This window comes from Streptomyces sp. NPDC017202, assembly GCF_044331705.1.
Taxonomy (GTDB): Bacteria; Actinomycetota; Actinomycetes; order Streptomycetales; family Streptomycetaceae; genus Streptomyces.
On the sequence record NZ_JBIRNP010000031.1, the window covers coordinates 1 to 51,591 of the forward strand.

At 74.2% G+C, this 51,591-nt stretch carries 48 protein-coding genes and 1 pseudogene; 27 read left to right on the plus strand and 22 right to left on the minus strand.

All coding sequences use genetic code 11. From position 1 onward, the window contains the following. Window positions 1–134: 134 nt before the first annotated feature. On the minus strand, window positions 135–509 hold the full coding sequence (locus tag ACH4N1_RS33025; protein WP_398103780.1) for a fic family toxin-antitoxin system, toxin component: 375 nt from the start codon (window positions 507–509) through the stop codon (window positions 135–137). Window positions 510–513: 4 nt separating this feature from the next. Next, a complete protein-coding gene (locus tag ACH4N1_RS33030; protein WP_398103783.1) occupies window positions 514–756 on the minus strand; it encodes a toxin-antitoxin system HicB family antitoxin in 243 nt (80 codons plus the stop codon). A gap of 137 nt (window positions 757–893) precedes the next feature. On the opposite strand from ACH4N1_RS33030, the gene ACH4N1_RS33035 reads away from it, so the two are divergent. The 8 genes from ACH4N1_RS33035 to mug all read left to right on the plus strand — a co-directional run bounded on the left by ACH4N1_RS33035 (window position 894) and on the right by mug (window position 10,658). Continuing rightward, window positions 894–1,739, plus strand: coding sequence for an ABC transporter ATP-binding protein (locus tag ACH4N1_RS33035; protein ID WP_398103786.1), 846 nt, complete (start codon window positions 894–896; stop codon window positions 1,737–1,739). A 4-nt stretch (window positions 1,740–1,743) separates the two neighbouring features. After that, window positions 1,744–4,311, plus strand: a complete 2,568-nt coding sequence (locus ACH4N1_RS33040; protein WP_398103789.1) for an ABC transporter permease — start codon at window positions 1,744–1,746, stop codon at window positions 4,309–4,311. A gap of 428 nt (window positions 4,312–4,739) precedes the next feature. Then, window positions 4,740–5,165, plus strand: a complete 426-nt coding sequence (locus ACH4N1_RS33045; protein WP_398103792.1) for a GNAT family N-acetyltransferase — start codon at window positions 4,740–4,742, stop codon at window positions 5,163–5,165. Window positions 5,166–5,372: 207 nt separating this feature from the next. Further along, window positions 5,373–6,707, plus strand: coding sequence for a hemolysin family protein (locus tag ACH4N1_RS33050; RefSeq protein ID WP_398103795.1), 1,335 nt, complete (start codon window positions 5,373–5,375; stop codon window positions 6,705–6,707). Next, a complete protein-coding gene (locus tag ACH4N1_RS33055; RefSeq protein WP_398103798.1) occupies window positions 6,704–7,717 on the plus strand; it encodes a hemolysin family protein in 1,014 nt (337 codons plus the stop codon). The genes ACH4N1_RS33050 and ACH4N1_RS33055 overlap by 4 nt, the downstream gene beginning before the upstream one ends. A gap of 84 nt (window positions 7,718–7,801) precedes the next feature. Next, the gene (locus ACH4N1_RS33060; RefSeq protein ID WP_398103799.1) at window positions 7,802–8,590 is read left to right on the plus strand and encodes an SGNH/GDSL hydrolase family protein; all 789 of its coding nucleotides are present in this window, start codon (window positions 7,802–7,804) and stop codon (window positions 8,588–8,590) included. An 83-nt stretch (window positions 8,591–8,673) separates the two neighbouring features. Then, complete coding sequence (purB, locus tag ACH4N1_RS33065; RefSeq protein WP_398103801.1) at window positions 8,674–10,116, plus strand: adenylosuccinate lyase; 1,443 nt, start codon at window positions 8,674–8,676, stop codon at window positions 10,114–10,116. Next, window positions 10,113–10,658 carry a G/U mismatch-specific DNA glycosylase gene (gene mug / locus ACH4N1_RS33070; RefSeq protein ID WP_398103897.1) on the plus strand — a complete coding sequence of 182 codons (546 nt, stop codon included), beginning with the start codon at window positions 10,113–10,115 and terminating at the stop codon, window positions 10,656–10,658. Before purB ends, mug begins: the two co-directional genes overlap by 4 nt. Before the next feature lie 196 nt (window positions 10,659–10,854). Here mug and ACH4N1_RS33075 read toward each other — a convergent pair whose 3' ends face one another. Next, window positions 10,855–11,577 carry an ABC transporter permease gene (locus tag ACH4N1_RS33075; protein ID WP_398103804.1) on the minus strand — a complete coding sequence of 241 codons (723 nt, stop codon included), beginning with the start codon at window positions 11,575–11,577 and terminating at the stop codon, window positions 10,855–10,857. A 2-nt stretch (window positions 11,578–11,579) separates the two neighbouring features. Continuing rightward, window positions 11,580–12,500 carry an ATP-binding cassette domain-containing protein gene (locus tag ACH4N1_RS33080; protein ID WP_398103807.1) on the minus strand — a complete coding sequence of 307 codons (921 nt, stop codon included), beginning with the start codon at window positions 12,498–12,500 and terminating at the stop codon, window positions 11,580–11,582. Between the two features lie 108 nt (window positions 12,501–12,608). On the opposite strand from ACH4N1_RS33080, the gene ACH4N1_RS33085 reads away from it, so the two are divergent. The 3 genes from ACH4N1_RS33085 to ACH4N1_RS33095 all read left to right on the plus strand — a co-directional run bounded on the left by ACH4N1_RS33085 (window position 12,609) and on the right by ACH4N1_RS33095 (window position 15,701). Continuing rightward, window positions 12,609–13,766, plus strand: a complete 1,158-nt coding sequence (locus ACH4N1_RS33085) for a sensor histidine kinase (protein ID WP_398103810.1) — start codon at window positions 12,609–12,611, stop codon at window positions 13,764–13,766. Between the two features lie 14 nt (window positions 13,767–13,780). Beyond that, window positions 13,781–14,455: a response regulator gene (locus ACH4N1_RS33090; RefSeq protein WP_398103813.1), complete on the plus strand. Its 675-nt coding sequence runs from the start codon at window positions 13,781–13,783 to the stop codon at window positions 14,453–14,455. Between the two features lie 88 nt (window positions 14,456–14,543). Next, a complete protein-coding gene (locus ACH4N1_RS33095; RefSeq protein ID WP_398103815.1) occupies window positions 14,544–15,701 on the plus strand; it encodes an ROK family transcriptional regulator in 1,158 nt (385 codons plus the stop codon). Between the two features lie 118 nt (window positions 15,702–15,819). Here ACH4N1_RS33095 and ACH4N1_RS33100 read toward each other — a convergent pair whose 3' ends face one another. Next, window positions 15,820–16,581: a GntR family transcriptional regulator gene (locus tag ACH4N1_RS33100; protein ID WP_398103818.1), complete on the minus strand. Its 762-nt coding sequence runs from the start codon at window positions 16,579–16,581 to the stop codon at window positions 15,820–15,822. 446 nt (window positions 16,582–17,027) lie between these two features. Between ACH4N1_RS33100 and ACH4N1_RS33105 the strand changes: the two genes are divergently transcribed. From ACH4N1_RS33105 to ACH4N1_RS33115, 3 genes are all read left to right on the plus strand, one after another. Beyond that, window positions 17,028–17,858 carry an alpha/beta fold hydrolase gene (locus ACH4N1_RS33105; RefSeq protein ID WP_398103820.1) on the plus strand — a complete coding sequence of 277 codons (831 nt, stop codon included), beginning with the start codon at window positions 17,028–17,030 and terminating at the stop codon, window positions 17,856–17,858. Window positions 17,859–18,032: 174 nt separating this feature from the next. Further along, complete coding sequence (locus tag ACH4N1_RS33110) at window positions 18,033–19,607, plus strand: alkaline phosphatase D family protein (RefSeq protein WP_398103823.1); 1,575 nt, start codon at window positions 18,033–18,035, stop codon at window positions 19,605–19,607. 225 nt (window positions 19,608–19,832) lie between these two features. After that, a complete protein-coding gene (locus ACH4N1_RS33115; protein WP_398103900.1) occupies window positions 19,833–21,209 on the plus strand; it encodes a GNAT family N-acetyltransferase in 1,377 nt (458 codons plus the stop codon). 225 nt (window positions 21,210–21,434) lie between these two features. On the opposite strand, the gene ACH4N1_RS33120 is transcribed toward ACH4N1_RS33115, so the two are convergent. Continuing rightward, window positions 21,435–22,652 (minus strand): trans-sulfuration enzyme family protein, encoded by a 1,218-nt coding sequence (locus ACH4N1_RS33120; RefSeq protein ID WP_398103826.1) that lies wholly within the window; start codon window positions 22,650–22,652, stop codon window positions 21,435–21,437. Between the two features lie 60 nt (window positions 22,653–22,712). Here ACH4N1_RS33120 and ACH4N1_RS33125 point away from each other — a divergent pair, with 60 nt between their 5' ends. Together ACH4N1_RS33125 and ACH4N1_RS33130 are read left to right on the plus strand one after the other, a co-directional pair. After that, complete coding sequence (locus tag ACH4N1_RS33125; RefSeq protein WP_363089845.1) at window positions 22,713–23,204, plus strand: Lrp/AsnC family transcriptional regulator; 492 nt, start codon at window positions 22,713–22,715, stop codon at window positions 23,202–23,204. Window positions 23,205–23,237: 33 nt separating this feature from the next. Then, window positions 23,238–24,929, plus strand: coding sequence for a DUF885 domain-containing protein (locus tag ACH4N1_RS33130; protein ID WP_398103829.1), 1,692 nt, complete (start codon window positions 23,238–23,240; stop codon window positions 24,927–24,929). Window positions 24,930–24,977: 48 nt separating this feature from the next. Here the strand turns inward: ACH4N1_RS33130 and ACH4N1_RS33135 are convergent, their stop codons facing one another. Then, complete coding sequence (locus ACH4N1_RS33135; RefSeq protein ID WP_398103832.1) at window positions 24,978–25,490, minus strand: rhodanese-like domain-containing protein; 513 nt, start codon at window positions 25,488–25,490, stop codon at window positions 24,978–24,980. 121 nt (window positions 25,491–25,611) lie between these two features. Between ACH4N1_RS33135 and ACH4N1_RS33140 the strand changes: the two genes are divergently transcribed. Further along, window positions 25,612–26,058 carry an Lrp/AsnC family transcriptional regulator gene (locus tag ACH4N1_RS33140; protein ID WP_366059887.1) on the plus strand — a complete coding sequence of 149 codons (447 nt, stop codon included), beginning with the start codon at window positions 25,612–25,614 and terminating at the stop codon, window positions 26,056–26,058. On the opposite strand, the gene ACH4N1_RS33145 is transcribed toward ACH4N1_RS33140, so the two are convergent. The 5 genes from ACH4N1_RS33145 to ACH4N1_RS33165 all read right to left on the minus strand — a co-directional run bounded on the left by ACH4N1_RS33145 (window position 26,052) and on the right by ACH4N1_RS33165 (window position 32,274). Then, window positions 26,052–29,042 carry an AAA family ATPase gene (locus ACH4N1_RS33145; RefSeq protein ID WP_398103835.1) on the minus strand — a complete coding sequence of 997 codons (2,991 nt, stop codon included), beginning with the start codon at window positions 29,040–29,042 and terminating at the stop codon, window positions 26,052–26,054. The two genes, ACH4N1_RS33140 and ACH4N1_RS33145, sit on opposite strands and share 7 nt — an antisense overlap. After that, window positions 29,039–30,202, minus strand: coding sequence for an exonuclease SbcCD subunit D (locus ACH4N1_RS33150; RefSeq protein WP_398103838.1), 1,164 nt, complete (start codon window positions 30,200–30,202; stop codon window positions 29,039–29,041). The genes ACH4N1_RS33145 and ACH4N1_RS33150 overlap by 4 nt, the downstream gene beginning before the upstream one ends. Window positions 30,203–30,346: 144 nt before the next feature. After that, window positions 30,347–30,973: a YigZ family protein gene (locus ACH4N1_RS33155; RefSeq protein WP_398103840.1), complete on the minus strand. Its 627-nt coding sequence runs from the start codon at window positions 30,971–30,973 to the stop codon at window positions 30,347–30,349. 9 nt (window positions 30,974–30,982) lie between these two features. Beyond that, a complete protein-coding gene (locus ACH4N1_RS33160) occupies window positions 30,983–31,549 on the minus strand; it encodes a SixA phosphatase family protein (protein ID WP_398103843.1) in 567 nt (188 codons plus the stop codon). Beyond that, window positions 31,546–32,274, minus strand: a complete 729-nt coding sequence (locus tag ACH4N1_RS33165; protein WP_398103903.1) for a hypothetical protein — start codon at window positions 32,272–32,274, stop codon at window positions 31,546–31,548. Before ACH4N1_RS33165 ends, ACH4N1_RS33160 begins: the two co-directional genes overlap by 4 nt. A 128-nt stretch (window positions 32,275–32,402) precedes the next feature. Here ACH4N1_RS33165 and ACH4N1_RS33170 point away from each other — a divergent pair, with 128 nt between their 5' ends. Continuing rightward, the gene (locus ACH4N1_RS33170; protein ID WP_398103846.1) at window positions 32,403–32,810 is read left to right on the plus strand and encodes a CoA-binding protein; all 408 of its coding nucleotides are present in this window, start codon (window positions 32,403–32,405) and stop codon (window positions 32,808–32,810) included. Between the two features lie 61 nt (window positions 32,811–32,871). On the opposite strand, the pseudogene ACH4N1_RS33175 reads toward ACH4N1_RS33170, so the two are convergent. From ACH4N1_RS33175 to ACH4N1_RS33185, 3 genes and pseudogenes are all read right to left on the minus strand, one after another. Continuing rightward, window positions 32,872–33,447 (minus strand): annotated as a pseudogene (locus tag ACH4N1_RS33175) (YbaK/EbsC family protein); the annotation flags it as partial. Window positions 33,448–33,482: 35 nt separating this feature from the next. Continuing rightward, window positions 33,483–34,055: a helix-turn-helix domain-containing protein gene (locus tag ACH4N1_RS33180; RefSeq protein WP_398103848.1), complete on the minus strand. Its 573-nt coding sequence runs from the start codon at window positions 34,053–34,055 to the stop codon at window positions 33,483–33,485. 110 nt (window positions 34,056–34,165) lie between these two features. Beyond that, window positions 34,166–34,930: an acyltransferase gene (locus tag ACH4N1_RS33185; RefSeq protein ID WP_398103851.1), complete on the minus strand. Its 765-nt coding sequence runs from the start codon at window positions 34,928–34,930 to the stop codon at window positions 34,166–34,168. A gap of 109 nt (window positions 34,931–35,039) precedes the next feature. On the opposite strand from ACH4N1_RS33185, the gene ACH4N1_RS33190 reads away from it, so the two are divergent. After that, window positions 35,040–35,567: a gamma carbonic anhydrase family protein gene (locus tag ACH4N1_RS33190; RefSeq protein ID WP_382784547.1), complete on the plus strand. Its 528-nt coding sequence runs from the start codon at window positions 35,040–35,042 to the stop codon at window positions 35,565–35,567. 30 nt (window positions 35,568–35,597) lie between these two features. Here ACH4N1_RS33190 and ACH4N1_RS33195 read toward each other — a convergent pair whose 3' ends face one another. Next, window positions 35,598–36,281, minus strand: coding sequence for a DedA family protein (locus tag ACH4N1_RS33195; protein WP_398103855.1), 684 nt, complete (start codon window positions 36,279–36,281; stop codon window positions 35,598–35,600). 174 nt (window positions 36,282–36,455) lie between these two features. Between ACH4N1_RS33195 and galU the strand changes: the two genes are divergently transcribed. Then, window positions 36,456–37,499 carry a UTP--glucose-1-phosphate uridylyltransferase GalU gene (galU, locus tag ACH4N1_RS33200; RefSeq protein ID WP_398103858.1) on the plus strand — a complete coding sequence of 348 codons (1,044 nt, stop codon included), beginning with the start codon at window positions 36,456–36,458 and terminating at the stop codon, window positions 37,497–37,499. Window positions 37,500–37,636: 137 nt separating this feature from the next. On the opposite strand, the gene ACH4N1_RS33205 is transcribed toward galU, so the two are convergent. After that, window positions 37,637–38,074, minus strand: coding sequence for a DUF4442 domain-containing protein (locus tag ACH4N1_RS33205; protein WP_398103905.1), 438 nt, complete (start codon window positions 38,072–38,074; stop codon window positions 37,637–37,639). Window positions 38,075–38,239: 165 nt separating this feature from the next. Between ACH4N1_RS33205 and ACH4N1_RS33210 the strand changes: the two genes are divergently transcribed. Beyond that, window positions 38,240–39,277, plus strand: a complete 1,038-nt coding sequence (locus tag ACH4N1_RS33210) for a hypothetical protein (protein ID WP_398103861.1) — start codon at window positions 38,240–38,242, stop codon at window positions 39,275–39,277. 116 nt (window positions 39,278–39,393) lie between these two features. Further along, a complete protein-coding gene (locus tag ACH4N1_RS33215) occupies window positions 39,394–40,758 on the plus strand; it encodes an MFS transporter (protein WP_398103864.1) in 1,365 nt (454 codons plus the stop codon). 184 nt (window positions 40,759–40,942) lie between these two features. Here ACH4N1_RS33215 and ACH4N1_RS33220 read toward each other — a convergent pair whose 3' ends face one another. Together ACH4N1_RS33220 and tuf are read right to left on the minus strand one after the other, a co-directional pair. Next, the gene (locus tag ACH4N1_RS33220) at window positions 40,943–41,788 is read right to left on the minus strand and encodes a spermidine synthase (RefSeq protein ID WP_398103867.1); all 846 of its coding nucleotides are present in this window, start codon (window positions 41,786–41,788) and stop codon (window positions 40,943–40,945) included. Between the two features lie 182 nt (window positions 41,789–41,970). After that, a complete protein-coding gene (gene tuf / locus ACH4N1_RS33225) occupies window positions 41,971–43,152 on the minus strand; it encodes an elongation factor Tu (protein ID WP_398103870.1) in 1,182 nt (393 codons plus the stop codon). A gap of 515 nt (window positions 43,153–43,667) precedes the next feature. On the opposite strand from tuf, the gene ACH4N1_RS33230 reads away from it, so the two are divergent. Continuing rightward, window positions 43,668–44,462 (plus strand): TVP38/TMEM64 family protein, encoded by a 795-nt coding sequence (locus tag ACH4N1_RS33230; RefSeq protein WP_398103873.1) that lies wholly within the window; start codon window positions 43,668–43,670, stop codon window positions 44,460–44,462. A gap of 336 nt (window positions 44,463–44,798) precedes the next feature. After that, entirely contained in the window at window positions 44,799–45,512 is a 714-nt protein-coding gene (locus ACH4N1_RS33235) for a S1 family peptidase (RefSeq protein WP_398103876.1), read from the plus strand. An 81-nt stretch (window positions 45,513–45,593) separates the two neighbouring features. Here the strand turns inward: ACH4N1_RS33235 and ACH4N1_RS33240 are convergent, their stop codons facing one another. The 3 genes from ACH4N1_RS33240 to ACH4N1_RS33250 all read right to left on the minus strand — a co-directional run bounded on the left by ACH4N1_RS33240 (window position 45,594) and on the right by ACH4N1_RS33250 (window position 48,508). Beyond that, window positions 45,594–46,073 (minus strand): hypothetical protein, encoded by a 480-nt coding sequence (locus tag ACH4N1_RS33240; protein WP_398103879.1) that lies wholly within the window; start codon window positions 46,071–46,073, stop codon window positions 45,594–45,596. Window positions 46,074–46,364: 291 nt separating this feature from the next. Then, entirely contained in the window at window positions 46,365–47,291 is a 927-nt protein-coding gene (locus ACH4N1_RS33245) for a PmoA family protein (protein ID WP_398103882.1), read from the minus strand. Beyond that, complete coding sequence (locus tag ACH4N1_RS33250) at window positions 47,288–48,508, minus strand: Gfo/Idh/MocA family protein (protein WP_398103885.1); 1,221 nt, start codon at window positions 48,506–48,508, stop codon at window positions 47,288–47,290. Before ACH4N1_RS33250 ends, ACH4N1_RS33245 begins: the two co-directional genes overlap by 4 nt. Window positions 48,509–48,820: 312 nt before the next feature. On the opposite strand from ACH4N1_RS33250, the gene ACH4N1_RS33255 reads away from it, so the two are divergent. From ACH4N1_RS33255 to ACH4N1_RS33265, 3 genes are all read left to right on the plus strand, one after another. Next, a complete protein-coding gene (locus ACH4N1_RS33255; protein WP_398103888.1) occupies window positions 48,821–49,696 on the plus strand; it encodes an undecaprenyl-diphosphate phosphatase in 876 nt (291 codons plus the stop codon). A gap of 604 nt (window positions 49,697–50,300) precedes the next feature. Then, window positions 50,301–50,669: a hypothetical protein gene (locus tag ACH4N1_RS33260; RefSeq protein WP_398103891.1), complete on the plus strand. Its 369-nt coding sequence runs from the start codon at window positions 50,301–50,303 to the stop codon at window positions 50,667–50,669. An 11-nt stretch (window positions 50,670–50,680) separates the two neighbouring features. Further along, window positions 50,681–51,418 (plus strand): nucleotidyl transferase AbiEii/AbiGii toxin family protein, encoded by a 738-nt coding sequence (locus ACH4N1_RS33265; RefSeq protein WP_398103894.1) that lies wholly within the window; start codon window positions 50,681–50,683, stop codon window positions 51,416–51,418. Window positions 51,419–51,591: the final 173 nt, after the last annotated feature.

A 51,591-nucleotide genomic window follows, 5' to 3' on the forward strand; every position in this document is an offset into this window, starting at 1 on the left:
CCCGTGTACTGGATGTACTCGGGTGATCCGACAACGCGGCGAGGTGCCGTGCCAGGCGTCGCGCGCCCGACGGGAATTGTCAGACACGCCCTAGGTGTGCTGTCCGGGCAGCGCGTCCGAGGAGGCGCGGCCTCTCACAGGCTCCAGCGGCGCAGTTCCCGTGCGATGTCGTGGACCGAGGCATCACCGGTCTTGGCCAGTCGGGCCAGGTCGCGGACCTGCTCGGGCGTGGTCACGACCTTCGCTCCGCTCGCCACCAGATAGGCGTAAGCGACGGCGCACGCGAAGAGGGCGTTCGAGCGCTCCAGTGCCGGGACGTGCAGCAGGAGTTGCAGGAGCGCCGCCGCGCGGGCGTGCGGCGAGTCGTAGACGGGGACGTCGAAGATCCGGGCGTCGTGGCGTGCCACCGCCGCCACCAGGGCACCCCAGTCGGTGACCTGGGGGTCTCCGGGGGTCTTCTGCTCGGCGATCATCAGGAGCCAGGCGAGGTCGATCGTGAGGTCGCTCAAGGGGTCAGCGGCGGCCTTCACGGGTGCCGCCCTCGCGGAGCGTGCCGAACTCCTCCGCGAAGACGTTCTCGTACTGCTTCATGAAGTCGGCGGCGGCCTCGACGAACGTGTGGCCCACCTCGCCGGTGTCCTGCCTGACCAGTTCCTCGATGTAGCGGTTGACGCTCATGCCGCGCGCGGTGGCGCGTTCGCGGGCGGCCTTGGCCGTGCCCTCGTCGACGCGCACGTTCAGCTGGGTCTTCGCCATACCTCGAAGCTAGCGCCGATCCGCTAGCACCGGCAAGGGCGGACGGGAACCGAAAAGTCGTACCGGGTGTGCGCCCGGTCACACTACGCTCGGTCGGGACGTCGGCACGGCATGTCCACGCGAGCGAGGAGGCAGTCTTGTCCACACCTGCTGCGCAGCACGCCCCCGGTCTGTCCTCGGCCGAGGACCTCGCGGCCCGCGCCCGGGGGCTGACCAAGGCGTACGGCTCGGGCGATACGGCCGTGCTCGCCCTGGACGCGGTGGACGTGGACGTCGTCCGCGGGCGGTTCACCGCGGTCATGGGTCCGTCGGGCTCCGGGAAGTCCACGCTGATGCACTGCCTGGCCGGACTCGACACCGTGTCCGCCGGTCAGGTGTGGCTGGGCGGCACCGAGATCACGGGGCTGAGGGAACGGGAGCTGACCCGGCTCCGGCGGGACCGCGTCGGGTTCATGTTCCAGTCGTTCAACCTGATCCCGACCCTGAACGCCGTCGAGAACATCACCCTGCCGATGGACATCGCCGGCCGGAAGCCGGACCGGAAGTGGCTGGACCAGGTCGTCGACGCGCTCGGTCTGCGCGACCGCCTCGGGCACCGGCCGTCCCAGCTCTCCGGCGGCCAGCAGCAGCGCGTGGCCTGTGCCCGTGCCCTCGTCTCCCGGCCCGAGCTGATCTTCGCGGACGAGCCGACCGGCAACCTGGACTCGCGCGCCGGTCTGGAGGTCCTCGCGTTCCTGCGCCGGGCGGTGGACGACCTGGGTCAGACCGTCGTCATGGTCACCCACGACCCGGGCGCCGCCGCCCACTCCGACCTCGTGCTCTTCCTCGCCGACGGGCGGATCGTGGACGAGATCGAGCGGCCCACGGCGGAGGCGGTGCTGGAACGCATGAAACGGTTCGACCTGATCCGCTCCCGGTCCGGCACCGGCACCGCCACCGGCACCAGTGGCACCGCCACCGCCACCGCCACCGAGAAGGACTGAGCGGGTGCTGAAGGCGACGCTGCGGAGCTTCCTCGCGCACAAGGGACGGCTGCTGCTGTCCGCCCTCGCCGTGATGCTGTCCGTGGCCTTCGTCGCGGGCAGCCTGATCTTCTCCGACACGGTGACACGGACCTTCGACCGCCTCTTCGCGTCCACGTCGGCCGACCTGACGGTGGAGCCGAGGGACGACCTGAACGCCTCCGTGCCGACCGGCGCGGCGCAGACCCTGCCCGCCGCCCTCGCCGGCCGGGTGGCCGCCGTCGACGGGGTCGCCTCGGCGCACGCCGACGTCAGCGTGGAGAACATCACCGTCGTCGACGGCGAGAACGAGTCCGTCGGACCGACCACCGGCGCGCCCACCGTCGCGACCGACTGGTACCTCACCGACCGCAGCCCGGTGGAGCTGACCGCGGGGCGCGCCCCGCGGGGCGACGGCGAGGCCGTGCTCGACGCCGACACCGCCGGCAGGAAGGGCGTGCGGACCGGCGACACGCTGACCGTGATGGCCCAGCCGGGCTCGTTCCGGGTCGAGGTCGTCGGCATCGCCACCTTCAAGACCACCAACCCCGGTGCCGCCCTGGTCTTCCTCGACCCGGAGATCGCCGCGGCCCGGCTGCTGGGCTCGGCGGACCTGGCCACGGGCATCTCCGTCCGGGCGGCGGCGGGGGTGGCCGACGCGGAGCTGAAACCCGCGGTCGCCGCCGCGCTCGGCGCCGGGCCCTACGACGTGCGGACGGCCGATGAGCAGGCGAAGTCGGCGGCGGCGGAGCTGGGCGGGTTCCTCGACGTCATCAAGTACGTGATGCTCGGGTTCGCCGGGGTCGCCGTGCTGGTGGGCGTGTTCCTGATCGTGAACACGTTCTCGATGCTGATCGCCCAGCGCACCCGGGAACTGGGCCTGCTGCGCGCCCTGGGCGCCGACCGCCGCCAGGTACGGCGCTCCGTCCTCACCGAGGCCGTGCTGCTCGGCCTGGTCGGCTCGACGCTGGGCCTCGCGGCCGGCATCGGACTGGCGGCGGGGCTGATCCGGCTCATGGACGCCTTCGGCATGAACCTCAGCACCGCCGAGATGGTCGTCGGCCGGGCCACCCCCGTCTCGGCGTACGCCGTGGGCGTCGGCGTCACCTTCGTGGCCGCCTGCCTCCCGGCCCGCCGCGCGGCCACGGTGTCGCCGATGGCGGCCCTGGCGGACGGGGACGTGACCGGCGTGGACCGGCCGCTGAGGGCGCGCGCGGTGGCCGGGGCCGTCGTCGGCGTCCTGGGCGCGGCCGCCCTGGCGGGCTGCGCGACCGCGTCACGGACGGCGGCCGCGGCCGCCCTGCTGGGTCTCGGCGTCGTCCTCACCCTGATCGCCACGGTCGTCGCGGGCCCGCTGCTCGTGCGCCCGGTGATCCGGGTGCTCGGCGGGGCCTTCCCGGCCCTGTTCGGTCCGATCGGCCGGATGAGCCGGCGCAACGCCCTGCGCGATCCGCGCCGCACCGGCGCCACCGCGGCCGCGCTGATGGTGGGCCTCGCCCTGGTGGGCGGCATGTCGGTGGCGAGCGCCTCGATGTCGAAGTCCTTCGACCGGCAGATCGACGAGACGCTGGGCGCCGACTTCGTGATCCAGAACACCAACCTCACCCCGTTCTCCCGGGAGGTCACCGACCGGGTCCGCGACACCGAGGGGGTGGGTGTCGTCGTACGGCAGCGGTTCGCGCCGGTCGCCGTACGGCTGCCGGACGGCGAGCGGGTGAGGACGACGGCCGCCGGGTACGACCGCCGGGCCGACGAGGTCGCCCGGGTGACGTACGCGCGCGGGAACACCGCCGCCGCGCTGGCCGACGGGGCGGTCGGCATGGACGTCGACTTCGCCGAGGAGCACGGCGTGCAGGTCGGCAGCGTGGTCCCCGTCGAGTTCCCCGGCGAGCGGACCGCTTCCTTCCGGGTGGGCGCGCTCACCGACCAGGACACCGCCGAGGGCTTCGGGATGGAGGGCGGCCTGGTCTTCGGCATCGGGACGGTCGAGACGTACGTGCCGGGCGGGCAGGACTCCGTGCTGTACGTCAACGCGGCCGCCGGCACGGACGCGGACGAGCTGCGTTCCCGGCTGGAGCGGACGCTCGACCCGTATCCGCAGGTGCAGGCACGTGACCAGGCCGACTACAAGGAGCTGGTGCACGATCAGATCGCCGTGCTGCTCTACCTGGTGTACGCGCTGCTCGGCCTCGCGATCGTCATCGCGGTCCTCGGCGTGGTCAACACCCTCGCGCTGTCGGTGGTGGAGCGGACCCGGGAGATCGGACTGCTCCGGGCGATCGGGCTGTCCCGGCGGCAGCTGCGCCGGATGATCCGGCTGGAGTCGGTGGTGATCGCGGTGTTCGGCGCGGTCCTGGGGCTGGTACTGGGGCTGGTGTGGGGCGTGTGCACCCAGCGGTTGCTGGCCCTGCAGGGCATGAAGGCGCTGGCGATCCCGTGGGGCACGATCGTCGCGGTCGTCGTCGGCTCGGCGGTGGTGGGCGTGGTGGCGGCCCTGCTGCCGGCGCTGCGGGCCTCGCGGATGAACGTGCTGTCGGCCATCGCGCACGACTGAGGACGCCGGCCGGCCGGCGCCGATGCCGCGCCGGCCGGGGAGGGCGGCACGGTCTGGAGCAGCCGTGGGTCGGCGTACGGCGGGCCCTGCCGTGCTCGGCGCGCCGGCAGGGCCGGGCGGTCGGCGCCACCGGACGGCCCGTACGCGGCCGGCACCGCCGGGAACCCGGGACCGTTCTGCACACCCTGCGGCCGGGACCGGTCGGCGCCGCCGGGAAGTCCGGGGCCGGTCGGCACACCCTGCGGCCGGGACCGGTCGGCGCCGCCGGGAAGTCCGGGGCCGGTCGGCGCGGCCGGGGGCAGCCGGTGCCTCCGGGAAGCCGGCGCCCGGCGCGGAACGGGCGGCGGGCGTCCGGCGGGGAACGGGCCGCGGGCGTCCGGATGCTGGAATCCGGCGCCCGGGTGTTCCCCGCGTGATGGGATCGCCCCATGTCTGATCTGCGGATACGGGCCGCAACGCCCGACGACCTCGACACCGTGCTGGCCTTCTGGAAGACCGCCGCCGAGGGCACGAGCATCAGCGACGACCGCGAGGGCGTGGAGCGGCTCGTCGCCCGCGACCCCGGGGCGCTGATCCTGGCGGAGCGCGGCGGTGAGCTGGTGGGCACGGTGATCGCCGGTTTCGACGGCTGGCGCTGTCACCTCTACCGGCTGGCGGCGCATCCGGCGTACCGCCGTCAGGGCATCGGTGCGGCGCTGCTCGCCGCCGCGGAGGAGCGGTTCGTCCGGCTCGGGGGGCGGCGCGCCGACGCGATGGTGCTGACGCGCAACGAGACGGCCCATCATGCGTGGCGTGCGGCGGGGTACACGCCCGAGGAGAAGTGGCGGCGCTGGGTGAAGCCGCTGACCGGCTGAGCCGACGGCGCTCCGGTCGGGCGGCCGGGCCGGGGCGGCCGACACCGCTCTTTGCCGACCCTTTACCCTTGGGGGACCGTGCACACCGTGCGGTCCCCTTCAACGAGTTCTCGAAAGGTGTGAGCCTCCGCCCATGGGCGAGCCTCCTGGTCCCCGACGTCGCGCGATCCTCCCCCTCCTGCCCGATCATGGGACGGAGGTGAACCGGTGATGGAACTGCTGTTGCTGTTGGTGGCGATCCTGCTGTCGCTCGCGTGCGGTGCCTTCGTCGCAGCCGAGTTCTCGTTGACCACGGTCGAACGCGGCGAGCTGGAGCGGGCCGTCGAGCGCGGCGAACGCGGCGCGGCCGGTGCTCTCAAGGCCGTCCGCAACCTGACCTTCCAGCTCTCCGGCGCCCAGCTCGGCATCACCGTCACCAACCTGGTCGTCGGCATGCTCGCCGAACCCTCGATCGCCAAATTGATCTCCGGGCCGCTGGAGTCGGCCGGCCTGCCGAGCACGACCGCGAGTTCCGTCGCCCTGGTGCTGGGCACGGCGCTGTCGACGGTGTTCCTGATGGTCGTCGGCGAACTGGTGCCGAAGAACTGGGCGATCTCCACCCCGCTGGCCATGGCCAAGCGGGTGGGCAACGCGCAACGCTTCTTCAGCGCCGCCTTCCGGCCGTTCATCAGCCACCTGAACAACACGGCCAACCGGGTCGTCCGCCGCTTCGGCCTGGAGCCCGCCGAGGAGCTGGCCTCCGCCCGCGGCCCGCAGGAACTGGCGGCGCTGGCCCGGCACTCGGCCCGGCAGGGTGCCCTGGAGGCGGACACCGCCGAGCTGTTCGTGCGCACCCTGAACCTGGCCGACCTGACCGCGGAGAACGTGATGACCCCGCGCGTGCAGGTCATCGCCCTCGACGCCCAGGCGACCTGCGAGGACGTCGCGAACGCGACCCGGGCGACGGGCCTGTCCCGGTTCCCCGTGTTCCGCGGTGGCCTGGACACCGTCGTCGGCACCGCGCACATCAAGGACGTCCTGGCCGTCCCGGCGGAGCAGCGGGCGCGCGTGCCCGTCGCCGAGCTGATGCGCGAACCCCTGCTGGTCCCCGAGTCCCTGACCGTGGACCGGCTCCTGGACCGGCTCTCCGGCAAGCGGACGATGGCCGTGGTCATCGACGAGTACGGCGGTACGGCGGGCGTGGCGACCCTGGAGGACATCGTCGAGGAGGTCGTCGGCGAGGTCCGTGACGAGCACGACCCGCACGAGACGCCCGACCTGGCCCACGCGGGCACCGACGACGAGGGCCGCCGGATCTACTCCGCCGACGGCGCCGCGCGCACCGACCAGCTCGCGCGGGTCGGCCTGCACACCCCCGAGGGCCCCTACGAGACCCTCGCCGGGCTGGTCGCCACCGAGCTGGGCCGCATACCGGCCGTCGGCGACAGCCTGGACGTGGCCGGCTGGCGCATGGACGTCGTCGACGCGTCCGGCCGCCGGGCCGCGCGCGTCCTGCTGCACGCCCCGCTCGCCCAGGACCACGTGGAAGGGGCGGACCAGTGACCGCCGTCCAGCTGCTGATCGGCCTGGCGACCCTGGTCGTCAACGCCTTCTTCGTCGGCGCGGAGTTCGCGCTGATCTCCGTGCGCCGCTCCCAGATCGAGCCGTACGCCGAACAGGGCGACCGGCGTGCCAAGAGCGTGCTGTGGGGCCTGGAGCACGTGTCCGCGCTGCTGGCGGCCGCCCAGCTCGGCATCACGCTGTGCACCCTGGTCCTCGGCGTGGTCGCCGAACCGGCGATCGCGCACCTGCTGGAGCCGGTGTTCCACGCGGTCGGCGTCCCCGAGGGCGCGGGCCACGTGGTGTCCTTCGTGATCGCGCTGACCCTGGCGACGTATCTGCACATGCTGCTGGGCGAGATGGTGCCGAAGAACATCTCGCTCGCCGAACCGGTGCGCAGCGCTCTGCTGCTCGGACCGCCGCTGGTCACGCTCTCCCGGGCGCTGCGGCCGGTGATCTTCACGGTCAACGCCTTCGCCAACGGCCTGCTGAAGCTGCTGCGGGTCGAGACGAAGGACGAGGTCACGGCCACGTTCTCGGACGCGGAGCTGGCGCAGATCGTGCGGGACGCCGGAGAGGCGGGCCTGCTCGACGACCGCGCCCAGGAGCGTCTGCACGACGCGCTGGAGCTGGGCCGCCGCCCGGTGCGGGACGTCGTCCTGCCGCTGGAACGCGTCGTCTACGCGCGCGTGGGGGTCACCCCGGAGGAGCTGGAACGGCTCGGCGCGGAATCCGGGTTCTCCCGCTTCCCCGTCGTCGACGAGGGGCGCCGGATCGTGGGCTACCTGCACGTGAAGGACGCGCTGGACGCCTCGCCGCGCGACGAGCCGTTCCGGGTGCGGGACCTGCGGCCCATCGCCCGGGTGCGCGAGACGACGCCGCTGGACGACGTCCTCACCGCGATGCGCGGCAGCCGCACCCACCTGGCGGCCGCGCTCGGCTCCGACGGGCGGCTCGCCGGGCTGGTCACCATGGAGGACGTGCTGCGGGAGCTGTTCGGGCAGCGGGCCTGAGAGCGGGCGGCGGGCGGACCTGAGACCGGGCGGCGGGGGTGACCGACCGCTGGGTATGGCGTGCGGGTTACCATCGCTGACGCCATGCAGACGAACACCACTCCCCCGCACTCCAGCCTGGTCGCGGTCGGCGACTCCTTCACCGAGGGCATGTCGGACCTGCTGCCCGACGGCACCTACCGGGGCTGGGCGGACCTCCTCGCAGGCCGGATGGCCGCGCGCACGCCCGGCTTCCGGTACGCCAACCTCGCGGTGCGCGGCAAGCTGATCGGCCAGATCGTCGAGGAACAGGTGCCGGTCGCGGCCACCATGGGCGCCGACGTCATCACCCTGGTCGGCGGCCTGAACGACACCCTGCGGCCCAAGTGCGACATGGTCCGGGTACGGGACCTGCTGACCGAGGCCGTGGAGCGGCTGGCCCCCTCCTGCAAGCAGCTCGTACTGATGCGCAGCCCCGGCCGGCAGGGCCCGGTGCTGGAGCGGTTCCGGCCGCGCATGGAGGAGTTGTTCGCCTGCGTCGACGGCCTCGCCGCCCGGCACGGCGCGCTGGTCGTCGACCTGTACGGCGCCCCCTCCCTGGGCGACCCGCGGATGTGGGACGTGGACCGGCTGCACCTGACGGCCGAGGGCCACCGCCGGGTCGCCGAGGCGGTCTGGCAGGGCCTCGGGTACGACCCCGAGGACACCGGGTGGCACGAGCCGATGCCCGCGACCGTGCCGCCGGCCTGGGTCGCGCGGCGGGTGGCCGACGCCCGGTTCGCGCGCCGGTACCTGCTGCCGTGGATAGCCCGCCGTCTCACCGGCCGTTCCTCGGGGGACGGCATGCCGCCGAAGCGGCCCGACCTGCTGCCGTACGAGGGCCCGCGGGCGTAGCCGCGCGTGACCCGGGTCTCGTAGGTTCCGCCGAACGGGGCCACGGCGCCGGCCTGCAGGAATCGCCAGTAGAATCCGTACACGTGACTTCCGCTCCCGCCAAGCCCCGCATCCCCAACGTCCTCGCCGGACGCTACGCCTCCGCCGAGCTCGCCACGCTCTGGTCGCCCGAGCAGAAGGTGAAGCTGGAGCGTCAGCTCTGGCTCGCCGTGCTGCGGGCCCAGAAGGACCTCGGGATCGAGGTGCCGGACGCGGCGATCGCCGACTACGAACGCGTCCTCGACCAGGTCGACCTGGCCTCCATCGCCGAGCGCGAGAAGGTCACGCGGCACGACGTGAAGGCACGGATCGAGGAGTTCAACGACCTCGCCGGGCACGAGCAGGTCCACAAGGGCATGACGTCCCGCGACCTCACGGAGAACGTCGAGCAGCTCCAGATCCGGCTGTCGCTGGAGCTGGTCCGCGACCGTACGGTGGCGGTGCTGGCGCGGCTGGGCAAGCTGGCCGGCGAGTACGGCGAGCTGGTCGTGGCCGGCCGCTCGCACAACGTGGCCGCCCAGGCCACCACGCTGGGCAAGCGGTTCGCGACGGCGGCCGACGAACTGCTCGTGGCGTACGGGCGGGTCGAGGAGCTGCTCGTCCGCTACCCGCTGCGCGGCATCAAGGGCCCGGTCGGCACCGCCCAGGACATGCTCGACCTGCTCGGCGGCGACGCGGGCAAGCTCGCGGAGCTGGAGCAGCGGATCGCCGGGCACCTCGGCTTCTCGCAGGCCTTCACCTCCGTCGGCCAGGTCTACCCGCGCTCGCTGGACTACGAGGTCGTCACCGCGCTGGTGCAGCTGGCGGCGGCGCCGTCGTCGCTGGCCAAGACCATCCGGCTGATGGCCGGGCACGAGCTGGTGACCGAGGGCTTCAAGCCGGGCCAGGTCGGCTCCTCCGCGATGCCGCACAAGATGAACACCCGCTCCTGCGAGCGCGTCAACGGCCTCATGGTGATCCTGCGCGGCTACGCGTCGATGACCGGCGAGCTGGCGGGCGACCAGTGGAACGAGGGCGACGTGTCCTGCTCGGTGGTGCGCCGGGTCGCGCTGCCGGACGCGTTCTTCGCGCTCGACGGTCTGCTGGAGACGTTCTTGACGGTGCTCGACGAGTTCGGCGCCTTCCCGGCCGTCGTCGCCCGTGAGCTGGACCGCTACCTGCCGTTCCTCGCCACCACCAAGGTCCTGATGGGCGCGGTGCGGGCGGGCGTGGGCCGGGAGCTGGCGCACGAGGCGATCAAGGAGAACGCCGTGGCCTCCGCGCTGGCCATGCGCGAGCAGGGTGCCGAGCGCAACGAGCTGCTGGACAAGCTCGCCGCCGACGAACGCATCCCGCTGGACCGCGCGCAGCTCGACGCGCTGATGGCCGACAAGCTGTCCTTCACGGGGGCCGCCGCCGACCAGGTGGCGTTCGTCGTCGGCCGGATCGAGGAGATCGTGAAGCAGCGGCCGGAGGCCGCCGGTTACACCCCGGGGGCGATCCTCTGACCCGCTTCACCCAGGCGGAACTGGAGGCCGCCCGCGACCGTCTCGTGCCGGACGTCGTCGCGGGCGGCCTGCGGGTGCTCTTCTGCGGCATCAACCCGGGCCTGATGTCGGCGGCGACCGGCCACCACTTCGCCCGGCCGGGCAACCGCTTCTGGCCGGTGCTGCACCTGTCCGGCTTCACACCCAGGCAGTTGAGACCGGCGGAGCAGCGGGAGCTGCTGTCGTACGGGCTCGGCATCACCAACGTGGTGGCGCGGGCGAGTGCGCGGGCCGACGAACTGACGGCGGAGGAGTACCGCGAGGGCGGCCGGCTGCTCCGGGAGAAGGTGGCCCGGCTGGAGCCGCGCCGGCTGGCAGTGGTGGGCGTGACCGCGTACCGGGTGGCGTTCGACGACCGTACCGCCCAGGTGGGGCCGCAGGAGCGGACGATCGGGGACACGCGCGTGTGGGTGCTGCCCAATCCCAGCGGGCTGAACGCCCATTGGACGACGGCGACGATGGCGCAGGAGTACGCGCGGCTGCGGGTGGCGGCCGCGGAGTGACCTGCGGGCCTCCGCCGGGGGAAGGGCCACCGGCCGAGGCGGGCCGGTCCCGGTGACGGGCAGGAGCCGGTGACGGGCAGGAGCCGGTGACGGGCAGGAGCCGGTGACGGGCAGGAGCCGGTGACGGGCAGGAGCCGGTGACGGGCAGGAGGAGCCGGGTCTCGTCGTCCCGGACGGCGCCGGGGGCCCAGCCCGTTCAGGCGTCCCGGCGCCGCAGCCGCCAGGCCCCCGCCGCGAGGGCCGCCGCCGTCCACAGGGCGGTCACCGTCAGCCCGGTCCACGGTCCCAGGGCACCGTCCCACGTGCCGTGGAGGGCGATCTGGCCGGCCCGGTCGGGGAGGAGGTCGGCGACGGAGCCGGACATGTCGCCGACCACGAAGGACACCATCAGCAGGAACGGGACGAGGATGCCGAGCGTGGCGACCCCGCTGCGCAGCACGGCCGTCAGACCGGCGGCGAGCAGGGCCATCAGCGTGAGGTAGAGGCCGCAGCCGACGGCCGCGCGCAGTCCTTCGGCCGTGCCGAACCCCGCCGTCCGTCCCCCCGGTGCCTCGCGGCCCACGGCCCAGGTCAGCAGGCCGGTGGCCAGGCCCACGGCCAGGACGGGCAGGGCGATCGCCGTGGCCTTGGCGGCGAACCAGCGGCCGCGGCGCGGGACCGCGGCCAGGGACACGCGCAGCGCGCCGCCCTGGAACTCGGCCGCCACCGCCGTCGTCCCGAAGGCCACCGCAGCGATCTGGCCGAAGCTGACGCCGAAGAAGGCGGAGAACAGCGGGTCGGTGTCGGCCGCGTCGGTGTCGGCGGCGGCGAGCAGGGAGAAGGCGACGGTGGCGAGCAGGACCGCGCCCAGGGTGGCGGTCTGGGACCGCAGCGTACGTATCTTGATCCACTCGGCGTGGAGTGCGGGCGTGAATCCCATGGTCAGGCCTCCTGGGGAGCGGCCGCGAACTCGGTGTCGGCGGCGGTCAGACCGAGGTAGGCCTGTTCCAGCGTGCCTTCCTCCGCGGTCAGTTCGAGCAGCGGGACGCCCGCCTCGGAGGCGAGCCGGCCGATGTCGTCCACGCGCGCGTGGTCCACCGTCCAGTGCCCGTCGGCGTGGGCGACCCCCTCGTGCCCGTGCCGGGCCAGGGCCTCCGCCAGGGCGGCGGGGTCGGAGGTGCGGACGCGGACCCGGGGCCGCACGCGCGCGTCGACGAAGTCCCGCACGGGGGTGTCGGCCAGCAGACGGCCCCGTCCGAGGACCACGAGGTGGTCGGCGAAGGCGGCCGTCTCGTTCATGAGGTGACTGGAGACCAGGACGGTGCGCCCCTCGCCCGCGAGCCGGCGCAGCAGCCCGCGGATCCAGACGATGCCTTCGGGGTCGAGGCCGTTGGAGGGTTCGTCGAGCAGCACCACCCCGGGGTCGCCGAGCAGGGCGGCGGCGATGCCCAGCCGTTGCCGCATGCCGAGGGAGTACGTCTTCACCCGGCGGCGCGCGGCCGTCGCCAGCCCGGTCTCCTCCAGCACCTCGTCGACCCGGCGGACGGGGATGCGGTTGCTCGCGGCGAGGGCCCGCAGGTGGTCGCGGCCGGTGCGGGAGCCGTGCGGGGCCTGGGCGTCGAGCAACGCCCCGACGTGGCGCAGGGGTTCGGGCAGCGTGGCGTAGGGGCGGCCGCCGATGCCGGCGGTCCCCGAGGTCGGCCGGTCGAGGCCGAGGACGAGGCGCAGGGTGGTGGACTTGCCGGCGCCGTTGGGGCCGAGGAAGCCGGTGACGCGGCCGGGCAGGACCCGGAAGGTGAGCCGGTCCACGGCCCGCCGGGGGCCGTACTCCTTGGTGAGGTCGTGGACGTCGATGCTGGTCATGGCACCACGGTGGCCGACGCACCCGCTGCCGGGCCTCCCCCGCCGGTGGGGTTCGTCTCCCCCGCCCGGGGGAGGTGGCCTGTCGGTGGTGCCTGTCACGATGTGCGCATGGGCCGCTTGCTGCGCCCGCTGCTGCGGGGGACGACGTACACACGACTGGTGCACCTGTGGGTGCCGATGCTGGTCGTGAGCGTCTGGATGTTCATCGACCCGTCGAGGCCGTGGGTGCCGGCGCTGGCCCTGGTGCCGGTCGGGCTGATCCCGGCGGTGCGCACGGGTGAGGGAGTGCAGGCGCAGTTGCTGCTGACGGCGGGCGGGCGGGACCCGGCGTTCTCCGTGACTCCGGCGACGGCCTGGCGGGACCGGCTGCGTACGGTGCTGTGGCTGGAAGTGCGGATGGCCCTCGGGCTGGTGACGGTCTTCGCCTGTGTCCGGCTGCCGATCATCGCCTACCAGCTGGCCGGGACGGCGCGCGGGCGCGTGCCCGACGACGTCCCGGTGCTCGCCGGGGCGACGCCGCACTGGTGGTACGCCCTCCTGGTGCCGCTGCCCCTCCTCGCCTGGTACGGACTCGTCGTCGGGCTGGGTGCGGCGGCCGCCTCGCTGGCGCGGCTGCTGCTCGGGCCGTCCGCGGGCGAGCGGCTGGCGGCGTTGGAGGAGCGCACCGAGCAGCTCCTGGAGCGCAACCGCATCGCGCGCGAACTGCACGACTCCATCGGCCACGCCCTGACGGTGGCCGTGGTGCAGGCGGGCGCGGCACGGGCGGCGGGCGATCCCGCGTTCACCGACCGGGCGCTCGGCGCGATCGAGGAGACCGGCCGGGCCGCGCTGGAGGACCTCGAGCGGGTCCTCGGGGTGCTGCGCGAGGCGGAGCGGCCGGTGGGCGCCCGGCCGACGCTGGCCGAGGCCGACCGGCTGCTGGAGTCCGCGCGCGCGTCGGGCGCGGAGGTGGACGCCGAGCTGACCGGGCCGCTGGAGAGCGTGCCGGGCCCGGTGTCCCGGGAGGGCTACCGCATCCTCCAGGAGGCGCTGACCAACGCGCTGCGGCACGCGGGCTCCGTTCCGGTCCGGGTCAGGGTCGAGGTCGCCGCGGCCCGGCTCCGCCTGGAGGTGCGCAATCCGCTGGCCGCGGGCGTGTCCGCCGCTCCGGTGCGCGGCAGTGGGCTGCGGGGCATCCACGAGCGGGCCGCGCTGCTCGGCGGGCGGGCGGCGGCCGGCCCCGACGGGGGCGACTGGCAGGTGCGTGCGGAGCTGCCGCTGCGCTGATCTACGCTGACCGGATGCCGATCACCGTGCTCCTCGTCGACGACGAACCCCTGGTGCGTGCCGGGCTGCGGGCCGTGCTGGAGGCGCAGCCCGACATCGAGGTCGTCGGGGAGGCCGCGGACGGGGCGGCGGTGATCCCGCTGGTGCGGCGGCTGCGGCCCGACGTCGTCGCCATGGACGTGCGGATGCCGTTGATGGACGGGATCGAGGCCACCCGCGCGGTGCTGCGGACGGTGGAGGGGCCGCCGAGGATCCTCGTCGTGACGACCTTCGAGAACGACGAGTACGTGTACGAGGCGCTGCGCGCGGGGGCGGACGGGTTCCTGTTGAAGCGGGCCCGGCCCGCGGAGATCGTGCACGCGGTGCGGCTCGTCGCCGAGGGCGGGTCGCTGCTGTTCCCGGCGTCGGTACGGCGGCTGGCCGCCTCGTACGGCGGGGGGCCGGGGAACCGGGCGGCGCGGGACCTGCTGGAGCGGGCGCGGCTGACCGAGCGGGAGGCCGAGGTGCTGCGGCTGATGGCGGGCGGGCTGTCCAACGCGGAGATCGCCGCGCGGCTGGTCGTCGGCGCGGAGACCGTCAAGTCGCACGTGAGCGCGGTGCTGGCGAAGCTGACGGTCCGCGACCGCACGCAGGCGGTGATCACGGCGTACGAGTCGGGGTTCGTCGCGGCGGGCCGGACCGGCGGGTGAGGCGGGCCGGTGCGCCGCCCGCGCTCGCCCGGGTGCCGCGCGCCGAGTACGATCCGCCCCACACGCGCACGAGCTGGGAGGACGGACGTTGGGGCGGCTGACCGGCGGGGATCCCTCGCTGTTGCGAAGGATCAATTCCGCGGTGGTGCTGCACGCGTTGCGTGCCGCCGACTGCGCGACGCTGACGGAGATCACGCGGGTGACGGGGCTGTCCCGGCCGACCGTCGAGGGGGTCGTCGAGGACCTCGTAGGGGCCGGTCTCGTCGTCGAGAAGGCCGCCGAGGAGGGCGCCGCCCGTCGGCAGGGGCGTCCGGCACGCCGGTTCCGGTTCCGGGCCGAGGCCGGTCACCTGCTGGGTCTGGAGATCGGGGCGCACCGGGTGGCCGTGCTCCTGGCCGACCTGGACGGGCGGGTGCTGGGCGCGCAGGCGAAGGACGTCGCCGAGTCGGCGCCCGCCGACGAGCGGCTCGAACGGCTGCGGACCGCTGTCGCCGAGCTGCTGCGGCGGGCCGGGGTCCCGCGCAGCTCCCTGCGGGCCGTCGGCGTCGGCACGCCCGGCATCGTGGAGGCGGACGGGACGGTACGGCTGGGTACCGCGCTGCCCGAGTGGACGGGGCTGCGGCTGGGCGAGCGGCTGAGCCGTTCCTTCAAGTGCCCGGTGCTGGTGGAGAACGACGCCAACGCCGCGGCCGTGGCCGAGCACTGGAAGGGTTCCGCCGCCGAGTCCGACGACGTCGTGTTCGTGCTGGCCGGGCTGAGTCCGGGCGCGGGTTCGCTGATCGGGGGGCGGCTGCACCGCGGGTACGGCGGGGCGGCCGGGGAGATCGGCGCGCTGCACCTGCTGGGGCGCGGGGTGACGCCGGAGACGCTGCTGTCCACGACGGACGAGCCGCTGCACCCGCTGGACGAGCAGGCGGTCGCCGAGGTGTTCGCGCAGGCCCGCGAGGGCGACCAGCGGGCGCGGGCGGCCGTGGAACGCTTCATCCAACGGCTCGTCCACGACGTGGCCGCGCTGGCGCTCGCCCTCGACCCCGAGCTGGTCGTGGTGGGCGGCTGGGCGGCGGGGCTGGACGGCGTACTGGAGCCGCTGCGGCGGGAGTTGGCGCGCTACTGTCTGCGTCCGCCGAAGGTGGCCCTGTCCCTCCTCGGGGAGGCGGCCGTGGCGACGGGGGCGCTGCGGCTGGCCCTCGACCACGTCGAGGAGCAGCTCTTCGCGGTGGAGGGCACGGTGACGGGCCGCGTGTGAGGCGTGTTCCGCGGTCCGGGAGGCGGCGCGCCCCGGAGTCCTTCCGGGGCGCGCCGGCCGGGCGGCCGGGGGCCGGGTGCAGGCCGTTCGGGGAGCCTGCCGTGCGGTCGCCGGGCGGTCAGGACGCCTGGCGTTCCGGGCCGTGGTGGATCTCCACGTTGCCGGAGGCGCCGAAGGTCAGACGGCAGGTGTCCGCCCGGTAGGTGGCCACGGAGAGTGCCGCGGTGCGGCCCTGGGCGAAGAAGCGGGTGGTGACGACGAGGACGGGTGCGCCGGGGAGCCGGTCGAGTTCCTTCGCGTCGTCCGCGCGGGCCGAACCCAGTTCCACCGCGCGGTCCTGGCCCTCCAGCGCCGGACGCCGCAGTTCGCGCAGCACCGCACGCGCGCGTGCGGCCCCGGACGGGGTGTCGATCGCGGTCAGGTCGGGCACCGACGAGCACGGGACGTAGAGCAGTTCCGCGGCGACGGGCCGGCCGTGGGAGACCCGCGAGCGCCGCACGACGTGCACGGCCTCGTCGCGGTCGGTGCCCAGTGCGTCGGCGACCGCCGCCGGCGGCGTCGCGACCGTGCAGTCGACGGGCTGCCAGGCGTCCTCGGACGCGCCGGGCCAGGACTGCCCCTCCGTGCCGACGTCGACGCCGACCCGGGGCGGCGCGACGGTGGTGCCGACGCCTCGGCGGCGCTGCAGACGCCCCTCCAGTTCGAGCTGCTCCAGGGCCTGCCGGAGCGTGGCGCGGGCGACGCCGAAGCGCGCGGCCAGGTCCCGCTCGTTGGGCAGGATCTCGCCCACGGCGAACTCCGAGTCCAGTGCCTCGCTGAGCACGGTCCTCAGGTGCCAGTACTTCGGTTCCGGTACCGATTCCAGTTGCGTGGTCCCCACCCTGTCCTCCGCAATCGCCGTGATACGGCGGCTTTTTCGCGCCCTTGTTTATTAAAGGTTGTTGTACTTGTCTGCGACCATAGGGCGGCCCCCACCCTTGGTCAAGACCAATCCTCCAACCCTGGGGAAGCCCACGGGTGTCCGGCGCACGAGGGTTCACGGGGCGTTCGCACGCGGCCGTTCCCGTGACGCCACGGCAAAGCCCCCGTCGCGCCCGCGGAGGGCGCCGGGAGCCGGGAGCCGGACGGAGTGCGGGCCGCGCCCGGACGGCTCACCCCACCGGGGGCTACCCGCCGGTAGCAATTGCTGACAAGCTGTCTGCGCGAACGGCAGCCCGTCCGGCTGTCCGGCCGCTCGGCCGGCCGCCAGCCACCGGCCGTACCGCCGTCGGCCCGTCCGCCGTCAAGCCCGTACCGCGTCCGCCTGTTCAGACGAGGAGCACCCCCATGTCCGCCACCGTCTCCTTCCCGGTCCCCACCCCCGACGGGCCGCGGGCCGTCACCGTCTCCTACGCGCGCGTGGGACGCGGTGAGCCGCTGCTCCTGCTGCACGGCATCGGACACCACCGGCAGGCCTGGGACCCCGTGGTGGACATCCTGGCCACCGAGCGCGAGGTGATCGCGGTGGACCTGCCCGGCTTCGGGGCGTCCCCGTCCCTGCCCGCCGGGCTCGCCCACGACCTGTCCACGACGACCGCGGTGCTCTCCGCCTTCTGCGAGGCCCTGGAGCTGGACCGCCCCCATGTCGCGGGCAACTCGCTGGGCGGTCTGCTGGCCCTGGAACTGGGCCGGGAGAAGCGCGTGCGGTCCGTCACCGCCCTGTCCCCGGCGGGGTTCTGGTCGGAGGCGGAGCGGCGCTACGCCTTCGGCGTGCTGCTGACGATGCGGCAGATCTCGCGGCGGATGCCGCTGCCGCTGGTGGAGCGGCTGGCGCGATCGGCGGCCGGCCGGACCGCCCTGACCAGCACCGTCTACGCCCGTCCGGCGCGCCGTTCACCCGAGGCCGTGGTCGCCGAGACGCTGGCGCTGGCCGGGGCCACCGGGTTCGACGAGACCCTGCGGTCCGGTGCGGCCGTCCGGTTCACCGACGACGTCCCCGGCATCCCGGTCACGGTGGCCTGGGGCACCCGCGACCTGCTGCTGGTGCGCCGCCAGGGCGTCCGCGCCAAGCAGATCATCCCCCGGGCCCGTCTGGTGCGGCTGCCCGGCTGCGGGCACTGCCCGATGAACGACGACCCGGCGCTCGTCGCGCGCGTGCTGCTCGACGGCAGCCGCTGAGTCCCCGCCGGCGCGGATCCGGGAGGGGGTCCGTCTCATGGCGGGAACGAGGTGACGGCACGGGTTCGCGAGGCCGCGCGTCCGGTTGTTCACCCGTGGTTCGCGTGCGCGCTGCGGCGTTCCCGTAGGTGTGACGGTGCACACCGGCAGGTTCCCGTTCCAGGAGGCCCACCCATGTCACACCGTCCACTCCCCGGACGCCGCAGCGTGCTGCGCGGCTCGCTCGCCGCGTCCGCCGCCCTGACCCTGCCCGCCGGCCTCGGCGCGGCGCCCGCCCTCGCCCTGTCGGGGCGGCCCCGTGCGGAGTGGGGGGTGCAGACCGGGGACGTGACCGCGAACTCCGGTCTGGTGTGGGTCCGTTCCGACCGGCCGGCACGGATGGTCGTCGAGACGTCGGCGACGGAGTCGTTCCGCGACGCGCGCCGCTGGCGCGGTCCGCTGCTCGGTGCCGGAACGGACTTCACCGGCACGACCCGGCTGCACGGGCTGCCGTCCGGCCGGGAGATCCACTACCGCGTGCTGCTGGCCGACCCGGACGACCCGCGCCGTACCGGCGAGCCGGTCACCGGCACCTTCCGGACCGTGTCCGCACGGCGGCGCGACGGCGTGCGGTTCGTCTGGTCGGGCGATCTGGCCGGGCAGGGCTGGGGCATCAACCCGGAGCTGGGCGGTTACCGGATCTACGACGCGATGGCCGCGCTCGACCCGGACTTCTTCCTGTGCAGCGGCGACAACATCTACGCCGACGGGCCGATCGGCGCGACGGTGGCCCTGCCCGACGGGCGCACCTGGCGGAACGTCACCACGGAGGAGAAGTCGAAGGTCGCCGAGACCCTGGCGGAGTTCCGCGGCAACTTCCGCTACAACCTGCTGGACGAGAACCTGCGGGCCTTCAACGCGCGCGTGCCCTCCATCATCCAGTGGGACGACCACGAGGTCACCAACAACTGGTACCCGGGCGAGATCCTCGCCGACGCGCGGTACACCGAGAAGAGCGTCGACGTGCTGGCCGCCCGCGCCCGGCAGGCGTTCTCCGAGTACTTCCCGATCTCCACGCTGCGCCGCCCGGACGGCCGCGTCTACCGGGTGCAGCACCACGGCCCCCTGCTGGACGTGTTCGTCCTGGACATGCGCACCCACCGGAACGCCAACTCCCCCGGCGACCAGGGTGCGGACGACCGGGGCATCCTCGGCGAGGAGCAGTTGGCGTGGCTCAAGCGCGAGCTGTCCCGCTCCCGGGCGGTGTGGAAGGTGATCGCCTCCGACATGCCGCTCGGCCTGGTCGTCCCCGACGCCACGGACGGCAGACCGAACATCGAGGCGGTCGCCCAGGGCGACCCGGGCGCGCCGCTCGGCCGTGAACTGCAGATCGCCGAACTGCTGCGGTTCGTCAAGCACCGGCGGATCACCGGTACGGTCTGGCTCACGGCCGACGTCCACTACACCTCGGCCCAGCACTACGACCCGTCGCGGGCGGCGTTCAAGGACTTCGCGCCGTTCTGGGAGTTCGTCTCCGGGCCGCTCAACGCGGGCGCCTTCCCGGCGAACGCGCTGGACGGCACCTTCGGCCCGGACCGGGTCTTCGTCAAGGCCCCCACCACCGCCAACGTCTCCCCGGCCGGCGGTTACCAGTTCTTCGGCGAGGTCGACATCGACGGCGAAAGCGGAGAGCTGACCGTGCGGCTGCGCGAGCAGGACGGCAGCGTGCTGTTCACCAAGGCGCTCCAGCCGGGCCGGGTCGGCCAGTAACTCCCCTATCCTGGAAGGCGCTCCGCGCACCGGCGTCATCTCCCGGTGCGCGGCGCTCCCGGTGCGGGGCCACGGCCCGGGAACGTCAAAGAATTAATAAAAAGGACAAATGTATCCTTTACCCATCGGTCACAAACCGTTCGTGATCGCGCAACACCATTCCTTCACAGTGGCTGCATGAATCGAGACATGTCTGATGTGACGCGGGCGAAGCACGGCCGCCCGGTGCACCACTGGCGGCGGGACGCCGTGGAACTCGCCGCCCTGTTCACGGCGGTCGCGGTGGCGGACGTGGTCGCGGGCCTCGTGGGCCACGGCCCGCAGGGCCCGCGGCTGCTGGCGATCTCGGCGGCCGCCCTGGTCGCCACGGCCGGATTCCACGTCTGGTGGTCACGACGCCACGGCCACGCACCGCCCACCGGCGATACCGATGCCCGGCCGCCCTCACCCGAGGCGCAGGCCGGGCCGTCCGGACTCCCCGACGGCGTCGCCGGGGAGAGCGCCCTGTGGCGGATGCGGACGACGGTGAAGGACGCTCCGGGCTCGCTGGCCGCGCTGTGCACGGCACTGGCGGAGCACCACGTCGACATCCTGAGCCTCCAGACGCACCCCCTGGGCCGGGACACCGTGGACGAGTTCCTGCTGCGGGCCCCCGGCGCGCTCGCGGCGGCCGAGATCAACCGGGCCGTGGCGGTGGCGGGCGGCTCCGGCACCTGGATCGAGCGGGCCGACGCCCACGACCTGGTCGACGCCCCGACCCGGGTGCTGGGCCTGGCCACCCGGACCGCGCTGGACGCCGCCGAACTTCCTCTGGCACTGCGCCAGTTGCTGGGTCGCTGCACGATCCGCTCGTTGCCCGCCGCGGTGCGCGGCGGGGGGCGCGGGCCGGAGGGCGTGCCCGTGGAAGGGGTCCTGGAGGACACCGTGATGCGGCTGCGGGCGCCGGAGGGCGGAGTGATCACCGTGGAGCGGCCGTACCTGCCGTTCACCCCGACCGAGTTCGCGCGGGCGCGGGCCCTGGTGGAGCTGGACGCCCGGCTGGGCCCGCGCGTCCCGCCGGGCCAGGACGTGCTGACGCTCCCCGAGGGCAACGCCATCACCGTGCGCCGGGCCGACCCCGCCGACCTGGCGGCGGCGAAGGCGATGCACGAGCGCTGCTCGCCGCGCACCCTCGGCATGCGCTACCACGGGCCGGTCGGCGACGCCGACCGCTATCTCAACCACCTGCTCAGCCCGCGCTTCGGCCGCACCCTCGCCGTGCAGACCCCGTCGGGGCGCGTCGTCGGCCTCGGCCACCTGCTGTGGGACGGCGACGAGACGGAGGTCGCGCTGCTCGTCGAGGACGAGTGGCAGCGGCGCGGCATCGGCGCCGAACTGCTGGGCCGGCTGGTCGCGATGGCCGTCGAGGCGGGCTGCGAGAGCGTGTACGCGGTGACGCAGGCCTCCAACACCGGCATGGTCGCCGCCATGCGCGGCCTCGGCCTCCCGCTCGACTACCAGATCGAGGAGGGCACGCTCGTCATCACCGCCCGGCTGGACACGGCCCCCACCGACACCCGGCAGGCGTACGGGTCGCCCGCGGAGCGGATCGTCCGCGACTGAGCCGGACGCCCCCGGAGACCTTCGGCCGACCGGAGGCCGGACGGCGAACGGACGGCAGCCGGGCGGCGACGGCGAACGCCGAAGGCAACGGCAACGGCAACGGCAACGGCAACGGCAACGGCAACGGTGAAGGACACCACGGACGACGACCACCGACAACGACGGACGGCCCGGCGACTGGACTGTCGCCGGGCCGTCCGTCCCCCGGGAACCGCAAGCCGGACGTCAGCCCACCGTGACCACGGACCCGTTCAGCGCACCGTCCAGATCCGCCCACAGGTCGTCGACGTCCTCCAGACCCACCGACATCCGCAGCAGCCGGTCGCTCACCCCGGCCCCCCTGCGCTCCTCCGCGCCCACGATCCGGTGGCTGATGGACGCCGGATGCTGGATGAGGGTGTCGACGCTGCCGAGGCTCACGGCCGGGGTGATCAGGTGCACGCCGGCGATCACCTCGTGCGGGTCGCCGTGCACCTCGAAGGCGACCATCGCACCGCCGATCCGCGGGTAGTGCACGCGCGCCACGCGCGGGTCGGCGGTCAGGCGGCGGGCCAGTTCGGCGGCCGTCGCGGAGGCGGCCCGCACCCGGACCGGAAGCGTCGACAGGCCCCTCAGCAGCAGGTAGCCGGCCAGCGGGTGCAGCACCCCACCGGTGGCGAAACGAATCTGCCTCAGCAGTCCGGCGAACTCCTCGTCGCAGGCCACCACGCCCGCCAGGACGTCCCCGTGGCCGCCGAGGTACTTCGTCGCGCTGTGCAGCACCAGCCGCGCACCCTGCTCGGCGGGCCGTTGCAGCACCGGTGTCGCGAAGGTGTTGTCGGCGAGCAGCGGCACCGAGCCGCAGGAGTGCGCGACCGCCCGCAGATCCACCTCGGCGAGGGTCGGGTTGGCGGGCGACTCGACCATGACCAGGCCCGTGTCCGGGCGCAGCGCGTCCGCGATCCCGGCCGGGTCGGTCCAGGTCACCTCCGTGCCGAGGAGCCCGGCGGTCAGCAGGTGGTCGCTGCACCCGTACAGCGGGCGGACCGCGACCACGTGCCGCAGGCCCAGGGAGGCGCGGGCCAGCAGCACCGCGCTCAGCGCGGCCATGCCGCTGGCGAACGCGACCGCGCTCCCGGTGCCCTCCAGCCGGGCCAGCGCGGTCTCGAAGCGGGCGACGGTCGGATTGCCGAGCCGGCCGTAGACCGGCGGGCCCTCCGGTTCGGCGCCGGTCGCCGCGAACGCGTCGATGCGGGCGGCCTCGGCACGGCTGTCGTAGGAGGGATAGGTGGTGGACAGGTCGATGGGCGGGGCGTGCAGGCCCTGCCGGGCCAGGTCGTCCCGCCCGGCGTGCACGGCCTCGGTGGCCAGTGCGCGGGGCGCTTGGGACGTGCGTACGTCGTCGTACGCGTGCGTGCCCGCGGGGTACGGGTACGCGCGTGTGCTCGCTGCGGCTGAGTCCATGGACGGCAGGGTGAACAACGGCCGGTCCTTCCGGGGCGGACTCCGTGCTACGTTCGGCCGATGGCCGAATCCGTCGTACTCGATCCGGTGGACCTCCAGCTGCTGCGGCTGCTCCAGAACGACGCCCGGACGACCTACCGCGACCTCGCCGCGCAGGTCGGCCTCGCGCCGTCGACCTGCCTGGACCGGGTGACGCGGCTGCGCCGCTCGGGCGTGATCCTCGGCAACCGGCTGCGGCTCGATCCGGCCAAGCTGGGGCGCGGGCTGCAGGCGCTGCTGTCCGTGCAGGTGAGGCCGCACCGGCGGGAACTGGTGGGGCCGTTCGTGGAGCGCATCCGGGGGCTGCCGGAGGCGCTGACCGTCTTCCACCTCACCGGGCCCGACGACTACCTCGTGCACGTGGCCGTCGCGGACATGGCCGACCTCCAGCGGCTGGTCCTCGACGAGTTCACGGCACGCCGGGAGGTGGCCCGGGTCGAGACCCGGCTGATCTTCCAGCAGTGGGACTGCGGGCCGCTGCTGCCACCGACGGCTTCGGGACAAACACCGTGACGTGCCGCACCGCCGCGTACGAGGATGGTGTCCATGTCACAGACCAACAGCCCGCTGCCCCGTGCGGTCGCCGACGCCTACGTCGACGACCTCATCGCCCTCGACCCGGTGACCGGAACCTTCCTCGGCGTGCGGGAGAGTTCGAGCCGTCTGCCCGACTTCTCGCCGGCGGGGCAGGAGGCGCGCGCGCGACTCGCGCGCGACACGCTGGCCAAGCTCGACGAAGCGGAACGCGCGCCCGGCGCGGACAGTGACATCGAGCGCCGGTGCGCACGTCTGCTGCGCGAGCGGCTGACCGCCCTGCTCGCCGTCCACGAGGCCGACGAGGGTCTGCGCGAGGTCAGCAACCTGTCCTCGCCGGTCCACCAGGTGCGCGAGGTGTTCACCGTGACGCCCACGGAGACCGACGCGGACTGGGCGGCGGTCGCCGAGCGGCTGCGCGCGGTGCCGGCCGCGCTGGCGGGCTACCGGGAGTCCCTGGCGCTCGGCCTGGAGCGCAAGCTGTACGGGGCTCCCCGGCCGGCGGTCACCTTCACGGGACAGCTCTCGGAGTGGACGGACACCGACGGCTCGGGCCGCGGCTGGTTCGAGGACTTCGTCTCCGCCGGCCCCGAGGCGCTGCGCGCCGAACTGGGACGGGCGGCCCGCACCGCGAACACCGCCCTGGTCGAACTGCGGGACTGGATGCGGGACGTGTACGTGCCGGCCGTGCAGGGCGCCCCGGACACCGTCGGCCGGGAGCGGTACGCCCGCTGGGCGCGCTACTACAACGGCACCGACCTCGACCTCGACGAGGCGTACGCCTACGGCTGGGCCGAGTACCACCGGCTCCTCGCCGAGATGCGGCAGGAGGCGGAGAAGGTCCTGCCGGGCGCCGCGACCCCGTGGGTGGCGCTCGCGCACCTCGACGAGCACGGCAGGCACATCGAGGGCGTCGACGAGGTCCGCGACTGGCTCCAGGGACTCATGGACCAGGCCATCGACGCGCTGGACGGCACCCACTTCGAACTCGCCGGGCCGGTACGGAAGGTGGAGTCGTGCGTCGCGCCGCCCGGCGGCGCCGCGGCCCCCTACTACACGCCGCCGTCCGAGGACTTCTCCCGCCCCGGCCGCACCTGGCTGCCGACCATGGGCCTGACCCGCTTCCCGGTCTACGACCTGGTCTCCACCTGGTACCACGAGGGGGTGCCCGGCCATCACCTCCAGCTCGCCCAGTGGACCTACGCGGCCAAGGACCTCTCCCGCTACCAGGCCACCGTGGGCATGGTCAGCGCCAACGCCGAGGGCTGGGCGCTGTACGCGGAGCGGCTGATGGACGAGCTGGGCTTCCTCACGGACGCCGAGCAGCGCCTCGGCTACCTGGACGCGCAGATGCTGCGCGCCGTGCGCGTCATCATCGACATCGGCATGCACGCGGAGCTGGAGATCCCGGCCGACTCCCCGTTCCGGCCCGGCGAGCGCTGGACGCCCGAACTGGCCGAGGAGTTCTTCGACGCGCACAGCAGCCGCCCCGGGGACTACGTGGCGAGCGAGCTGACCCGCTACCTGAGCATCCCCGGCCAGGCGATCGGCTACAAGCTCGGCGAACGCGCCTGGCTGCTGGGCCGGGAGCGCGCCCGTGCCCGGCACGGCGACGCCTTCGACCTCAAGTCGTGGCACATGGCGGCCCTTTCGCAGGGCTCCCTGGGCCTGGACGACCTGGTGGACGAGCTGGCCCGGCTCTGACGCCTGCAGGTCCCCGCCCGCCCCGCCGCCGCCCCGGCCGGCCGCCGCTCAGCAGCCGCAGTGCGCCGTCTCCACCGGGGAGGTGAGCGGGTCGGCGCCGCGCCGCCCGGGGCCCTGCCGGGTCTCGAACGCGAAGCCCTCGCGCGCCCAGTACTCGAAGCCGCCCAGCATCTCCTTGACGCGGTAGCCGAGTTCGGCGAGCGCGAGGGCGGCCCGGGTGGCGCCGTTGCAGCCGGGGCCCCAGCAGTACGTCACCACCGGCACGTCCTTGTCGAGGAGCTGCCCGGCCCGTTCGGCGATGAGCGCGGTCGGCAGGTGGACGGCGCCGGGGATGTGGCCCTGGTCCCAGGACTCGGTGGAGCGGGAGTCCAGGAGGACGAAGCCGGGGTCGCCGCCGGCCTCGAGCGCGGCGGCCACGTCGGAGACGTCGGCGTGGAAGACCAGGGAGGCCCGGAAGTGGGCGGCCGCGTCGGCCGGGGCGGCGGGGGCGAACCGCAGGACGCGGTCGGCCGCGGCCGGCGGGGAGGCGGTCGTGGTGGTGACAGTGGTGGTGGCGGTCATCTGCGGGCCTCTCGGTGCGGTGGCGATGACCGGAAATCTACGGCCGGGGATCGCCCCGCTGAAGGGCGGTTCCCCGGCGTGGATCTTGTCGGGCCGGGGATTCCCCTGGTATTCCTCGGGAATGACCGCGTATTCCCCGGACGCCACCGACTGGCGCATTCTCGAGGTCCTCCAACGGGAGGGCCGGGCCAGTTTCGCCGACCTGGCGCGGGCCGTGTCGATGTCCGCGAGCGCGGTCACCGAACGGGTGCGGCGGCTGGAGGAGGCGGGCGTCATCCAGGGGTACGCGGCGGTCGTGGACCCGGAGCGGCTGGGGCTGCCGATCCTGGCGTTCGTGCGGCTGCGCTACCCCCACGGCAACTACAAGCCCTTCCACGACCTCGTGGCCGTCACGCCCGAGATCCTGGAGGCGCACCACGTCACGGGCGACGACTGCTTCGTCATCAAGGTCGCCGCCCGCTCCATGCGGCACCTGGAGGAGCTGACGGGCAGGATCGGTGGCCTGGGGTCGGTCACGACCAGCGTCGTCTACTCCTCGCCGCTGCCCCGGCGCCCGCTCGGTCACTGACCGCGCTGCCGCACCACCGATCCGGACCGCCCCTTGACGATCTCCAGCTGGGCGTGGACGCGCCGCCGCAGATCGGCGACATGGCTGACGATGCCCACGCTGCGGTCGCGTTCGCGCAGGGAGTCGAGGACGTCGAGGACCTCGTCCAGCGTCTGGTCGTCGAGGCTGCCGAACCCCTCGTCGATGAAGAGGGTGTCCAGCCGGACGCCGCCCGCCTCGTCGGTGACGACGTCCGCGAGGCCGAGGGCGAGGGCGAGGGAGGCGAAGAAGGTCTCGCCGCCGGACAGCGTGGCCGTGTCCCGTTCGCGTCCGGTCCAGGCGTCGACGACGTGCAGCCCGAGCCCGCTGCGGCCGCGCCCGGCCCGGTCGTCGGAGTGCACGAGGGTGTACCGCCCGGACGACATGCGCTGGAGGCGGGCGGTCGCAGCGGCGGCCACCTGTTCCAGACGGGCGGCCAGGACGTACGCCTCCAGGCGCATCCTGCGCTCGTTGTCCGCCGAGGTGCCCGCGGTGAGGCCGGCCAGGCGGGCCACCCGCTCGTACTCCTCGCGCAGCGGCGCGAGCCGCCGTACGGCGTCGGCCGCGCGCGCGGAGAGACGGTCGAGTTCGACGCAGCGCCGGGCGGCCGCGTCCTGGGCGGAGGCGGCCCGGCGCAGCCGCTCGGCGGCCCGGCCGGCCTCCTGTTCGGCGGCGGTGAGGTCGGCGGCGGGCCGCTGCGCGGCGGCCACGGTGTCGGGCTCGGCGAGGACGGCCCGTACGGCGGCCTCCTCGGACTGCCAGGCGTCCAGACGGCGTTGCAGCTCGCGATGGGCGGCCTCGTCGAGGAGGGCGTCGGCGGCGGCCTGCGGGGTGTCGAAGCCGGCCCGGAAGGCGGCCTCGTCGAGGCGGCCGTCGGCGGCCTTGAGGCGGCCGGCGCTCTCCTCGGCGGCGCGCGCGGCGTCGGCCGCGTCGGTGAGCCGCTCGGCCTGCCGTTCCAGCTGCTCGGCCCGCGCGGACACACTCGGTGAGCTGCCCCGTGCCTCGGCCAGTTCCTCCTCCAGGGCGAGGCGTTCGCGCTCCAGCCGCTCGCGGTGGCCCACCCGGGAGGCGGCCCTGACGGCGGCCTCCCGCTGGGCGGTCGTGCGGCGCTCGTGCTCCTGCTCGGCCCGGCGCAGCTCCTCGCGCGCGGAGTGCAGCGTGGAGGCGTCCCGGCGGGCCTGGCTGTGGTCGCGCTCCAACGCGTCGCTTTCCGCGACGAGTTGCCCGGTGGGGGTGTCTGCGGCCTCGGCGCGGGCGGCGGCGAGGCGCTCCCGGACGAGTCCGAGGTCGCGTTCGGCGTCCGTACGGTCCTGTTCGGCGCGCTGGTGGGCGGCGAGGGCCTCCTCCTCGGCCTCCCGGCCGACGTGTCCGGCGACCTTGCGGGCGGGGGCGGGGTGCTCGGTGCCGCCGCAGACCGCGCAGGGTTCGCCGTCGCGCAGGGTGGCGGCCAGCTCGGCGGCGATGCCGCTGAGCCGCTGTTCCTTGAGGTCGAGCCAGTGGGTGCGGGCCGCCAGTGCCCGCTCACCGGCGGCGAGCGCCTCCCGCCGGGCGTCGTCGGTGTCGCGGGTGAGGCGGTCGCGCAGCCGGGCGGCGGCCAGCCGGCGGCGGGCGGACTCGCTCTGCACGGCGAGCTGTTCGGCGCGGGTCGCGGCCTCCTGAGCGGACTCGACCCGCTCCTGGAGTGCCGCACGGGTGGCGTCCCAGCCGGCGAGCCAGCCCTCGGTCTCGGCGAGCACGTCCTCGTCGGCGCGCTCCTGACGGTCCAGGTCGGTGCGCTCCGCGAGGAGCGCGGCCAGCCGTCGCTCGCCGCGGCGGGCCGACTCCAGCCCGCCCAGCTCCTCCGCGGCGCGGCGGGCGGCGGCGGCCAGCCCGGCCGCGCCGGCGTCGGCGAACCGCTCCGGCAGCAGCGCACGTGCGCGTGCCTCGGCGTCGGCGGCCCTGCGATGCTCGGCGTCGGCGGCCTCCCGCAGCTCCAGGGCCGGTGCCACCGCCTCGGCCTTGCGTGCCCGTTCCCTGCGCGCCAGCGCCTCGCGGTGGTCCCCGGCCCGCTCCTCCAGCAGCCGGGCCCGCTCCCGCGCCTCGGCGAACCGCCGCTGCAACCGGTCGAGTTCGCGTACGTCGGCCAGCGCGCGCTCGGCAGCGGCCTGCGCGGACTCGGCGGTCAGGCGGCCGCACTCGGTGATCGTCAGCTGCTCCCGGGCGGTGCCGCGGGCCACGGCGGCGGCGGTCAGCACGGCCCCGGCCAGGCCCGGCTCGCCCGGTGCCAGCTCGGGCAGGTCCATGGCGTCGCCGGCGGCCTGCTGCATGCGGTGCGCGTCGGCCAGGAGCGCCGCGTCGCCCTCCCGCACGCGTGCCTCCGCCGTACGCCGGCGCTCGGCGAGCCGCTTCTCCACCTCGGCGAAGCGCCGGGTGTCGAAGAGGCGTCCGAGCAGCCGGCCGCGGGCCTCGGCGTCGGCGCGCAGGAACCGTGCGAAGTCGCCCTGGGGCAGCAGCACGACCTGGCAGAACTGCTCGCGGCTCATGCCGAGCAGCTGGGTGATCTCCTCACCGATCTCCTGGTGGGAGCGGCTGAGGTCCTTCCAGGTCCCGGCGACGGCGTCGTGTTCGCGCAGCCAGGTCTGGGCCTTGTCGACGGTGGTGCCGGTGCCGCGCTTCTTGGGGCGCTCCCAGGGCGGCTGCCGGGTCACCTCCAACCGCCTTCCGGCGACGGTGAGTTCGAGGGTGACCTCGGTGCGGGTGCCGGGGGCGGCGTGGTCGCTGCGCAGCGTCAGGCCCTGACCGTTCTGCCGGGCGCCGGGGACGGAGCCGTACAGCGCGTAGCACACGGCGTCCAGGACGGAGGTCTTGCCCGCGCCCGTCGGTCCGTGCAGCAGGAAGAGTCCGGCGGCGGACAGTTCGTCGAAGTCGACGCTCTGCCTGCCGCCGAAGGGCCCGAAGGCGGTGAGGTCGAGGCGGTGCAGCCTCATCGGGCCACCTCCCGCGCGCTGTCGTCCGCGCGCACCGCGTCGAAGGCGTCCCGCAGCACGTCCTGCTCGCCCGCGTCGGGGCCCGCACCGCGCACGTGCGCGACGAAGTCCTCGGCGATCTCCTGGTCGCTGCGGCCCGCGAGGCGCCGGGCGTAGGACACGTCGGGGTCGTCCGGGGCGCGCTCGGGGGCGAAGACGAGGCTGAGGGTGTGCGGGAAGCGCTCGGTGAGCCGGGCCATGGGGTCGGCCGGGCGCACGGCGTCGGTGAGGGTCGCCTCGACCCACGCCTCCTCGTACCGGTCGAGCCGGGGGTCGGCGAGCAGTTCCTCCAGTGTGCCGCGGAGCCGGGCCAGCTCGCGGGGGACGGGGCAGTCGATCCGCTCGGCGGTGACCTCTCCGTCGGCGTCGAGGTCGACGAGCCACATGGTCTTGCGGTGGTCGGCCTCGGAGAAGGAGTACGGCAGCGGGGAGCCGGAGTAGCGCACGCGCTCGGTGAGGGTCTGGCAGCCGTGCAGGTGCCCGAGCGCCGCGTAGTCGACGCCGTCGAAGACACCGGCCGGCACGGAGGCGACCCCGCCGACGGTGATGTCCCGTTCGCTCTCGCTGGGCCGGCCGCCCGTGACGAAGGCGTGCGCGAGGACGACCGAGCGGGTTCCCGGCGGGCGGCCCGCGAGGTCGGCCCGGACCCGGTCCATGGCGGCGGCGAGCACCGCCTCGTGCGCGGCCTTCTCCACGCCGAACTCGTCCTTCACCAGGGCGGGTTCGAGATAGGGAAGTCCGTAGAGGGCGACGTCGCCGTGGGCGTCCCGCAGGATCACCGGCGTGCCGGCCGCGGCCGGGTCGGTGAGCAGGTGGACGCCCGCGCGCCGGATCAGTCCGGCGCCCACGCCGAGCCGCCGCGCGGAGTCGTGGTTCCCGGAGATCATCACCGTGGGCACGCCCAGGTCGGCGAGGCGGTGCAGGGCGTCGTCGAACAGTTCGACGGCGGCGAGCGGGGGTACCGCCCGGTCGTACACGTCCCCCGACACGACCACCGCGTCCACCTCGCGCTCACGCACGGTGGCGACGAGATGGCCGATGAATCCGGCCTGGGCGCCGAGCATGTTCACCCGGTGGAACGCCCGGCCGAGATGCCAGTCGGACGTGTGCAGGAGCCTCATGGTTCCCGAGCGTATCGGGAGGGCCCGACGGCACGGACCGCCGCTTCGGCAAGTCCGGCCCTGAATGACCGTTTCGACCGGAATGGAAACCTTCGGTGAAGGGGTCGCGTCGTCCTGAGACGGCGTCATCTCCGGCGGCCGCCCTCACGCGTCGCCGTACGCCTCCCCGCCCGTCTCGAACCGCGCCGTCCCCGCCGTCGCGTCGGCGAGCCAGGCGCGGAAGGCGTCGACGTCGGCCTCGGGGAGGCCGATCTCGATGGTGACCGCCTCGCCGTAGCGCACGTCGCGGACCTCGCGGCCGGTGGAGCGCAGGTCGTTCTGCACCTTGCCGGCCCGCTGGTGGTCGACGGTCACCGTGGCCAGCCGGAAGCGGCGGCGGGTGAGGGTGCCGAGGGCGTCCAGTGCCTCGCCGACGGCGCCGCCGTACGCGCGGATGAGGCCGCCGGCGCCGAGCTTGACCCCGCCGTAGTAGCGGGTGACGACGGCGACGACGTAGCGCATGTCGCGGCGCAGCAGCATCTGGAGCATCGGGACGCCCGCGGTGCCGCCGGGTTCGCCGTCGTCGCTGGCCCTCTGGACGGAGGCGTCGGCGCCGATGACGTAGGCCCAGCAGTTGTGGGTGGCGTCGGCGTGCTCCTTGCGGACGGCCGCGACGAACGCCTGGGCCTCCTCCTCGGTGGCGGCCGGGGCGAGCGCGCACAGGAAGCGGGAGCGGTTGATCTCGGTCTCGTGGACGCCCGGACGGGCGACGGTGCGGTACTCGTCCTGCATCGGGCCAGCCTATGCCGTGGCCGCTGCGCCTCGGCCGTCGTCCTCGCGTCCCCGCGGCACGGCCGTCCAGGTCAGCAGGGCCGCGCCCGGCCGCAGGTCGCTCCAGGCCGGGCCGTGCCAGGTCAGCGCCGCGACGGCGGAGGTGGGGAACTTCGCCCGGATCCCGTCCAGGGTGTCCCCGGGGGCGTCCGCGGCCAGGTCGAGGACGAGTTCCTGCAGGCCGGGATTGTGCCCGACCAGCAGCAGGGTGCGGACCTCGGGGGGCGTCCCGCGGACCACGGCCAGCAGCTCGGGCACGTCGGCGGCGTACAGGCGCGGTTCGTACCGGACGGGCGGCGCGGTGTCCCACCGGGCCGAGGCCAGTTCCCAGGTCCGGCGGGCGCGCACGGCGGTGGAGCACAGGGCGAGATCGGGGAGGTGGCCGGCACCGGCCAGCGCGCGGCCCGCCGCCGGGGCGTCGCGCAGGCCGCGCGGGGCGAGCGGCCGCTCGTGGTCGGGCACGCCCTGCGGCCAGGCCGACTTGGCGTGCCGCAGGACGACCAGCCGGCGCGGCGGCCCGGCCTCGGCGGCGCTCACGCCGCGGCCCCGACGTCACGGGTGAGTTCGAGGCCGAGGAGACGGTCGGCGTAGGCGTACGTCTCGAAGCGGGCGCCGTCCGGGAGCCTCGGCCCGGCCTCCTCCACCGAGTGCAGCACGCTCAGCACCTCGGGCAGGTCCAGGTCGTCCTCCCAGGCGGTCCGCAGCCGCAGGCGCAGGTCCTCGGGGACCGGGCGGGACGGGCTCCGCGCCCAGTCGGCGACGGCCCGGCGCCAGCGGGCCAGCGTGGTGCCGGCCGCCCGCAGCGCGGCCTCGTCGAGCGGGGCGGGCGCGCGGTGGTGGTGGGACAGCAGGGCGAGGCGGAGGGCGGCGGGATCGGGGGCCGCACCGGCCGGGCCGTCCGGCCGCACGGCCGCGACCGGGACCCACGCGCCCTCCCCCGCCACCGGGGCGTCGTCCGCCGCCACGTGCACGGTCTGGGCCTCGCCGAATCCCGCGGAGACGTCCCTGCCGTCCTCGAAGGGGCGGGCGCCGAAGCGTGTGGCGGCCGCCCGCAGCTCCGCCTGCTCGCGTTCGCCGGTCAGCACGGGCAGGACCGACGTACCGCCGAGTTCCAGCACCCGCACGACGAGGTCGGCGACGAGGAGGACGCGGAGGCCGCCGCTGCCGCGCCCCGAGGCGTGGGCCTCGACACGGGTGAGGCCGCGGCGGACGGGGGCGGCGACGACGGGCTCGCCGGTTCGGGGGTCGATGATGCGCAGCACGCGCCCGAGCGTAGGCGGGCGGAGGGCCGTCCGCAGTCCCGGGTGCGGAATCGGTGACGGCCGTCCGATGTTGAGCGGATGGACGCCGTTCGGCGTCCTGCGATGTCCGTCCGTCAGAGGAGGCCGCCGTGCACGGCGACGAGGCAACGATCCGCAGGATCCTGACCGAGCTGGGCGACACCTGGGCGGTGGTGGGCCTGTCCACGAATCCGCGACGGGCGGCGTACGGCGTCGCGGAGGTGCTCCAGCGCTACGGCAAGCGGGTCGTCCCGGTCCATCCGAAGGCGGAGACCGTGCACGGGGAGCGGGGGTACGCCTCCCTCGCGGACATCCCCTTCGACGTGGACGTGGTGGACGTGTTCGTGAACAGCGGCCTCGCGGGAGGCGTCGCGGACGAGGCGGTCGCCAAGGGTGCGAAGGCGGTGTGGTTCCAGCTCGGTGTCGTCGACGAGGCGGCCCGGGCCCGCACCCGGGCCGCGGGGCTGGAGATGGTGATGGACCGCTGCCCGGCGATCGAGATCCCCCGGCTGGGCTGAACGGGGGCCGCCGCGGCCCCCCGACACCCCCTCGGCCGCGCGGTGCCGGCCGGCCTCGGAGCGCGACGCCCAGTCCGTCCGGCACCACCGCGCCGGGCAGTTCGGCGAACGCCTCGCCGGGCACCAGCAGTTTGCCGCGGCGGCGCCCGCTGCCGACGAGGACGTACGGCAGGTCGACGACGGCCGGGTCGACCAGCACCGGCCGGGCGGCGGGGAGTCCCACGGGGGTGATGCCGCCGTACTCCATGCCGGTCTCCCCCACCGCCGTGTCCATCGCGGCGAAGGACGCCTTGCGGGCGCCGAGCCGGCGGCGCACCACGCCGTTGACGTCGACGCGGGTGGTGGAGAGCACGACGCACGCGGCCAGGGTGGTCTCGGCGCCGCGCTTGCCGGCGACCACCACGCAGTTCGCCGACCGCTCCAGCGGTTCCCGGCCGTAGTGCTCGACGAAGACGGCCGTGTCGGCCCACCGCGGGTCGGTGTCGACGTGGACGATCCGGTCGGCGGGGACGCCGCCGCTCCCGTGGCGTAGCGCGTCGGCGACCGGGCCGACCAGGTCGTCGAGGCGGTCGGGGGCGGGCCTGGCGTCGTCGAAGCGTCCGATGGGTGCGTCCGATGGGTGCGTCCATGGCCGCACGCTGACAGCGGCGCCGCGGCGGTCGGCGGGGTGTCTCAGTGCACGGGCGGCACCGACACGGTGAGCACCATCTCGGTCGGGATCTCGCCCCGGTTGGCGTAGGTGTGGGCGGCGTCGGCCTCGAAGGTGACGCTGGCGCCGGCCGGGACGCGGTGCTCGGTGCCCTCGACGGTGAGGGTCAGTTCACCGGCGGTGACGTGGGCGATCTCGACCGTGCCGGCCGGGTGCGGGTCGGAGCCGCTGCTGTCGCCCGGCATCAGCCGCCAGTCCCACATCTCCAGCGGGCCGGGGGCCTCCGTGCCGGCGAGGAGCCGGCTGTAGCTGCCCGCGTCGGTGTGCCACAGCCGGACCACCTGGTCGGCGGGGACGACGCGGACCTTGGGCCCCTGCTCGTAGTCGAGGAGGGTGGTGATGCTGATGCCGAGCGCGTCGCCGATCTTGACGACGGTGCCGAGGCTGGGGTTGGTACGGGCCTGCTCGATCTGGATCAGCATGCCGCGGCTGACTCCGGCGCGGGCCGCGAGGGTGTCGAGGGTGAAGCCGCGGTCGGTGCGCCAGCGTTTGACGTTGCGCGCCAGGGACCGGGTCAGCAGGTCGAGGTCCGACACGTTCCGTCCAATTCGCCCTGTCCGGACGCTGCCCGGAGTCCAACCGTCTGGATTCCGGAGTCTACTGTCCTGCACCACCGGTCGGCGGCGGCCGGGGTCCGCCGCCCCCGTCAGCTCTCCGGTTCGAGTTCGGCGAGCCGCGCCGCCGACACCTCGTCCAGACCGGACAGCGCGACCAGTTGGTCGGAGGTCACCCCGTCGGGGATCGGTACCGGGGCCGGGGTGCGCAGCGGCGGCTGCCAGCCGTCGGCGGGGGTCCACCGGCGTACGACGCGGGCGGGCGCGCCCGCGACCACCGCGTGGTCGGGCACCGTGCCGCGCACCACCGCGCCGGCCGCGACGACGACGTTCCGTCCGATCCGCGCCCCCGGCAGGATCACCGCGCCGGTGCCGATCCAGCAGCCGGAGCCGATCTCGACCGGCTCCATCCGCGGCCACTGCTTGCCGATGGGCTGGTGCGGGTCGTCGTAGGAGTGGTTGGTGGAGGTGACGTAGACGTAGGGCCCGAAGTAGCAGTCGCTGCCGATGGTGACCGTCGTGTCGGCGATGACGTGGCTGCCGCGGCCCAGCACGACGCCGTCGCCCATCCGCAGGATCGGATCGGGGCCGAGGTCGAGGTCCGGCATCAGACCGGCCGTCAGCGTGACCTGCTCGCCCACGATGCAGTGCGCGCCCAGGTGGATCCAGGGTTCACCGAAGACGGTGCCGAGCGGGAAGGCGAGCCGGGTGCCGGAGCCGATCGAGCCGAAGCGGAGCCCGCCGGGGTGCTCGGCGGTGACGGAACCGGTGCGCTGCACCCAGGCCCAGCCCGCGTGGACGGCCCGCTGGGCGAGGCGGCGCCGCCATGATGAGAACGTGTTCTTGCGCTTCGGCACCCGCTCACCGTACTCAGCACGCGCCGGCGCCAGGACGCCGTAGGCCTGTGATCTTCACCCCACCGGGTGACGTACGGTGCGGGGAGCGGACGGACACGAGGAGACGGTGATGACGCACAAGGCGCTGATCGTGGGCATCGGCGGCAGGGAACCGAGGGTCGACGCGGAGGCGTTCGTGTCGCCGACGTCCTCCGTCATCGGGGACGTGACGCTGGCGGCGGGCGCGAGCGTCTGGTACGGCGCCGTGCTGCGCGGTGACGTGGAGCGGATCTCGGTGGGGGCGCGGAGCAACGTCCAGGACAACTGCACGCTGCACGCCGACCCCGGTTTCCCCGTGACCATCGGCGAGCGGGTCTCCGTCGGCCACAACGCGGTCGTCCACGGGGCGAGCGTCGGGGACGACTGCCTGATCGGGATGGGCGCGACCGTGCTGAACGGCGCGGTGATCGGGGCCGGTTCGCTGGTCGCCGCGCAGGCGCTGGTGCCGCAGGGCATGGAGGTGCCGCCGGGTTCGCTGGTCGCGGGGGTGCCGGCGAAGGTCAGGCGGCAGCTGACGGAGGAGGAGCGTCAGGGCGTCACGCTGAACGGCACGTTCTACGCCGACCTGGCGAAGGCCCACGGCGAGATCCACGCGTAGGGCGGTACCGCGGCGGGCGCGCGGCTGCGGCTACTCGGCGGCCGCCACCGTCCCGGTCCTCGGTTCAGCGGCGGTCTCGGCCTCGGTCTCGGTCTCGGTCTCGGCCTGCCGTGCGGCGTTCCTCGCCTTGCGCTTGAGCACGATCATCGAGGTGAGGCCGATGAGCACGGCCACCACCAGGCCCAGCCAGGAGAACCGCTTCAGCCAGGACTCCGCGACGACACCCACGTAGTAGATGACGGCCGTCGTGCCGCCCGCCCACACGATGCCGCCGAGCAGGTTGGCGGTGAAGAACCTCCAGTACGGCATGTGCAGTACGCCCGCGAGCGGCCCCGCGAAGATCCGCAGCAGGGCGATGAAACGGCCGAAGAAGACGGCCCACATGCCCCACTTCTCGAAGGACCGCTCCGCCGTGGCGATGTGCCCCTCGCCGAAGTGCCGGGGGAACTTCTTGCCCAGCCAGGCGAGCATCGGGCGGCCGCCCCTGCGGCCGATGGCATAGCCGAGGGAGTCACCGATCACCGCGCCCGCGGTGGCGCAGGCGCCGAGGATCACGGGGTTGATGTCGCCGTGCTGCGAGGCCAGCAGCGCCGAGGAGACGAGGATGATCTCGCCCGGCAGCGGGATGCCCAGGCTCTCCAGTCCGATGACCAGACCCACCAGCGCGTAGATGGCGACCGGGGGTACGGCCTCGAGCCACTCCTGGACGTGCACCGCCGGCTCCTCCCGTACGAGTCCTGCTCTGCGGCGCGCCGGGGACGGGCGCACGCCGGGAAGCCTACCGGGTCGGCCCCGCGACCGGCCCGCCCCGTGGTGCGGTCCTCGCGCACAGGATCCTCAGACGTGTCTCCCGGGGAACTCCCATGCCCGTGGTCCAGCATGACCGCCATGAACGCCCCCCGCCCTTCCGCCCCTCCCGCGCCCTCTGCCGGCTGTGTCCCCGGCGTCTCCGGCGTCTCCGCCGCCCCTGCCGTCCCCGCCGTCCCCGCCGTCCCCGCCGTCCGCAAGGCGGTCGTCCCGGCGGCCGGGCTCGGCACCCGTTTCCTTCCCGCGACGAAGGCGACGCCGAAGGAGATGCTGCCGGTCGTCGACAAGCCGGCCATCCAGTACGTCGTCGAGGAGGCCGCCGCGGCCGGTCTGGACGACGTGCTGATGGTCACGGGCCGCCACAAGCGGGCCATCGAGGACCACTTCGACCACGCCTTCGAACTGGAGCAGGCCCTCGCGGCGAAGGGCGACACCGTGCGGCTGGACGCGGTGCGCGATCCGGCCCGGCTCGCGGACATCCACCACATCCGCCAGGGCGACCCGCTCGGCCTCGGTCACGCCGTGCTGTGCGCCCGCAACCACGTGGGCGACCAGCCGTTCGCGGTCCTTCTCGGCGACGACCTCATCGACCCCCGCGACCCGCTCCTCAGCCGCATGCTGGAGGTCCGCGACCGGCACGCCGGCAGCGTGGTCGCGCTGATGGAGGTGCCGCCGGAGCAGGTCCACCTCTACGGCTGCGCGGCCGTGGAACCGTCCGGGGAGGACGGCGTCGTACGGGTCACCGGGCTGGTGGAGAAGCCCGCGCCCGAGGACGCGCCGAGCCGGTACGCGGTCATCGGGCGGTACGTCCTCGACCCGGCGGTCTTCGACGTCCTGGAGCGCACGGAGCCCGGCCGCGGCGGCGAGATCCAGCTCACCGACGCCCTCCAGGAGCTGGCCGCGGCCGGCACGGTGCACGGCGTCGTCTTCTCCGGCCGCCGCTACGACACCGGCGACAAGGCCGACTACCTGCGCACGGTGGTCCGGCTGGCCTGCGACCGGGACGACCTGGGCCCGGAATTCGTCTCCTGGCTCAAGGAGTTCGTGGCGGAACTGGAGGAGACCGGCGCGCCGGGACGCGAACGGTCCCGCCCCGTGCCGGCGAGGGCCGCCGGGGCGGCGTGACGCCGTTCCGCTCCCTACCGCTCCCCGCCGCGCCGCGCCTCGCCTCGCCGCGCCGATGGTCGTCGGTCCCGGAGCGCGGGCGCGGGCGCGGAAACGACCGCAGCCGCTTCCGGGGCCCTCCCCAGCGGCCCGTCCGCTCAGCCGTTGGGCCGCAGGGTCCACACGACGGTCATCTCGCCGGTCACGGCCCCGTCCTCGCGGCGGATCTCGATCGCCACCGGGAACTCGGGCCGCTCCCCCGCGTCGAGCTGGGCGACGACCTCGGCGGCCGGGCGTCCCAGCGTCGCGGTCGCCGTGACGGGCCCCGTCGCGAGCTTGCGGTAGGCGATCTCGGCGCGGACGGCGAGCGGCACGGCCCGGGACAGCTGGTCCCCGAACGCGGCGAGCACGATCGCCCCGCTCGCGGACTCGCCGAGCGTGAACATCGCCCCGGCGTGCGGCCCACCCACGTGGTTGTGGAACGCCCCCTGGTCCGGCAGAGCCACCACGGCCTTCTCCGGCCCGGTCTCGAGGAACTCGAGGTTCAGCGTGCGGGCCATGGGCACGGTGGCGGCGAGCATCTCGCCGATGGACATCCGGTCAGCGCTCATGCCGCGATGTTACCCACGAGTAGAGTCCGTCGGCCAGGGGGCGGGAGCGGGGAGTCCGCGCGGGAAGGGGCGCGCCGCGGCCGATTCGGTACCACCCTGACGAGGGGCGGTGACCTGTTCGTGTCATGGGCGGCACTAGGGTTTCCGGCCATGTGGCCAGGACAGCAGCCGCCCGGGGGAGAACAGAACCCGCAGGCGCAGAACAACCCGTACCAGCAGCCGGGATACCAGCAGCCGAATCCGTACCAGCAGCCCGGCTACCAGCAGCAGCCCGGTTATCCGCAGCACCCCGACGCCTACGCGCAGACGGCCCAGTGGGGCGCGCCGGGGGGCCCGGGCTCCCCGCAGTCCGGCGGTGGCGGCGGGAACCGGACGAAGGTGGTCGCGATCGTGGCGGCCGCGGCCGTCGTCCTGGCCGCCGGTGTCACCGGATTCCTGGTGCTGGGCGGAGACGACGACGAGCAGCCGGAGGCCAAGGGCAAGGGCGGTGCGAGCCCGACGGTGTCGGTCGAGCCGAGCGGCTCGGACTCCGCCTCGTCCGGCACGGACGACAACCCGCGCGACGCCGAGACCGAGAAGCCGACCGTGGCGGGCTGGAAGGTCGTCGTGAACCCCAAGTGGGGCATCGCCTTCGACGTGCCCGCGGACTGGGAGGTCCAGTCGCCGGGCCTGAGCCAGGGCTTCGAGTGGGAGGACAAGGAGCAGCCCGACGGCTACGACGCGATCATCCAGGGGGGTACGGCCGAGTACAAGTCCAAGTGGTGCACGTCCGACGACGACAAGGACGGCAAGACCGACGACACCGCGCTGGCCATGGTCGGCAGCAAGGGCGCCGAAGGGGCGAAGAACACCGACGAGATCGCCCTGAACACGCCCGCCTGGTGGGTGTTCGGCGGCTACACCGAGCCGGACCGCAAGAGCATCACCACCGACAAGAAGGCCACCCCCTTCACCACCGCCTCGGGGATCGAGGGCAGCTACGCCTGGGCGCGGTCGACGAACACGCCGCAGAAGGGCAAGTGCGACAGCGACGGCAAGGCGATCACCTTCGGCTTCAAGAACTCCAACAACGACTACGTGTCGTGGAACCTGTACGGCGCCAAGGGCGTGAAGGGCGAACTGCCCGAGGCGACCGTCCTGCAGATCCTGGCCACCGTGCGGCTGCACGGGGAGCCGACCGGCGGCTGAGTCCCCGCCGCCCGCGCGCCCGGCGGGACCGGCCGCCGGTTTGCCGGATCGGCGGCCGGTTTGCCGGATCGGCGGCCGGTTTGCCGGATCGGCGGCCGGACGGGGATAGTCGGCCGGTGACCTCAGCCGCCGACCCCCGCCCCCGCCTGCGCAGGCCCTCCTGGGCGGGCCGCAACTACAGCCTGCTGACGGCCGCCGCGTTCGTCACGGGCCTCGGGGCCAACGGGGCCCTCATCGCCGCCGCGTTCGCCGTCCTCGAAGCCGGCGGCGACGGCGGCGACGTCGGTCTGGTGGCGGCGGCCCGCACGCTGCCGCTGGTGTTGTTCCTGCTGGTCGGCGGGGCGCTCGCGGACCGCCTGCCGCGGCACCGGGTGATGGTCGCGGCCAACGCCCTCAACTGTCTGTCGCAGGCCGCGTTCGCCGTGCTCGTCCTGACCGGTGAGCCGCGGCTGTGGCAGATGATGCTGCTGACCGCCCTCGGGGGCACCGGCCAGGCGTTCTTCAGCCCGGCCGCCGAGGGCATGCTGATGTCCTCGGTGCGCGGCGAGCAGGCCGGCCGGGCGTTCGCGGTGTTCCGGATGGCGATGCAGGGAGCGGGCCTCGGCGGTGCGGCGCTCGGCGGCGCCATGGTCGCGGTGATCGGGCCGGGCTGGGTGCTCGCGGCGGACGCCGCCGCCTTCGCCGTCGCCGGGTCGCTGCGCGCGTTCCTCGACGTGAAGCACATCCCGGCCCGCGAGCGGGGCGGCGGCCTGCTGGCCGATCTGCGGGAGGGCTGGCGGGAGTTCAGCGGCCGCCCCTGGCTGTGGGGCGTCGTGCTCCAGTTCTCGATCGCCAACGCCGTCGTGGGAGCCGCCGACGCGGTCTACGGCCCCCTCGTCGCCCGGGACCACCTGGGCGGGGCGGGCCCCTGGGGCCTCGCCCTCGGCTTCTTCGGCGCGGGCACGGTGGCGGGCGCCCTGCTGATGACCCGCTGGAAACCGCGCCGCCTGCTCTTCGTCGGCACCCTCTGCGTGTTCCCCCTGGCCCTGCCCTCGGCGGCCCTCGCCGTGCCGGTGCCGGTCGGCGTGCTGTGCGCGGTGATGTTCCTGACCGGCATCACCCTGGAGGTGTTCGGCGTGTCCTGGATGACCGCCCTCCACCAGGAGATCCCGGAGGAGAAACTCTCCCGCGTCTCGGCCTACGACTGGTTCGGCTCGGTCGCCCTGGTTCCCCTGGCCACGGCCCTGGCCGGCCCCTCGGAGTCCCTCTTCGGCCGCACGGCCTCCCTGTGGGGCTGTGCCGTCCTCGTCGTCGTGGTCACGGCGGCGGTCCTGTGCGTGCCGGACGTGCGCCACCTGACCCGCCGCACGAAACCGGTGGCCGGCGGGCGGGCGGCCGAGGCCCCCACCGGCCTCCGCCCGCCGACACCGCCGGACCCCACCCCGGACCGGGCCGCCCCGGCCCCGGCGAAGGCGGACGGAGGCACCGGCGCACTCGGGTGAGAGCCGCGCACGGGTTCCCGTGCCGGGCATCACCCGCGGGCGGCGAGGCCTCCCGGTGCCGCGCGCCACCCGGCCCGGCCGCGGTGGCGACCCGCCCGCGTCCCGACGACCCGACGACCCACCGGCCGACCGGCCGGCCCCGGCGCGGTCGGCGAAGGCCCTCGGGAGCGGAGGCCGGCGCCGGTCACCCGATCCCGAACGCCCCCTCGGGCGGCACCGGTGACGGCACCGCCTCCTCGTCGCCCACCGGGCGGGCGTCGCCGATGAACTCCCTCAGGGACGCGCCGTGTTCGACGCGGGCGGGGAAGGCGTCGGAGGCCGTGCGGCGGGCCAGGGACGGGACGTCGAGGGGGTGGTGGGCGGCGGCGAGGACGGCGTTGCCGAACCGCCGGCCGCGCAGGACCGCCGGTTCGGCGATGACCGCGAGGTGCTCGAACACCACCGCGAAGGTGGCGAGTTGGGAGCGCAGGAAGGCGAACGGGGCCGCGTCCGCGAGGTTCGCCAGATAGACGCCGTCCGCGCGCAGGACCCGCCCGGCCTCACGGGCGTAGGACAGCGTCGTCAGGTGGGCGGGGACGCGGGAGCCGCCGAAGACGTCGGCCACCAGGACGTCGGCGGAGTCCGTCGGGGCCGTCTCCAGCCAGTCCCGCGCGTCGGCCGCGTGCAGGGTGATGCCGGTGCCGGCCGGGACCGGCAGCTGCTCGGCCACGAGGTCCAGCAGACCCCGGTCGGCCTCCACGACGTCCTGCCGGGAGCCAGGCCGGGTCGCGGCGAGGTACCGGGGCAGGGTGAGCCCCCCGCCGCCGAGGTGCAGTACGTCCAGCGCACGGCCGGCCTCGGCGACGGTGTCCAGGACGTGCCCGAGCCGCCGGGTGTACTCGAACTCCAGATGCGTCGGCTCGTCCAGGTCGACGTACGACTGCGGCGCCCCGTCCACCGTCAGCAGCCAGGCCCGCTCCCGGTCGACGTCGGGCATCAGCTTGGCGGTGCCGTGATCGACGGCTCGGGTGACGGGTATGGAGTCGCTCACCCCGCCATTGTGCCCGGGGCCCGTCGGGGCCGTGGGCCACGGGGGCGGGCGGCGCGGCACGGCACGGCAGAACGCGGAGGCGCCGCGGACTCGGGGCGTCACGGACGCGAGGCGTCACGGACGCGAGGCCCCGCGAGACCGGTTCGGTACCGGCCCCGCGGGGCCCCGCTCGTGTTCCGTGATCACTCGACGGTGGTCACGGTGCCCGCCCCCACGGTCCGTCCGCCCTCCCGGACGGCGAAGCCGAGGCCGGGCTCCAGCGGCATCTCCCGCCCCAGTTCGACGGTCATGGCGACCGTGTCACCGGGGCGGGCGACGGCCACCTCGCCGAGGTCGACGTCCCCGACCACGTCCGCGGTGCGGATGTAGAACTGCGGCCGGTAGCCGGTGGCGACGGGCGTCGAACGCCCGCCCTCCCGCGTCGACAGCACGTACACCCGTGCCGTGAAGCGCCGGCTGGGGACCACGCTCCCCGGCGCGGCGACCACGTGCCCGCGCCGTACGGCGTCCCGCGGCACGCCCCGCAGGAGCAGCGCCACGTTGTCCCCGGCCTGTGCCTCCTCCATCGGCTTGCCGAAGGTCTCCAGGCCGGTCACCACCGACTCCACGCCGGCGCCGAGCACGTCGACCCGGTCGCCGGGGCGGACCGTGCCGCGCTCCACGGCGCCGGTGACGACCGTCCCGCGTCCGGTGATGGTGAGCACGTTCTCCACGGGCAGCAGGAACGTCGCGTCCAGGTACCGTTCGGGCATCGGCACGTAGGTGTCCACCGCGTCGAGCAGCGCGTCGATCGACGCCGTCCAGCGCGGGTCGCCCGCCAGCGCCTTCAGCCCCGAGACCCGTACGACGGGCGCGGAGTCACCGCCGTAGCCGTGCGCGGTGAGCAGGTCGCGGACCTCCAGTTCGACGAGGTCGATCAGCTCGCTGTCCTCGCCGTCGTCGACGGCGTCGGCCTTGTTGAGGGCGACGACGATGTGGTCGACGCCCACCTGGCGGGCGAGGAGGACGTGTTCGGCGGTCTGCGGCATGATCCCGTCGAGCGCGGACACGACGAGGATCGCCCCGTCGAGCTGCGCGGCGCCGGTGACCATGTTCTTGACGTAGTCGGCGTGGCCCGGCATGTCGACGTGCGCGTAGTGCCGGGTGTCGGTCTCGTACTCGACGTGCGCGATGTTGATGGTGATGCCGCGCGCCGCCTCCTCGGGGGCGCGGTCGATGCGGTCGAACGGCACGAAGGTGCCGGCGCCGCGCTCGGCGAGGACCTTGGTGATGGCGGCGGTGAGCGTGGTCTTGCCGTGGTCGACGTGACCCATGGTGCCGATGTTCAGGTGCGGTTTGGTGCGCACGTAAGCCGTCTTGGGCATGGCGATACCTCGAAGCCTCTCGGAGGGTGCTGCGTGACGGCCCCGGCGGCGAACGCGCCGGCCGGGACGGGGACCCCGAGGAACTCGCCGACCCTCCCCCTGCGGGGTCCGCCGGTCGATCCGGAGAGGGTCAGCTTCGGGCGCCGTCGACAGCGGCCACGAGGACGGGAACGGCAGCCTTCGGCGCATCCGCGACTGCGGATGCCGCGAGCAGGAAGGCGTACCGGAACATGGGGCCGATCCTCGCCGACGGCGGAACCGGTGTCGAACGGTTTTCCCCGGCCGGGCGGGACGGGAGGACCCCGCCCGGCCCGGGCGGCCCGGCCCGCGCCCGGTGTTCCCCGGCGCCTCGCGGGATCGGCCGCCGCACCGCACCCGGCGGCCGGCCGCTCCAGGACGGTGCCGGCGAGAGCGCCGGGCGGCGCCTCCACCGCCTCCGCTCCCGTGACGGTCATGAGAAGGTCATGAGACGGACCATACGGCGATCACACCCGTCCTTCGGTTAGTGTCGCCGGATGCTCGATGCCCACACCCGCTCTGGGGGCACCGCCACGGCCTCTCCCCGGGCCACCGCCACTGAGCTGGTCGTCCCCGTACCGCTCGTCCCCCTGCCCGTCGTCGCCCCGGCGCCCACGGGGTTCGCCGCGCGCTGCACGAGAACGCTGCTCTCGCCGTGGGCGCGGTTCTCGCTCCTGGTCGTACTCCTCACGGCGGCCGCGTCGAGCGTGCTGCTGTTCGAGCCGCAGCGGCTCCTCTCGGAGGGCTGGCCGCCCCAACTGGGCGGATTCGCCGCGGCGTCGGTGTTCGCGGCGGCGTACGGCCTGTGCACGGTGGCGTTCGTGCCGCGTCCCTTGCTGAACCTGGCCGCCGGAGCGCTGTTCGGCTCGCAGCTGGGGACCGGCGCGGCGCTGGCGGGCACGGTGCTGGGCGCCGGGCTCGCCTTCGGGCTCGGCCGGATCCTCGGCCAGGACGCGCTGCGGCCCCTGCTGCGGGGGCGGCTGCTGAAGGCGGCGGACGGCCAGTTGAGCCGGCACGGACTGCGGTCGATGCTGGCGGCCCGGCTGTTCCCGGGGGTGCCCTTCTGGGCGGCGAACTACTGCGCCGCGGTCTCCCGCATGGGCTGGCTCCCGTTCCTGGCCGCGACCGCACTCGGTTCGATCCCCAACACGACCGCGTACGTCGTCGCCGGAGCGAGCGCCTCGTCCCCGACCTCGCCCCTCTTCCTGGTCTCGATGGCGGTCATCGCCCTGCCCGCGGCGGCGGGCGCGGTGGTCGCCTGGCGCAAACGCCACCACCTGCGCCGCCGCTGACGCCCGCCCGCACCACCCCCTGCCGCCGCTCAGGCCCACGCGGGCGCCGGTGTCCGTCACCCGAGACGCCCGCGCCCGGTCCACCACGAGGACCTCTCGGCCCGCCCCCAGGTCCCCGGCCGGACGGTGGCGGGTCCGACGGCCGCCTGACCACGCCCGACGGAACGGCGCCCCCGCACCGGACAGGTGCAGGATCGGTGGTCGACTACCCGCACGCCAGGACGTGCGCAGGCGGCGGCCCGTCCACGTGCTCCGCCTCCGCGGTTGGCGGCTTTCGGTCTGACCGTCCGGGGCCGGAAGGCCCACAATGGCAGGCACACGTCAGAGGAGGTCGCCGTGAGTCCCCTGCGCACCGAAAGCCCCCTCCGAACCGTCGTCCGGGCCGTCGTCGTGCTGGCGCTGCTCCTCGGCTGGTCCGCCGCCGTCGGACCGGCCGCCCGTGCCGGGGAGCGAGCGGGGCGACAGGCGGCTGCCGCGGTGCGCGGGGGCGACACCCTCTACAGCACCGGCACCCGTTGCACCGTGGGCTTCAACGCCCGCTCCGGATCCGCGCTGTACGCGCTCGTTTCGGGCCGGTGCGCCCAGGACGCCCGTACCTGGTACGCCGACGCCGCCCTGACCGTCGTCGTCGGCGTCACCGCGGGAGTCAGTTTCCCGGGCAACGACTACGCGAGCGTCCGGTACACGAATACGGCGGTCGCCCACCCGGGCGAGGTCTCGCTGGGTGCCGGCGCCGGCACCCGCGACATCACCGGCGCGGCGCACCCCGTCGTCGGGCAGTCGGTCTGCCACGTCGGACGGACCACCGGACACCGCTGCGGGACCGTCCAGGCCGTGAACGTCACCGTCGACTACGGCGGGGGAACCGTGTACGGGCTGTTCCGGTCCACCGTCTGCTCCGAGCCCGGAGACACCGGCGGTCCGGCTTTCTCGGGCGGCACGGCCCTCGGGATCATCGTCGGCGGCAGCGGGAACTGCAGCTCGGGAGGCTACACCTACTACCAGCCGGTGGCCGAGTGGCTGTCGGCGTACGGCCTGAGCGTCTACTGAGGCCGGGCGTCCGCTGCGGCGACCGGACCGACCGGGCGCGCAGGCCCCCGGCGGCGTCGCTCTCAGCCGGTGGCGTCGCTCTCAGCCGGCGGTGACGGGAGCGGGCCGGACATGGGGGCAGGTGCCCGCGGCGGCTGTTCCGGGGATGCGCATCCGGCGCAGCAGACCGCGGGTGAGACGCTTGTCGAGCGTGGTGCGCCAGGTGATGTCCGGGTACTGGGACTTCAGATGCGACAGGGCCCTGGTGCCCAGTCCGCTGTCGCGGAAGGGTTCGTCGAGAACCATGTTGGTGATCACGCCCTGGGCGCACTCGCCGCAGGACCGGTAGGTCACCCGCCCGACCACCTTGCGGATGTGCACCAGCAGCAGGCATTCCTCGCCCGCCGTCTCCGGCGCGGGGGACACCAGCAGTTCGATGCCGCGGTAGGCCAGGAGCCTGCGGTGCCAGCGGCCCCACCGCCGTTCGGAGCGGCGGTGTCTTCCCCCGGTGCGCCGCTGCGAGGCCTCGACCGTCGGTCCGGTCCGGCCGTGGGCCGTGGCGTACGCCTGATGTGCCTGCATGCCATCGCGCCTGCCCCGACACCGGGAGTCCATGTCTGTGCGACGCCACGAGGAGCCCGGCGGACCCTCGGGGAAGCAGGGGGCGGGGGGGCCTCCCGCGGGCTTCGCCGTTCCGCCCGCCACGACGGCCGGCGAGCGGAACGGCCAGCGGGAGGAAGCGCCCTTCTGCCGGGGGTTGTCAGGCGTTTGCGCGGGGGCCGGACCTCGCGAGCCCGGCACGATCCGCACGGGAGGCGCCGGGTGTACCGGCCCCCGGCGCGGTTCGCACGACCGACGGGGGCCGGACCCCGCTCACCAGGGATGCGCGGCCAGGTACTCGGCGATCTCCTTCCGCTCCCAGGCGCCGTCCGCCACCACCACCCGGTAGCGGCGGGTGAGGGTGTCGCCGGGGGCCAGTTCCAGTTCGTCGTGGAAGGCCCAGGACGGGGCCAGGCCCGCGAAGGGCTCGTTGCGGACGAACCAGTGCGCGGGATGGGACCCGGCGTCGCCGGACTGGTCGTTCTCGGGGGCGTGCGCGAAGACGACCGTGGCGTGCCCGTCGGTGCCGTCGTGCTCGCCGGACAGCGCGAGCCAGGGGCCCTGCGTGCCCATCAGTGCGGGCCCCTCACCGTCGGGGCCGATGATCCGGCCGTCGCGGAAGGCGCGCGGGCCGCGCCAGAACAGGCCCGTGTAGCCGGCCATCTCCCGTCCGGCGGTGGTCGGACTGCCGAACCGCAGCGGCTCCTCCCGGCGGTTGGTGATCGCGCTGCTCCAGGTCAGCGCCCAGGAACCGGCGGTCCGGTCCACGTCGTGCACCTCGATCCGGCGCCGCTCCTCGGCCCACAGCTCCCCGCCGTACGGGTGCCAGGTCAGCCGCTCGGCGAGGACGACCCGGTCACCGTCCGCCGTGACCTCGTCGAAGCCGACGTGCGCCATCGAGCCGACGCGCTCCGGGAGCGCGAGGTACCCCTCACCGTGTACGTAGCTGTTGCCGCCCCACAGGTTGGCGCCCGAGAGGTGGGAGGCGGTCAGCGACAGCCCCTTGTGCCAGCGGTGGTCGTTGGGCCGGTAGTCGGTGACGACATCGCCCGCCAGGGTGCGCAACGGGTGGATGTACGGCTTCGGCGCCTCCCAGGCGGCCTCGGGCCGGTAGACGTACGCGAGCAGTTCGACGCCGCTGCCGGAGTCGGTCACGGTGACGCGGTCGCCGTGCGTGTGGACGAGGCGCAGCCCGGTCATGCCGCCCCCTCCCGGCTGCCGACCGGAGCGACCGGAGCGACCGGAGCGACCGGAGCCATGGCGGACTCCCCGGCCGACCCGGTGGCGGGAGCGGCGGCGGGTGCCCAGCCGGGAGCACCCCCGTGCAGGGCCGTGTAGAACGGGTCCCCGGGCCCGATCTCGCCCCGTCTCACCGTCACGTCCGTGAACGCCGCCTTGTACAGGGCGCTGACCAGTTCCAGGCTGGTGCGCCCGTCGGCGCCGCTGCTGCGCGGCCGCTCCCCCGCCCGCATGCCGGCGACGAGATCCCGCAGCTGGGCCAGGTGCGAGCTGGGCACGTCCGCGCCGAAGTCCTGCCAGGCAGCCGCCCGTTCCGCGGGGACGTCCCGCGCCGGGGTGATCCGCCAGTTGTCGTTGCTGTGACCGTAGAGATGGGTCAGTTCGACGGTGGCGTGCTCGCAGTCGACGCGGATCCTGCTGACCTCGTCGGGGCTGAGGACGCTGTTCACGATCGTGGCCATGGCACCGTTCTCGAACCGGACCAGGGCGGTGGACACGTCCTCGGTCTCCACGTCGTGGACGAGCCGGCCGGCCATGGCCCGCACCTCGCTCCACGGTCCGAGCAGATCGAGCAGCAGGTCCATCTGGTGGATGCCGTGCCCCATCGCGGGACCGCCGCCCTCGGTCCGCCAGCGCCCGCGCCAGGGGACGGCGTAGTAGGCGGTGTCGCGGTACCAGGTCGTCTGGCAGTGGGCGACGAGCGGCCGCCCCATCGCCCGCTCGGCGAGCAGCCGCCGTACGTGATCGGAACCGGACCCGAAGCGGTGCTGGAAGACGATCGAGGCGTACGGCCCCCCGGCGGCCCCCTCCTCGGCCATCACGGCGTCGTAGTCGGCGAGGGTCGGCACGGGCGGCTTCTCGCACCACACCCAGGCCCCCGCCCGCAGCGCGGCGACGCTCTGCTCGCGGTGCAGGGTCGGCGGGGTGCAGATCGTCACCAGGTCGGGGCGCTGCTCCGCGAGCATCCGCTCCAGGTCGGTGTAGGCATGCGGAATCCCGCCCTCCGCGCAGAAGGCCTCGACCGCGCCGGCGTCGATGTCGACCGCCGCGACGACCTCGGTCTCGCCTTCCGCCGCGAGCTGGGCGAGCGCGGGCAGATGGGAGCCGCGGGCGATGGCGCCGGTGCCGATGACGGCGGCGCGGATGCGGCGGCCGGCGAGCGGAGGGGATGGGGACATGGGCGTGATCAGCACTCCTCCGACGAACGGCCCGGCAACGGGAGCGAGAACGACGAGCACGGCAACCGCCGTAGCAAGCGCTTTCTCTCGGCAGCAACGTAAGCGGCGGCCCCCGGGCCGGTCAACACATACGCCCTGTTCGACCGCCGTGCGCGCTTCCCCTGCGCGCCCCTCTTCGAAACCCCTGTGCCGGGCCGGTCACCCGGGGGCGCTACGCTGCCTCCGGCACATCACCTGATCACCTGATCACCGCGCGCGGCGGCTCGCCGTGTCCGTCGCCCTCTCCGATCGGCACTTGGACTCCGTAACCTCATGTCTTGGTTTGAATCTCTCATCCTCGGACTCGTCCAGGGGCTGACCGAGTTCCTCCCCGTCTCCTCCAGCGCGCACCTGCGGCTGACCGCGGCCTTCTCCGGATGGGAGGACCCCGGGGCCGCCTTCACGGCGATCACGCAGATCGGCACGGAAGCCGCGGTGCTGATCTACTTCCGCAAGGACATCGGGCGGATCATCTCCGCGTGGACCAGGTCGCTCTTCGACAAGACGATGCGCAAGGACCACGACGCCCAGATGGGCTGGCTGGTGATCGTCGGCTCGATCCCGATCGGCGTCCTCGGCGTCACCCTCAAGGACCAGATCGAGGGCCCGTTCCGCGACCTGCGGATCACCGCGACGATGCTCGTGGTCGTCGGCATCGTCATCGGCATCGCCGACCGGCTGGCCGCCCGCGACGAGAACGGCGGCCGGCACCGGGCGCCCAAGCAGCGCAAGGGCCTGGAGAACCTGGGCGTCAAGGACGGCCTGATCTTCGGCCTCTGCCAGGCCTGCGCCCTCATCCCGGGCGTCTCCCGTTCCGGCGCCACGATCAGCGGCGGCCTGTTCATGGGCTACAAGCGCGAGGCCGCGGCCCGCTACTCGTTCCTGCTCGCCATCCCGGCGGTACTGGCCTCCGGCGTCTTCGAGCTGAAGGACGCCGTGGAGGGCGGCCACGTGGCCTGGGGGCCGACGGGGTTCGCGACGGTGATCGCGTTCGCGTCCGGATACGCCGTCATCGCCTGGTTCATGAAGTTCATCAGCACCAAGAGCTTCATGCCGTTCGTCTACTACCGCATCGCGCTCGGCATCGTCATCATTGTGCTGGTCAGCATGGGTGCGCTGAGTCCTCATGCGGCTGAATCCGGCGGCTGAACCAGGGCCGCACAGGTAGCGCTATCGAGCATTTCCTAGCGCCTGATTGCAGCACCGCGCCATGATCATCTCCCACTTGTCTCCCACTCATCTCCCACCGGGGAGGCGGGATACACCCCACTAGGACGTGTGCGTCCGCGAAGCAGGGGATGACACGGAAGGGCCCGCACGGCTTGCCGACGCTTGCCGTGCGGGCCCTTCCGTACCCAGGGTGGGGCGGGTCAGCTGAGGTTCATGTCCGGCCCAGGCCGCAACCCTCGCCACGAGGGAAACGCAGCCGGTCATCCACCGTGTCCCAGGCATCGCCGGTGAGGTCGTCCAGCGCGGCGGCGGCCGTGAGGATGAGCCGGACGAAGCGCGCTTCCGGCGTCCGCCGCAGCCGGTTCGGTCACGTCCAGCGGCGCCCCGGCGCCAGGGCGACCGTCAGGGCAGAGCGCGCCTTGACGCACGGCCACGGAGGTTGGCCTCCGCCGCCCCGAGCCCCCGGGTCCAGGGGCCACGCTCGCGGTGAAGCCTGCGCACGCTTCACCAAATCCCCGAGCAATCTGGACCTGGATGTCAGACCGTTCCTGCCAACGGGCGTCGATCGGGGATAATCGACGCCATGTCGCTCCCCGAAGCCGTCGCACTTGCCCCGGGCGTCGCCGACCCGTACCGAATCAAGTTCGTCCGGCGGCTGCCCGGCTCCCTGGACGAGCTGCGCGGACCGGTGCACGGCGTGGTCGAGCTGCCGCTGACGGTGGCCTGGTCCGGGCTGCGCTCCTTCGACCTGGACCGGCCGCGGCTACGGATGAGCCTGTACCGCACGGTGCTGTCCGAGGGCATGCGCGAGGACCTGTGCCGCTTCCTCAACGCCGACCTGCTGATCGAGCTATGGCTGACTCTGCGCACCCTGATCGGCACCGCCGTCCGCGACGCCTGGGAGGGCGCCTTCCCCGAGCTGCGTGAAGCCGGCCAGGCCACCGCCGCGTGAAGAAACCACCGATGCCGGAGCTGCACGCCCGGCTACTCGAAGACGTCCTCGCCCTCGGTTCGCCCTACCCGCTGGTGCTGACCGGCGGCTACGCCGTCCAGGCGCACCAGCTCGTCGACCGCCCCAGCCAGGATCTGGACGTCGCCACCCAGAACCCTGCCCCCATGGCCGACATCGCCCACTACCTGGTCGACGGTCTGACCCGGCTCGGATGGCGGGCCGAGACCATCGAGGTTTCCCCGCTCTCCGCCCGCTTCCTGGTCACCGATCCCGACAGCGGTCAGGAGTGCGAGGTCGACATCCTCAAGGAGGTCTTCTGGCACCCCACCGTCCCGACCTCCTACGGCCCCGTCCTGTCCGAGCAGGACGTCATCGGCACAAAGGTCCGAGCCATCGCCGAACGCGGCGCCGCCCGCGACCTCATCGACGTCTACGCCGCCTCCCACCGCTGGACCACCGCCGACCTGGAAGAATTCGGCCGTCGCCACGCCCGCCCCGACACCCTCTTCGGCCCCGCCGAACTCCAGGCCCGCCTGGTCGGCGTCGACTGGATCGACGACACCGAGTTCGCCGCGTACGGACTCGACGAACAAACCATCGCCGACCTGCGCACCTGGGCCCGCGCATGGTCCGATGCCATGGCGCGCCGGGCCGCAGCCGAGAACGCGTACGAGAAGGAGTACGGCGAAGCAGGATCCGTACAGGAAGATCCGTACGACAGTTTCGACCCGGACGAGTACGAGAACTGAGTTCCCCGCCCGTATAGCGTCGCCGACGGCGCCCGTCCAGCAGCCACGCTCCTTCCGGCCCGCGATGCCTCGGCCCTTAGACCGTGTCCTATGTGGTGAGGCGGATGAGTCGTTTGTAGCAGCAGAGGGCGGCGGCGAGGCCGAGAAAGGCCAGGTAGTTGCGGGGATCGCGC

Bases quoted from the DNA above. Each gene is read 5' to 3' on its own strand.
- ACH4N1_RS33030 (WP_398103783.1), bottom strand. From the start codon at position 756: ATGGCGAAGACCCAGCTGAACGTGCGCGTCGACGAGGGCACGGCCAAG.
- ACH4N1_RS33045 (WP_398103792.1), top strand. From the start codon at position 4,740: ATGTCTGATCTGCGGATACGGGCCGCAACGCCCGACGACCTCGACACC.
- ACH4N1_RS33060 (WP_398103799.1), top strand. From the start codon at position 7,802: ATGCAGACGAACACCACTCCCCCGCACTCCAGCCTGGTCGCGGTCGGC.
- ACH4N1_RS33075 (WP_398103804.1), bottom strand. From the start codon at position 11,577: ATGGGATTCACGCCCGCACTCCACGCCGAGTGGATCAAGATACGTACG.
- ACH4N1_RS33080 (WP_398103807.1), bottom strand. From the start codon at position 12,500: ATGACCAGCATCGACGTCCACGACCTCACCAAGGAGTACGGCCCCCGG.
- ACH4N1_RS33085 (WP_398103810.1), top strand. From the start codon at position 12,609: ATGGGCCGCTTGCTGCGCCCGCTGCTGCGGGGGACGACGTACACACGA.
- ACH4N1_RS33090 (WP_398103813.1), top strand. From the start codon at position 13,781: ATGCCGATCACCGTGCTCCTCGTCGACGACGAACCCCTGGTGCGTGCC.
- ACH4N1_RS33105 (WP_398103820.1), top strand. From the start codon at position 17,028: ATGTCCGCCACCGTCTCCTTCCCGGTCCCCACCCCCGACGGGCCGCGG.
- ACH4N1_RS33110 (WP_398103823.1), top strand. From the start codon at position 18,033: ATGTCACACCGTCCACTCCCCGGACGCCGCAGCGTGCTGCGCGGCTCG.
- ACH4N1_RS33120 (WP_398103826.1), bottom strand. From the start codon at position 22,652: ATGGACTCAGCCGCAGCGAGCACACGCGCGTACCCGTACCCCGCGGGC.
- ACH4N1_RS33125 (WP_363089845.1), top strand. From the start codon at position 22,713: ATGGCCGAATCCGTCGTACTCGATCCGGTGGACCTCCAGCTGCTGCGG.
- ACH4N1_RS33130 (WP_398103829.1), top strand. From the start codon at position 23,238: ATGTCACAGACCAACAGCCCGCTGCCCCGTGCGGTCGCCGACGCCTAC.
- ACH4N1_RS33135 (WP_398103832.1), bottom strand. From the start codon at position 25,490: ATGACCGCCACCACCACTGTCACCACCACGACCGCCTCCCCGCCGGCC.
- ACH4N1_RS33140 (WP_366059887.1), top strand. From the start codon at position 25,612: ATGACCGCGTATTCCCCGGACGCCACCGACTGGCGCATTCTCGAGGTC.
- ACH4N1_RS33145 (WP_398103835.1), bottom strand. From the start codon at position 29,042: ATGAGGCTGCACCGCCTCGACCTCACCGCCTTCGGGCCCTTCGGCGGC.
- ACH4N1_RS33150 (WP_398103838.1), bottom strand. From the start codon at position 30,202: ATGAGGCTCCTGCACACGTCCGACTGGCATCTCGGCCGGGCGTTCCAC.
- ACH4N1_RS33155 (WP_398103840.1), bottom strand. From the start codon at position 30,973: ATGCAGGACGAGTACCGCACCGTCGCCCGTCCGGGCGTCCACGAGACC.
- ACH4N1_RS33190 (WP_382784547.1), top strand. From the start codon at position 35,040: ATGACGCACAAGGCGCTGATCGTGGGCATCGGCGGCAGGGAACCGAGG.
- galU (WP_398103858.1), top strand. From the start codon at position 36,456: ATGAACGCCCCCCGCCCTTCCGCCCCTCCCGCGCCCTCTGCCGGCTGT.
- ACH4N1_RS33205 (WP_398103905.1), bottom strand. From the start codon at position 38,074: ATGTCCATCGGCGAGATGCTCGCCGCCACCGTGCCCATGGCCCGCACG.
- ACH4N1_RS33210 (WP_398103861.1), top strand. From the start codon at position 38,240: ATGTGGCCAGGACAGCAGCCGCCCGGGGGAGAACAGAACCCGCAGGCG.
- tuf (WP_398103870.1), bottom strand. From the start codon at position 43,152: ATGCCCAAGACGGCTTACGTGCGCACCAAACCGCACCTGAACATCGGC.
- ACH4N1_RS33230 (WP_398103873.1), top strand. From the start codon at position 43,668: ATGCTCGATGCCCACACCCGCTCTGGGGGCACCGCCACGGCCTCTCCC.
- ACH4N1_RS33240 (WP_398103879.1), bottom strand. From the start codon at position 46,073: ATGCAGGCACATCAGGCGTACGCCACGGCCCACGGCCGGACCGGACCG.
- ACH4N1_RS33245 (WP_398103882.1), bottom strand. From the start codon at position 47,291: ATGACCGGGCTGCGCCTCGTCCACACGCACGGCGACCGCGTCACCGTG.
- ACH4N1_RS33250 (WP_398103885.1), bottom strand. From the start codon at position 48,508: ATGTCCCCATCCCCTCCGCTCGCCGGCCGCCGCATCCGCGCCGCCGTC.
- ACH4N1_RS33255 (WP_398103888.1), top strand. From the start codon at position 48,821: ATGTCTTGGTTTGAATCTCTCATCCTCGGACTCGTCCAGGGGCTGACC.
- ACH4N1_RS33260 (WP_398103891.1), top strand. From the start codon at position 50,301: ATGTCGCTCCCCGAAGCCGTCGCACTTGCCCCGGGCGTCGCCGACCCG.
- ACH4N1_RS33265 (WP_398103894.1), top strand. From the start codon at position 50,681: ATGCCGGAGCTGCACGCCCGGCTACTCGAAGACGTCCTCGCCCTCGGT.